The sequence below is a fragment of the Pseudomonas mosselii genome, assembly GCF_019823065.1.
Classification (GTDB): Bacteria; Pseudomonadota; Gammaproteobacteria; order Pseudomonadales; family Pseudomonadaceae; genus Aquipseudomonas; species Aquipseudomonas mosselii.
Genome location: NZ_CP081966.1, coordinates 1172278 through 1229194 on the forward strand (window position 1 = coordinate 1172278; position 56917 = coordinate 1229194).

A 56917-nucleotide genomic window follows, 5' to 3' on the forward strand; every position below is an offset into this window, starting at 1 on the left:
CAGGCCGGTTTCGCCTTTGTCGCCGGTGCGGGTGTAGATCTTCGACAGGCGGTAGCCCATGTCATGTCTCCGTCTTGGTGGTGGTCGGCTGGGCCGGGTTCAGAGGTAGGCGCAGAGTGAAGCAGGTGCCCTGGCCGGGAGTGGACTGCACCTCCATCTGCCCTTTGTGGTTGTTGGTGATGATGAAGTACGACACCGACAGGCCCAGGCCGGTGCCCTGGCCGATTTCCTTGGTGGTGAAGAACGGCTCGAAGGTGCGCTTGCGCACCGTCTCGGGCATGCCGATGCCATTGTCTTCGACCTGGATCTCCGCCCACGGCGGGTTGAGCCGCGTGCGCAGGGTGATACGCCCCGGCTCGCTGGGCTGTGGGCGCTGGTGGATGGCCTGGGCGGCATTCTTCAGCAGGTTGAGCAGCACTTGTTCCAGTTCGTTGGCGGTGCAGGGCACCGGGCCCAGTTGCGGGTCGAACTGGCGGACGATGGCCTGGCCCTTGAAGTCGAATCCGATGGCCAAGTCGAAGTCGTTGCCGGCGATCTCCACGGCCTGGTCGATCAGCGCCGGCAACTCGCAAGGCGCCAGCTGGCGGTTGCTGCGGCGGCTGAAGCTGAGCATGTGGGTGACGATCTTGGCCGCCCGGGCGCCGGCCTGCTGGATGCCGTCGAGCAGTTGCGGCACTTCGCGGCTCTCCAGGTAACGGTTGACGGCCGTCAGGTCGATGCCCAGTTCGCCGGCCTGCTCCTGGTTGCGCGGCAGGTCTGGCGACAGGCGTCGGCGGATGTTCTGCACATTGTGCAGGATCGCGCCCAGTGGGTTATTGATCTCGTGGGCCATGCCTGCGGCCAGGCCGCCGACCGAGAGCATCTTTTCCGACTGAACCATCATTTCTTCCAGGGACAGGCGCTGGGTGATGTCGTCGATGCGGATCACCACGCCGCGTCCGGCGCCGCCCATCAGTGGGTAGAAGGTCAGGGCGTAGTGGCGCAGGTCCTCGCCCTTTGGCCAGGTAACCCGCTCGATCTTGGCCACCCGGTACTTCTCCACGCTCTCCTTGAGCTGCGGCAGGAAGGGCTTGAGCGGCTCGAAGGCGAGGAACACCGGCTGGTTCAGCGCCTCGTCCAGCGGCGTGCCGGAGAGCACCGTGGCCTCGTGGTTCCACTGGGTGACGTAGAGCTGCTCGTCGAGGGCGATCAGTGCCGAGGGCATGGAGTCGATGATGCTGTTCAGGTAGTTCTGAAAGCCCGTGAGCTTCTTCTCGATCTTGCTGCGCACCTGGACTTCCAGCTCCAGCTTGCGGTTGGTGTGGCGGGTTTCCTCGGCCAGACCCTGGGCCTGGTCGTAGGCGTCCTGGAACTCGTCGCGGGTGCGCTTGAGCTGCTGCTCGCGGGCCTCGATGCGCGAGAGCATGGTGTTGAACGCCTCCGCCAGGCTGCCGATCTCGTCGTCGTTGCCGCGCTGGGCGCGCAGGGCGTAGCTCTCCTCGCGGGTAACCTGGCGGGTCAGCTCTTCGAGGCGATTGATCGGCAGGGTGATCAGGCGCTTGATCTGCCGGGCGATGACCAGCCACAGCAGTATGCTGAACACCAGGATGGCCAGGCTGGCCGATAGCGTGCCGGTGTAGAACGCGGTGGGCAACTCGCTGCTGGCCACCAGCAGCAGATGCGCGGGTGGGGCGGCGCTGCGCGGCAGGCGGATCAGCTGGGTGCTGCGAAACTCCATGAGGCGCCAGCCGTCGATGTTGCGGTAGCGCTTGGGCAGGGTTAGCGGGTCGCCGTGCTGCAGCTGGGCCAGCATCTGCCCGTCACCGCCATAGATCGCGGCGGCGCGTAGCGGCGAATAGCTGTCGAGCTCCTTGAGCAGCGCCGTGGCGTTCTCTGCCGAATCGCCGGCGCGCGCGGACATCTGCGGGTTGGAGACCAGCTTGCCGATGGTCTGCAGGGCCTGGGGCGCCATGCTTTCCTGGGTGATCCAATAGGCGGCGCTGATGAAGGCGAGGTTGGCCACCAACAGGATGGTCACCAGCAGCACCAGCAGGGCCGCCAGCAATTTCTGCCCGACCGGGAGGTTTTCCAGGCGTTGACGCAGGGTCATGGGTGAGGAGGTGTCCTGTCCTGTGGATGAATGCCGTCAGTCGCTACGCAGTCCGCGCGCCTGCAAGTTATCGACCAGGCGCCGCTGCAGCCGTTCCAGGGCCGGTACCGCCAGGTCATGGCGGTTGGCGGTACGGCAGGCGTGGCCGAGCAGGTAGTGGACCTCGGTGCGTCGGCCATGGCGGACATCCTGGTACATGGAAGAGTAGTTGGCCGCGGTGGCGAGAATCACCCGCTGCACTTCCTCATGCAGGTCGTGGGCGGCCTCGGGCTGGCCGCAACGGCGCAGCAGGTCGGCCAGTTCGTCACACAGCTGGTCGACTTCGGCCAGGTGGCCGAGCAGGCCACCGTTCTGGCAGTCGTGCAGCACGGTGAGCGGGTTGATCGCGCAGTTGAGGGCCAGTTTGCGCCACAGGCGGGTGGGGATGTCGAGCGACCACTGGGCCGGGATGCCGGCGTCATGCAGGTCTGCGAACCAGGACGGGACGTTGGGGTTGGTCGGATCACCCAGCCAGTTGAAACCGTGGCCGGCGAAGCGCACCTGCCAGTCGGCCTCGCGGAACGCGCCCTCGGTGCTGGAGGCGAAGATGCAGCGGGCGTGGGGCACCTGGTCGGCGACTTCGTCCTGGCTGCCCAGGCCGTTCTGCAACAGCACCAGTTCGGCGCCGTTGGCCAGTCTCGCGGCCAGGCGCGCCACGGCTGGCGCGGCATCGTAGGCCTTGCAGGCCACCAACAGGCGATGAATCGGCCCTTGGGCATCGAAGGTTTCCGCGGGGATCGCGTAGTGCTGGGTCTTGTCCTGTTCGAACAGCGTCAGCTTGCCTGCGCCCTGGTAACTGGACAGGCGCTGCTTATCGCGCAGGATCAGGCGGACCGCCTTGCCGGCGCGGGCCAGGCGACAGGCCCAGAGGCTGCCGAGGCTACCGGCGCCGAGAATATGCCAGGTGCTGCTCATCTGCGTTTCGCAACCCGTTATAATGAGCCCGCATTTTAACCATCAAACCCGACGCGCTCCATCTTCAAGCCGAGCGCGCTTTTTTTCTGGAGATCATCCATGCCTTCGTTCGACGTGGTATCGGAACTGGACAAGCACGAAGTGCAGAACGCCGTCGACAACGCCATCAAGGACCTCGACCGCCGTTACGACCTCAAGGGCAAGGGCACCTTCGAGTTCAAGGACAAGGAACAGACCGTGCTGCTGACCGCCGAGGAGGAGTTCCAGCTCGAGGCGATGCTGGAAATCCTGCGCCTGGCGCTGGTCAAGCGCAAGATCGACGTCAAATGCCTGGAAACCAAGGATCCCTACGCATCCGGTAAGGAAAAGAAGCAGGAAGCCAAGTTCCGCGAAGGCATCGACAAGGACCTGGCCAAGAAGATCGTCGCCACCATCAAGGACGGCAAGCTCAAGGTCCAGGCTGCCATCCAGGGCGAGCAGGTGCGCGTGACCGGCAAGAAGCGTGACGACCTGCAGGAAGCCATCGCCCTGCTGCGCACCAAGGAATTCGACATGCCGCTGCAGTTCAACAACTTCCGCGACTGATCCGCGGCGGCCCGGAACCTTGATGGCGCAGTGATGTCCATCGGGGTCCGGGCCGCTTGCTTTGCGTTGCCCGCCTCATCGTGTACTTGCCGTTCGGCATCAGGAGATAAACATGGATTTGAACGCTGAAGTCGATCAGCTGGTCCGTCAATCGCAAACCTGGCTCCCCTTGATCATGGAGTACGGCAGCCGCCTGTTGCTGGCGCTGCTGACCCTGGCCATCGGCTGGTGGATCATCAACAAGGTCAGCGCCCGCCTGGGCAAGCTGGTCGGCCTGCGCGCCGACGCGGCGCTGCAGGGCTTCATCAGCACCCTGGCCAACATCGTGCTGAAGGTGCTGCTGATGGTCAGCGTGGCCTCGATGATCGGCATCGAGACCACCTCGTTCGTCGCCGCCATCGGTGCCGCGGGCCTGGCCATCGGTCTGGCCCTGCAGGGCAGCCTTGCGAACTTCGCCGGCGGCGTGCTGATCCTGATGTTCCGCCCGTTTCGCATCGGTGACTGGATCGAGGCGCAAGGTGTCGCGGGCACCGTGGACAGCATCCAGATCTTCCACACCGTGCTGCGCACTGGCGACAACAAGACCGTGATCATGCCCAACGGCAGCCTGTCCAACGGCATCATTACCAACACCAACCGCCAGCCGACCCGTAAGGTGGTGTTCGACGTGGGCGTGGACTACGACGCCGACCTGCAGAAGGCGCGCAATGTACTGCTGGAGCTGGCCCAGGATCCGCGCGTGCTGCAGGATCCAGCGCCGCAGGCGGTGATCTCGACCCTGGGTGACAGCTCGATCACCGTGTCGCTGCGTATCTGGACCAAGACGGCCGACTACTGGGACGTGATGTTCATGCTCAACGAGCATGCCCGCGACCGTCTCAAGGCCGAAGGCATCGACATTCCGTTTCCGCAGCGGGTGATCCGTGTAGTGCAGGAGACTGTGGCGTAACACAAGCGCCTGCGAAATCGGGGCCGCAAGGCGGCTCCGACGATCTTTGCCTATCCGCTGAAATCCTGGGGCCGCTACGCGGCCCTTTCGCGGCCCACAATGTCTAGCTGCTTTTGAACATATGGCAAGTGGCTTGGATGTTCGGACAAGGCGCCGCGACGAGTCATGGCAGGGCTATGGCGAGGCGTGGCAACGCCGGCCGGGCGCCCAAGACGCCGCCAAAATTGAACAGCTTATTGCCGAGACAGCACACTAGCAGGGGTAGGAGCGCTCAGCGCCCGGCTGGCATTGCTCGGTTGATCAGCTGCTCATGGCAGCCTCCGCACGATCTTTCGGTTTGCGTTGGTACACCTGATCACTTTGCAGCAGTGACCAGATAATGAGCAGGATTTGTCCCCGCACGTGTGTCAGCGATGTCTCAAGTCCGTACACATCGGTAGCAGACAGGGATTGCGGGGCGAGTCCATCAATTACAGGTAAGCGGTTCAGTTGAAGATGAGCTGCGCCGCCACCGCGAACATCATCACCGCCACCATCAGGTCGAGCATCCGCCAGGTCGCAGGGCGTGCCAGCCACGGCGCCAGCCAGGCGGCGCCGATCGCCAGGGTCGAGAACCACACCAGCGAGGCACTGGCGGCGCCGGCCACGTAGGCGCCGGGCACGGTCTGCTGGGCGCCGAGGGAGCCGATAAGCAGCACGGTGTCCAGATATACGTGGGGATTGAGCAGGGTCACCGCCAGCGCGCTCAGCAGCACCGCGCGGCGCGAGCGCACGCCCTGGCCTTCCCGGTGCTGCAGGCTCTGTTTGGAAAACGCGCTGCGCAGGGCCTTGGTGCCGTACCAGATCAGGAACACCGCGCCGCCCCAGCGCGCCACGGCCAGCAGAGTAGGGTTGTGCGCCAGTACCGTGGCCAGTCCGAACACCCCGGCGGCGACCAGCAGCGCGTCACAGACCACGCACAGCACCGCCACCGGCAGGTGATGCTCACGGCGCAGGCTCTGCGCCAGGACGAAGGCGTTCTGGGCGCCGATGGCCATGATCAGGCCAAAGGCCACCAGCATGCCGTTGAGATAGCTTTGCCACATAGCGGGGACACTCCACGGGCACCGATGCGGACATCGGCGCGGATCAACAAGAAAGATGTGGCCATTGTGGCGGTTGCGGCGGTATAAGAAAAACCAATAGAGCTGATCAGTCATTAGAGAAATCGATGTTCGACTACAAGTTGCTCGCCGCCCTTGCTGCGGTGATCGAACAAGGCGGTTTCGAGCGCGCCGCCCAGGTGCTGGGGCTTTCGCAGTCGGCCATCTCGCAACGCATCAAGCTGCTCGAGGCGCGGGTCGGCCAGCCGGTGCTGGTGCGCGCCACGCCACCGAGCCCGACCGAGGTCGGCCGGCAGTTGCTCAACCATGTGCAGCAGGTGCGCCTGCTTGAGCGCGACTTGCAGCGCCAGGTGCCGGCGTTGGACGAGGAGGGCATGCCCGAGCGCCTGCGCATCGCCCTCAACGCCGACAGCCTGGCGACCTGGTGGGCCGGTGCGGTGGGGGCTTTCTGCGCGCAGCAGCAGGTGCTGCTTGACCTGGTGGTCGAAGACCAGGAGGTCGGCCTCAAGCGCATGCGCGCCGGCGAGGTCGCGGCCTGCCTGTGTGGCAGCGAACGTCCCGTTGCCGGCGCGCGCAGCCTGCCGCTGGGGTCGATGCGTTATCGTGCGCTGGCCAGCCCCGCGTTCATGGCGCGCTACTTTCCCCAAGGTTTTGCGGTCGAGCGGTTGGCCCGTGCTCCGGCGATCGTGTTCGGGCCGGACGATTTCCTCCAGCATCGCTATCTGGCGTCGTTGGGCGTGCAGGAAGGATTCCTGCACCACCTTTGCCCGTCCTCCGAAGGTTTCCTGCGCATGACCGAGGCTGGCCTGGGCTGGGGGCTGGTGCCGGAGCGGCAGGTAGCCGAACAGCTGGCCCGTGGCGAACTGGTGGAAATCTGCGCCAATACCCCCATCGACGTACCGCTGTACTGGCATCATTGGCGCAACGGCGGGCAGTTGCTCGTCCAGCTGACCGACCACCTGCGCCATTCGGCGCGGCATTGGCTGGTGCCCTTGTAGGCATATCAGGCGTCAGTTGCATCCGAAATCTGGCAAGGCGGAGTCTTACATGCGAATTCTGGTCACCGGCGCGAGCGGCTTCATCGGCGGGCGCTTTGCGCGCTTCGCCTTGGAGCAGGGCCTGGAGGTGCGGATCAATGGCCGGCGGGCGGAGGGCGTGGAGCACCTGGTCAAGCGCGGGGCGCAGTTCATCCCGGGCGACCTGGGCGATGCCGAGCTGGCCCGGCGCCTGTGCCAGGGCGTCGACGCAGTGGTGCATTGCGCCGGCGCGGTGGGCACTTGGGGCCGCTATCAGGATTTTCACCAGGGCAACGTGGTACTTACCGAGAACGTGGTCGAGGGGTGCATCAAGGAGCATGTGCGGCGCCTGGTGCACCTGTCGTCGCCGTCGATCTACTTCACTGGACGTTCGCGCCTCGACATCCGCGAGGACCAGGTACCGCGCCGCTTCCATGACCATTACGCGCTGACCAAGCACCTGGCCGAGCAGAAAGTGTTCGGCGCCCAGGAGTTCGGCTTGGAAGTGCTGGCGCTGCGCCCGCGTTTCGTCACCGGTGCCGGCGATGCGAGCATTTTCCCACGCCTGATGCGAATGCAGGCCAAGGGGCGCGTGGCGATCGTCGGCAATGGCCTGAACAAGGTCGACTTCACCAGTGTGCACAACCTCAACGAGGCATTGCTCAGTGCCCTTTTCGCCGAGGAACAGGCCCTTGGCCAGGCCTACAACATCAGCAACGGCCACCCGTTGCCGCTATGGGACGTGGTCAACTACGTGATGCGCCGCATGCAACTGCCGCAGGTCACCCGCTACCGCTCCCCAAGCCTGGCCTACGGCCTGGCGGCGCTCAACGAGGCCGCTTGCATGCTTTGGCCCGGGCGCCCGCTGCCGACCTTGAGCCGCACGGCAGTGCAGGTGATGAGCAAAGATTTCACCCTCGATATCAGCCGTGCCCGACAGTACCTGGGCTACCGACCCCAGGCCGATGTGTGGTCCGCGCTGGATGAATTCTGTGCCTGGTGGCAGGCGCAGACGGGGCAACGCTGAACCTGTGGGCGGGATGATGGTCATCAGTGCGCTGTCCAGGCGGTTTATACTCATGCCTCTTTGCTACCACCGCGGTTGAATGCACCCATGCGTAACGACGCCCACGACGACTTTGACGATGTGCCCACCCTGCGTGCCGGCACCCCTGATGACGATGAATTGCTGCCTGCTCACGTCACCCGCAGCCGCCAGAAGGCGGCACGCCCACGCAGCAACGGCCCGCTGTGGGCCTTGCTGGGTGCCTCGTTCATCGCCTTGGGCGGACTTGGCTGGTGGAGCTTCCAGCAGATCACATTGATGGAGCAGCAACTGGTCGCGACCCAGGAAAGCTTTGCCCGCATCAGTGAGGAGGCGGCCGGGCGTTTGCAGGCGATCAGCGGCAAGGTCGATGCCAGCGAGTCCAGCAGCAGTTCCGGCAGCGAGGCGTTGAAGCTGCAGATCCGTCAGTTGCAGGCCTCGCTGGCCGAGCAGGGCAAGCAGCAGCAGGGCGTCGCCGGACAGGCGGGTGACCTGGGCAAGCGCTTGGAGCAGGTGCTGGCCGATACCCGCGAGCAGCAGAAGGCGGTGACCGAATTGCAAGGGCAACTGCAGGCGCAGCTCAAGGCAGTCAATGGCGAGCTGGCGGCGCTCAAGTCGGGCCAGGTGGATGGCGGCAAGCTGGATGGTCAGCTCAAGAGCCTGAGCAATGAGGTGGCGGCGCTGAAGAAGCAGGGCAATCCGAGCGCGGCCATCGAGAGCCTTGAGCAGGATGTGCTGGTGCTCAAGAGCCAGTTAGACAACCGCCCGGCCACCGCGGGCGGTGGCACTTCGGTGCAGGAGTTCGATGCCTTCCGTGGGCAGACGACCCGCAATATCAATACCCTGCAGAGCCAAATCCAGAACTTGCAACAGCAGATCAATGCCCGCCCTTGAACCGAGCATGAATGTGGTTACCTGAGACTTCGATCGGGTGCCATTGCCTCTGAATTTGTCTGTTTCCCGCGCCTGCAGCGTTCCTTTCGGCAGACCCCGAACCCGTCTGAACCTGGCATTTTTGTCAGGTGTCGGACGGGCTGGAGTTTGTTACATCTACTAGCACGACGACGGCAGCCGTTTCCTCCCTTGCTCCTGTTCCCATCACTGGTTGGCTAGTGCCTTGTGTCGTGACTAACTCGTTGCCCCGAATCCGTGAGGGTGCAGGGGCCGCGTACCTGTAGAACCGATTAGGAAAATGGCCATGAACAAGCCTGTACCCAAACAACTCAGCGGTCGGTTGCTGCGGCCCGCGGGTAAACGCTCCAGAGTGTTGTTCCCACAGGGTGGAGTGTTGGAATTCAAGGAACTGATTGTCGAGGGGCTGGTTGAGGATGGCGTCGACGATCCTGCTGAACTCTTGCCGGTGGCGGACCATAAGAAACCGTTGAAGGTGAGGGTGCCGAACTGGGATGAAGTCGAGGAAGGTATGGTCATCGCGTTGTATGTAAACGGTGACGAAGAACTCGAAGGCGTGGGCATGGCCTGGCATTCGATCACGGCCGCGGAAGCGGCGGATCCTGATTACGAGTTCTCTCTGGAACTGCCGAGTTCGTATTGGGATTTCATTGCGGATGGGCAGGATCGTACCTTCCAGGTGGGTTACTCGGTTCGACCAGAGTTTTCAGGTGAATTCGAAAGAGGGCCCAACCGAGTCATCCGCATCGATAAACTGGCGCCGGGTGGCAACCCCGGCACACTCGCGAGGCTATCGTTTGCTTCGGAGATCGAGGCCAGGAAGCACATCCTGATCACGGACTTTGTCGCTGGCATGCTTACGGTCCATGTCAGGGGTTATATGGAGCAGAAGCAGGGTGACCAGATCATGGTGACCATGACCGACGGCACCACCCCAGTGACGGTCGGCCCCTTCACCGTCACCAGCAGCATTGACGCCACGCCAGTGGCACTGCCGCTGGCCGAGGTGCAGAAGCTCAAGGACAATACCCCGATCACATTCACCTACACGTCGCAGGATCGGGCAGGGAATCTCTCGATCGTTTCCGTGCCTCATGACACCCTGCAGTTGCTGTTGCAGGATATCCCCGTCGTTCTCCCTACGCCTGAAGTGCCAGGATTTGACCAGTCGGGCGACCCGCTGATTCTCGACAAAGATGCCCGTGCAGGCATCAACCTGGTGGTTCCCGGGGTCACCGGGGCTCGTATCGGCGATAAGGTCGTCGTGCTTTGGGGAGCCCAACGTTCGGACGAACATGAAGTCACCGTGGTGCCGCCGCCGCCAGAGCCATTGATGAAACTGGTCCTGCTGTATCCGCTTACCAGCGCAGGGCCGAAGACAGGGGCAGTGGCCGTGAGTTATGAATTGTGGCGCGGCGCCTTCAAGATCGGCGACGCGACGCCCCCGGCGAGCGTCAATGTCGACCTGCGGCTGCCGGGTGGGCCCGATCCCGATCCGGAGTTGCCAGGGCATGGCAATCTGGAATTGGCCACCATTGCCGGCGATGCCTCCGGGCAAGTGGATGAGCTGACGCCCGAGGATGTCGCCGCAGGTGCGCAAGTGACCATCCCCTGGCTCGCCGTGGACGGCACTGAACTGTTGGAGGAGGACGATAAACTCCACCTGGTCTGGGGCACACAGCCCTCCCACGCGCTTGCTCCCGTGAGCGCTGCCGAGGCAGCTGCCAAGGTCAACATCAATCGTCCAGTTCCCCCGACCGTGCTGGCCAGCGAGCCCAGTGGCACAGTGCAGATGGCCTATACCGTGACCCGGGTATTCGGTGCGAGTGGCGAGGAAAACACTGCGCATTCTCCATCCAAGCCTGTGGTCCTACTGCGCGGGGAAGACCTGCCGGGAGGGGGCACTGCGCTCAAGGAGCTTGAATTCACTGACCTCAATCGGTTTGGCGCAATCGATATCGAGAAGGCGCAACGAGATTTACCGGTGAAAATCGAGCTTTATGGCAACGTGGCGGTGGGCGACACCATTGTGATCCATCTCAGTGCAGACGACAGTCAGAAGCCTACTCCCGGAAACCCTATCCCGGATGCTGAAGTAAACCTCCCGCTCATCAGAATCGAACAGCATCACAAAGACAAGGGCGAACTCACCTACCAGATCGAGCGTCGATGGGCGTTCGTAATCTGCACCGGCTCGGCCACCGTCGAGTACACGGCGACGAATGTCCATGGGCCGGTGAAAGCCGGTCACAAACGTGTGCCGGTCTCGGTAAGGGAACCCAGTCAGGGGACGTGCCCGCTGCCTTGAAGTAAAAGTGCCCTGGCGATTCGCCAGGGCACTGGTTGTTCATGTCCCATTGTTGCCTTTGGGCTCCTTGACTGGCCGAGGATGAGGAATGAATACCTTCAATGAAGGGGTAAAGGGCACGTTTGAATTCAAAGCACTCGAAGTCTGTGCGCTATTGGATGACGGTTACGATGAGCTCCCTGAACTGTTGCCGGGTGACAGGTTAAGTGACGATCTGCAGGTGATCGTCCCGTGGTGGCCTGAGATTGCGGTTGATTACCAAATCGCGTTGACCTGGGACGACGAGATTCTCGAGGCCGAAGAGGGCGCTTATCACTATGTCGAGCAGTCTGAGGCGGAGGATCGCGATCATAAGTTCGAACTCACGCTGCCCGCGTCCTTTTGGCGTTCAGTAGGGGAGGGGAAAGAACGGCGGTTCAGCTTGGGCTACGCTGTTCGCCCCTCTCTGAGCACGGTCTGGGAGCATGGTCCTAGCCGGTTTGTTCGTATTGACAGGCTGGCCCCCGGAGGTGATGAGGGGGCACTGGGAAAAATGGTGTTCCCCAAGGCATTGGAGGACAGGGGTGTAATCCTTGAGTCCGATTTCGAGGAGGGCGTGCTCTGGGTCACGATCAGCGGTTTCTTGCATCAGGCGCTGGGTGACACGATCACGGTCAGTATGACCGATGGCATTGAACGAGTCAGCGCGGGGCCGTTCATCGTGGACAGCGAGAGCGAGCCTACGCCCATCGCATTGCCCCAGGCCAAGTTGCAGACATTGGTTGGCGGGATTCCAATCGCTTTCACCTATCAGATACAGGACCGGGCAGGTAACGAGTCCGCCCTCTCCCTGGCTCATGACAGCCTGGTACTCCAGGTCGTACAACCCCTGTCTGCACCGCGCGTGCTGGATGCCGACGACTCGGGCAACCTTGATTTCAACCTGCTGGGAGATGCCGACGTCCGCATCGTTCTGGACCCCGACGACCGTTGGGTAGTTGGGCAGGCGGTAACGCTGGTCTGGGTGGGCAGGACTGCCAATGGCAGCCTCCTGGCGCCTGTGATCAAGCATGCCCAGTTGAAGGCGGGTGGCGTTGAAATCCCTCTGGAGAACGCCCATGCGGCCGCGGTGTTGCAGGGGGATGCACGCCTTGTCTACCGCATTGATGAAAGTGGACTCGGTTCCGATCCAGGGGTGATCTCCATCATCGGCTCCCTCGAACTTGACGCTCCTGAGGTGGATGAGGCAGCGGACGGTGGGCTCGATCCCGAGAATGTTCCGCCGCAGGGCGCGACGATACGAATCAAGGCTTACCCCCATATGGCCAAGGGCGATCAGATCCTGCTGGAGTGGAATGGTGTGTCCGCTGCTGGCGATCCTCATGATCTTTCCTGGCCGCTCGATGTTCAAAAGGAGGGTGAGCTTGAGCAAAGGGTCGGGAAGGACGAGGTCGAGGTTCTGGTTGGGGGACGGGTCACCTTGTCCTACACGCTGGCTGCAGGGGGCGGGGCCCTCTCCGGTTCCGCGAATTGCGATCTGCGGGTAGGGCGTGTCGCATTCCCGCGCCCAGAAGTGGAAAAGGCATTCGGTGATAACAAGGACCAGTTGGACTTCAACCGCGACTTCGTCGGGGCCAGCCATGTGAAGGTCACCGTGCGCCAATATGCCGGGATGGCCGGAGACCAGGTTGCGTTAGTGCTGGAAGTGCCGGACCGTGACTACCAGTCCCCCTGGAGAGACGTCGTCGGGCCGGCCGATCTGGTGTTTGAGGTACCCGCTGGCGTGGTGATGAACGGGATTGGGCATACGGTGCCGATCAGCTACAAGATCCTGCGTGATGAAAAGGAGGAAACCTCGGTTGTGCTGGAGCTGAACATTCAGGAACAGCTGCTGGAGATGCAGGCTCCCAGATACATGTCCTTTGCCAGCCAGGAGCCGAAGTTCATCGTGCGCTATCAAGAGGTCAAGAGCGGCGATCAGATCGACATTCACTGGCAGGTTGAAGGGGAACCGTCCAGGCATGCAACGGAGGCGGTGTATCAGGACGCCAGCTATTGGCTTGTGCCAATCGACCCGAACTGGGTTGCCGCAGATGTAAAGAAGACGGTGTACGCCAACTATTCCGTTGTTCCGAAGGTGGGGGAAAAACGGCAGTTTTCGCCTCTTCATGTCTTCACGCCGCGTTAACGGTTCGCCCCGTGTCAATCCCACATTCCATGCGCCATGGCGAGGCAGGTGTCAGTGTTTTCTCGTGCCCTGGCGGAAAAATCCTACAGAAGATTTTTGGATTTCTGTCGAGACTGTTCGCCGTTTCAACAGTGCCGAGGTGCTACGACGACTGGCCGTTCGGTTGACGATGTTTTAGTGGGAGATCGCTATGAGAAGTTCCAGCATACCCTTGAGTGTCGCGGTGGGTCTGATAACTGCCATGTCAGGCGCGGACTTGGCCGAGGCCAAAGTGCTCGACAACCAGAGTGAAACGGTCACTGGCCCGGTCGCGGATACCTATGAGCTGAGAAATGGGTCGACCCTGGAGATCACCGCCACTGGCAGCACAGAGGGTATAACGGTCTCTAGTGGGTCGACTGTCACTGTCAATGGTGGACAGGTAGCCGCCGCCGGCGTGCAAGCCGGCATCAAATTGCTCGATGGCACCCAGGCGCTACTCAATGGCGCAACCGTGACGGGTGGCCCGACGGCATCCTCGTTTGGCGTTTCTGCTGCCCTGGCCTCCAGCATCCGGGCCCAGGGCAGCACGATTGCAGGTGGCATTGGTGCCTCCCTTGTGCGAGGCAGCAGCCTTGTTCTGGAAGGCAGCACGCTCACCGGGCTGGAGCGTGTCGGCGCCTTTGTCGTCGGTTCCAGTCTGCAAGCCACGGGTGGCAGTCTCGTCAGTGGCAAGACCAATGGTCTGGATGTGCGTCAGGAGTCGGCAGCCAACGGTGGTGGCGGCTCCCGGGTGATCCTGGATGGATCGACGGTCAGGGGCGACACTCAAAGTGCCATCATCGTCAGGGCCGGTTCCGGTAGCTCCACCGGCACCGCACACATTCTGGTGGCCAATGGCAGCCAGCTTATCGGGGGCAATGGCACGATCCTCGAGGTCATCGGTGGCATGACCGCCGACTTCACCGCGGACAACAGCCAGCTGAGCGGCGATGTGGTGGTGGCAGCCGGCAGTACCGCGAACCTGCTGCTGCAGAACAATGCCTCGTTGCGGGGAAACCTGGTCAATGTGCAGAGCCTGGAGCTGAACAGCGGTGGCCGCTGGATCCTGACCAAGGATGGCGAGGTTGGCGAACTGACACTCGACAATGGCACGGTCGATTTCACCGACCGGGACACAACGGCGGGCTTCAAGACCCTGACGGTGGACAACCTCAAGGGCTCGGGCATCTTCGTGATGGACATCGACCTGGCCAGTGGTACCGGCGATCTGCTGAAGGTTACCGGGGCCGCCGAGGGCAGCCACCAGTTGAGCATCGCCAGTACCGGTGCCGATCCGGTCGAAGGGCAGGCGCCGCACCGTATCGTCGAAACCGGTGGCGGCGACGCGACCTTCAGCCTGCTGCACGATATCGATTTCGGTACCTACACCTACACCCTTGAAAAAGGCGAGGGTGAGGACAACTGGTACCTGGTGCAGAAGTTCGACGACAGCGGCAGCCCGATCGTGACGCCGGGCGCCCGTGCGGTGCTGGGGCTGTTCAGCGCCGCGCCCACCGTCTGGTATGGCGAACTGTCCTCGTTGCGCAGCCGCATGGGTGAATTGCGCCTGGGGCATGGCCAGGGCATCTGGATGCGCAGCTACGGCAACCGCTACAACCTCTCGGCCGGCAACGCCGTGGCCTACCAGCAGGATCAGAACGGCGTGAGCTTCGGCGCCGACGGCGCGGTGCCGGGCCACGACGGGCGCTGGTTGCTCGGGGTCATGGGCGGTTACAGCGAGTCCGACCTGGACTTCAGCCTCGGTTCATCCGGCAAGGTCAAGAGCTACTACGTCGGTGCCTACAGCACCTGGATGGCCGACAGCGGTTACTACGTCGACGCGATGCTCAAGTACAACCGCTTTCGTAACAGCAACGACGTGGTAATGAGCGATGGTCGCAAGACCAAGGGTGAATATCACAATGACGGCCTCGGGGCCTCGGTGGAGGTCGGGCGGCACTTCAAGCTGGACGATGGTTGGTATGTCGAGCCGTTCACCCAGTTGTCCACGTTGTGGGTCGATGATGACAGCTACACGTTGGACAACGGCATGCGCGCCCAAAGCGATGGTGCCAACTCGGTGCTCGGCAAGGTTGGTGCCCAGGTCGGGCGCAGCCTGGCGCTGGACAACGGCAGTGTCCTGCAGCCGTACCTGAAAGTCGCGGCGGCTCACGAGTTCATCAAGAGCAACAAGGTGAAGGTCAACGACAACCACTTCACCAACGACCTGTCCGGCACGCGGGGCGAGTTTGCCGTGGGGTTGGCCGCACAGGTGTCCGAGGTGCTGCAGCTGCACGGCGAGTTCCAGTACAGCAACGGCAAGCACATCGAACAGCCGTATGGGGTCAACCTGGGCTTGCGCTACAACTTCTGACCGCTTGGCAAACCCGCTCCTGCAGGTCCTGCAACAGACTACATCCGCGGATAATCGATATACCCCACCGGCCCCCCGGCGTAGAAGGTCTCAGGACGCGGCGCATTGAGCGGCGCATCGGCGGCCAGGCGCGCGGGCAGGTCGGGGTTGGCGATGAACGGGATGCCGAAGGCCACCGCATCGGCCTTGCCGTTGGCCAGGGCCGCGTTGGCGCTGGCCTTGTCGAAGCGTTCGTTGACAATGTAGGGGCCGCCAAACGCCGCCTTGATCTGCGGGCCGATGCTGTCGTCGGCTTTCTTCTCTCGCGAGCAAATGAAGGCGATGCCACGCTTGCCCAGCTCTCGTGCCACGTAGGTGAAGGTCTCGGCACGGTCGGCGTCGCCCATGTCGTGGGCATCCGCCCGTGGCGCCAAGTGCACGCCGACGCGGCCCGGACCCCACACCTCAATGGCGGCGTCGGCGACTTCCAGCAGCAACCGCGCGCGGTTTTCCAGCGAACCGCCATAGCGGTCCGTGCGCTGGTTGGTGCTGCTCTGCAGGAACTGGTCGAGCAGGTAGCCGTTGGCGCCGTGGATCTCCACGCCGTCGAAACCGGCGGCCTTGGCGTTTTCGGCGCCGCTGCGGTAGGCCTCGACGATATCGGCGATCTCCTCGGTTTCCAGGGCTCGTGGCGTCGGGTAGTCGCTCTGTGGGCGCACCAGACTGACATGGCCCTTGGGCTGGATCGCGCTGGGGGCCACCGGCAGCTCGCCGTTCAGGTACGACGGGTGGGAGATGCGCCCGACATGCCACAGCTGCAGGAAGATGCGCCCGCCGGCGGCGTGGATGGCCTTGGTCACGTTGTGCCAGCCGCGTACCTGCTGGTCGTTCCAGATCCCCGGTGTATCCGGGTAGCCAACGCCCATCGGCGTGACCGAGGTCGCTTCGCTGAGGATCAGGCCGGCGCTGGCGCGCTGCACGTAGTACTCGGCCATCAGCGCATTGGGCACGCGGCCTTCGTCGGCGCGGCAGCGGGTCAGCGGGGCCATGATGATGCGGTTGGGCAGTTCCAGGTCGCCCAGGGTGATCGGGTCGAACAGCGTAGTCATGTGCAAAGCCTCGCTTGGATCAGAGCGCTTGGCTCATTTGCTCGAGGAACGCCTTGATGGTCGCCTCGTTGCGTTTGAAGAAATGCCACTGGCCGATCTTCTGGCTGCTGATCAGGCCGGCGCGTTGCAGGGTGGCCAGGTGGGCGGAGACGGTCGACTGCGACAGACCGCAGCGTTGGTCGATTTGCCCGGCACACACACCGTGCTCGGTGCTGTGGTGCTGGTCGGGGAACTGCGCGGCCGGGTCTTTCAGCCAGTTGAGGATGTCTCGCCGGACCGGGTGGGCCAGTGCTTTTATGATTTCGTCGAGATCGAGGGGCATGGTTGGCTCGTGGTGTGTAGCGGTATATCGCGATGGGGCGAAATATAAATCGTTGAATCGCGATATACAAATATGAAAGGGTTCTGAGGCAAGCGTCATTGGCTATATCGGTTCATGACGATTGGCTGTGGGGCGGTGCTAGACTGGCGCCATGAACTACCTCGCGCACCTCCATCTGGGCGGCCCGGCGCCGCAACAACTGCTCGGCAGCCTGTATGGCGATTTCGTCAAGGGCGCGCTGGAGGGGCGTTTTCCGCCAGCGCTGGAGGCTTCGATCCGGCTGCACCGGCATATCGACAGCTACACCGACAGCCATCCGCTGGTGCTGGCGGCGCTGGCGCGTTTCCGGCGTGAGCGGCGACGCTTCGCCGGAATCGTGCTGGATGTGTTTTTCGATCATTGCCTGGCCAGGAGCTGGGGGGACTACGCGGAGCAGCCGCTGGCGCAGTTCACCGGCGACTTCTACAAAGTACTGCTGGCTGAGCCGCAGCTGCCGGGCCGGCTGGCGCGGATCGCGCCGTTCATGGCAGCGGATGACTGGTTGGGGGCGTATGGCGACTTCGCCACCCTGGAACAGGTGTTTGGCGGTATTGCCCGGCGCTTGTCGCGGCCCGAGGGGATGGACGGGATGATGGGAGAGCTGGAGCGGCTGTACGAGCCGCTGCTGGCGGATTTTCGCGAGTTCTATCCGCAACTGCAGGCGTTTGCGGCAGCGCGAAGACGCCCCTCCAACTGACGTCAGCTATTCAGGCTGCCTTGGCCTGGCGTCGCGGCTCGACATCCTCTATGCCGAACAACGCAAGGTGCACTGCCTGCTGTGCCTGGAACGCCAGCGCCGCGCGCTCCTGGCCTTCACTGCCGATCGGCGCTAGCAGGTGAATCACCACCTCGCCCCGGTCTTGCCCGAACAGCCGCAGCAGATGGGACACCAGGTCGTCATCGCCTATGAACGGCGCAATCGGATCGGGTTGGCCCGCGCGAAGATACTGGATCGCCACCGGCTGTAACGGCGTGCCACGGTCGATGGCCCCGGCCAGCAGACGTCCATGGAAGGTGCGCAGGGTGCGACCGTCAGTGGTGGTGCCTTCCGGAAAGATCAGCAGGGGACGTTGCTCGCCCAGCTGTTCGCTGATCTGTTGGCGCAGGCGCTGGGCATCGCCACCGCCACGGCGGATGAACAGGGTCCCGGCCTTCTCGGCCAGCCAGCCGGCCACCGGCCAGTGCCGCACCTCGGCCTTGGACAGGAACGACAGCGGCGTGAGCATGCCGAGCAGCGGGATGTCGGTCCACGACACATGGTTGCAGATCCACAGCATCGGCCATTGCGGCAGTTCACCCTTGACCTTGACGTCGAAGGGCAGGGCGGCGACCAGGCGGCCCATGAACAGGCGTGTCCAGCGCTGGCGACGTTCGATCGAGGCTTTCAGGCCCAGGCGTTCGCCCAGTGCAATGATGCTGGCCATTGCCAGCCCCAGTGCCAGTACCAGAAACAGCCGCAGCAGGCGGGCAGTGGCCCGCAGACGCGGCATCAGACCGCCGCCTTGAAGTGACGGGCGTAGCGCGGGCAGAGGTCGTCGCGCTTGAGCAGGATGAACACGTCGGCGACCTGGAAGTCCTCGTCCCAGCAAGGCTCGCCGCAGATCTTCGCGCCCAGGCGCATGTAGGCCTTGAGCAGCGGTGGCATTTCGGCGATGACGTTGTTCGGCAGCGGCAGACTGGGCAGTGGGTTCTTCGGTTCGGCGCGCAGGTGCTCGGTGCACAGGTAGCGTTCGCGCAGGCGCTGCATGATCGCGTGGGCCTGCACGCCACCGTCCTGCATGGGGATGCTGGCGCAACCCATCAGGTAGCTGTAGCGGCCTTCGTTGAGCACTTCGGCCAATTCGCTCCAGAGCACGGCGATGGTGCCGCCGTTGCGGTAGGCCGGGTCGACGCAGGTACGGCCCAGTTCGAGGATCGGGCCTTGTAGCTGCAACAGGCCGTGCAGGCTGAATTCTTCTTCACTGTAGAAGCGACCCAGGCTGCTGGCGGCCTGGTGGTCGAGCAGGCGGGTGGTGGCGACGAGCTGGCCGGTGGCCAGGTCGCGCACGCCGATGTGGCGGCAGTGGATGTCGTAGTCGTCCATGTCCAGACCGTGTTCGGCGCCCTTGAGCTTGGCCTTGAATTCGGCGCTGAACACCTTGAAGCGCAGGGCCTGTGCTTCCTGCAGGGCCGCGGCGCCGACCAGGCGTTCGGCTTGCAGACGGCGTTCAGTGCTGTTGTCGCCAGAGCGAGCGATCCGAGTCATTGCGAGTCTCCATAAGCCAGCCAAAGGGTTGCGGCCGGTCGGCTTTGTTGTGCAAAGTCAGCCTAGGTACGCCCGGTGTCACCCCTGTGAATCTTTGGTGATGCTTGCGTGACACCCCACAAGGAGCTTGCGATGGCCTGGTTGCAACGACTCAATGACCCCTTGCGCCACCCGCTGGCGGCGACCCTGGGCGAAACCTACGCGGCGGTACTCGAGCGCCTGGGCGCCGTCGCGCCGTTCGAGCTGGCGGTGCTGGGCGGGCGCGCCATGGCCACGCCGGGCCTGGCCTTCCTGCTCGGTTACCAGGCGGCGCTGCGCGTGCTTTGGCCCAGCGCGCCCGCCAGCCTGGGGGCGTTGTGCGCCACCGAGCGGCGCAGCGTGCGCCCTGCGGACATGCACACCCGTCTCGATGGCTTGCGCCTGAGCGGCAGCAAGGACTTCGTCACCGCCGGGCTGGATGCTGAATGGCTGTTGGTGGCGGCGCGCCACGAGGGCGTGGGCGAGGCGCCGCGCTTGCAGCTGGCGGTGGTCTATCCGGGCGAGCCAGGGGTAAGCCTCGAAGCGTTGCCGACCCTGCCGTTGATGCCTGAAGTCGGCCATGGCCGCCTGCAGCTCAAGGAAGCCGCGTGCGAGTTGCTGGCCGGCGATGGTTGGGACGCCTACGTCAAACCGTTCCGCTCCCTTGAAGACCTTTATGTGCTCGCCGCGCTGGTGGCCTGGCTGTATGGCGTGGCCCAGGAGTGCGCCTGGCCGCAGGACCTGCGCCTGCGGCTGATCGGGCTGCTGGCCGGTTGTGCCGAGGGCAGCCGGCAATGCCCTGACAGTGTGGCCTGCCACTTGCTGCTGGGTGGCCTGTTTGCCCAGTTCCAGGGTTTGCGGGGCGAGATCGACCAGGCGTTGGCCGCCGGGCCCGGGCACTGGGCGCAATTGTGGCAGCGCGACCAGGGCCTGCTGGCGCTGGCCGGCGTGGCCCGTGACAAGCGCCTGACCAAGGCCTGGAGCGCCGCCGGATTGTCATGAAAGCCTGAGAGGCTGGGGAGCCTTTGAACCTGGGCTGCTCCCGATGAAGTCACTATTGCTTGCCCTGGCCATGACCGCTGGCCCTGCCTGGGCCGAATACTGGCCCTCGGCGCAATGGCCGGTCGATAACGCCGTCATCGACTGGCAGGCGGTCGACACCTACGCCTTCGCGCCGCGTGATGCCGAACGCGGCGGCATTCGCACCGACGCGCTGTTGATCATCCGCGATGGTCGTATTCTGCATGAGCGCTATACCGAACCAACCCAAGCCGACACGCCGCACCTGACCTGGTCGGTGAGCAAAAGCGTGCTGGCCACGGTCATGGGCGTGGCCTACGGCGAGGGGCGTTTCAGGCTTGATGACCCGGCCGCCCGTTACTACCCGGCCCTACAGCGACATCCTGGGCTGCGCCTGGCCGACCTGCTGCACTGGGCCAGCGGCCTGGCCTGGCAGGAGGACTACGAATACGCGCCCCTGAAGTCGTCGGTGGTGGCCATGCTCTATACCCGTGGCCGTGCTGATATGCCGGCCTACGCGGCGGCAATGCCCGCTGCCAATGCGCCCGGCACGCAGTTCGCCTATTCCAGCGGCGACAGCAACCTGCTCGCCGCCAGCCTGCGCGGCATGCTCGATCCCGCGGGCTATGCCGACTACCCCTGGCAGTCCCTGTTCATCCCGCTGGGGATCGACAGCGCGGTCTGGGAACGGGATGGGGCGGGCACCTATGTTGGCTCTTCCTATCTTTATCTGAATGCCCGCGACCTGGCGCGCATCGGCCTGCTGATGCAGCGCGACGGATGCTGGCGCGAGGGCCGGTTGCTGCCGACCGATTGGGTGGCGTTCAACCGTACCCTGTTCAACGCCGCCCAGCCGGTGCCGGGCGAAGCCAACCCCGGCGGCCATTGGTGGCTCAACCAGCCGCTGCCCGGGCAGCCGGCGCCGTGGCCGGATGCGCCAGCGGACACCTTCGCCGCGCTCGGCCATTGGGGCCAAGCCCTCTATGTGCTGCCTTCGCACAAATTGGTGATCGTGCGCTACGCCGATGACCGCGACGCCAGCTTCAGCCACAACGAACTGCTCAAGCGGGTACTGGCCGCCGTGGCGGGGGAGGGCGCATGAAGCGGGTCGTGCTCGTGGTGTTGCTGGCCGGGTTGGCCTGGGCCTGGCATGAGCGCCAGGCGCTGGCGGACTTCCCGGGCATTCTTTCGGCCTATTCGGCGAAAGAGTACTGCTCGTGCCGCTTCGTCATGGGCTTTGCTGAGACCTACTGCCGTGGCTATGTGCAGCAGTACCTGCCCTTGAGCCTGCTGGAGGAGGACGGCGCCCGGCGTCTGGTCACCGCCGAAGGCATGGGGCGGCGCAACCAGGCCGCCTGGCAGGGCGCGCGTGAGGGCTGCCGCTTGCTGCCGTGAAACCGTGCGGGTAAGGTTGACGGCCTTGATCTACAGGATTTCACATGTTCAAGCCGTCTCGCCTGCTGCCCGCCCTCCTGCTCGCCCTGTGCCTGCCCGCTCACGCCAACTGGCACCTGGACGGCGAGTCCTCGCGCCTGTCCTTCGTCACCGGCAAGAACGGCAATATCGCCGAGGTCAACCGATTTCTGGTGCTGCACGGCAAGGTCGACCGCAAGGGCGCCGCCGAAGTGAGCATCGAAATGGACTCGATCAGCAGCGGTATCCCACTGCGCGATGAGCGCATGCGCGACAACCTGTTCGTCTTTGAGCAGTTCCCCGAGGCCACGGTGCAGGCGCAGATCGACCTGCGTCCGATCAACGATCTGGCCAGTGGCGCGCAACTGGAGCTGCGCCTGCCGGTCAGTGTCACCCTGCATGGGCAGACCCGTAGTTACAACACCCTGCTGCTGGCCACGCGCCTGGATGAGCGACGATTCCAGGTGGTGACTCTCGAGCCGCTGATCCTGCGCGCCTCGGACTTCGGCCTGCTGCCGGGCCTGGAAAACCTGCGCAAGCTGGCCGGGCTCAAGTCGATCAACCCCTCGGTGCCGGTGAGCGCGGTGCTGATCTTCACCGCCCGCTGACATGCCGGGGCCGGTCTTCCCCTGGCGGGATGGCAACCAGTTCGAACTGCTGATCGACGGCCCCGAATTCTTTCCGCGCATGCTGCTGGCGATCGTGCGCGCCGAATTCCAGGTCGACCTGGAGCTGTACCTGGTCGAGGGCGGCGCCTGCGCCGAGGCGGTGGTCGAGGCCCTGGAGCAAGCGGCGCGACGCGGCGTGCGGGTGCGCTGCCTGTTCGATGACTACGGCTCGCTGGCCTTCCCCACGGTGCTGCGCGAGCGCCTGCTGGCGGCGGGGGTCTACCTGCGCTGGTACAACCGCCTGCGCTGGCGCCGGGGCCTGCGCAACCTCTATCGCGATCACCGCAAGCTGCTGCTGGTGGATGAGCGGCTGGCGGTGGTCGGTGGTACCGGGGTCACCGATGAATTCTGGACGCCGGGCGAGGAGGCCAGCGAATGGCACGAGGTGATGGTGCGCATGCAGGGACCGATCGTCACTGATTGGCAACTGTTGTTTGATCGCCAGTGGCACGCTAACCAGCGCCGCACGGCGTGGCGCCCACCCGAGGGCTTCGGCCTGCCGCGCCTGCCCCAGGTGCCGGCCAAGGGCCAGGGCCTGGGCCGGGTGGCCTATGCCGACGCCCGCCAGCACAAGGACATCCTGCATGCGCTGGTCCGCGCTTTGAACAGCGGCCAGCGTCGTATCTGGCTGGCCACGCCCTATTTTCTGCCGACCTTCAGCGTGCGCCGGTCACTGCGCCGTGCCGCGCAGAAGGGCATCGATGTACGCCTGCTGCTGACCGGGCCGCGCACCGACCACCCTGCGGTGCGCTACGCTGGCCACCGCTATTACCCGCGGCTGCTGCGCGCAGGGGTGCGCATCTTCGAGTACCAGCCGTGCTTCCTGCACCTGAAGATGGTGCTGGTGGATGACTGGGTCAGCGTGGGGTCGTGCAACTTCGATCACTGGAACCTGCGCTTTAACCTCGAAGCCAACGTCGAGGCCCTCGACCCTCCGCTGACCGCCGCGGTGGCCGTCAGCTTCGAGCGCGATTTCGCCCAGAGTCTGGAGGTTGACCTGGCGCGCTGGCACGCGCGGCCATTGTGGCGGCGGATCCAGCAACGCCTGTGGGGCTGGCTTGACCGGGTGGTGGCCAATCTGTTGGACCGGCGCAACTAGTCGTGTATATCGCGCTCGGGCAAACCGGACTATCTTGCAGGATTGTTCCCAGACAAGCGAAGGAGTGGATGCGATGACGGCGAAGAAGATTCTCATGCTGGTGGGCGACTACGTCGAGGACTACGAGGTCATGGTGCCATTCCAGGCCCTGGCCATGGTTGGCCACACCGTCCATGCCGTGTGCCCGGAAAAGATTGCCGGGCAGACGGTGCGCACGGCGATCCACGATTTCGAGGGCGAGCAGACCTACAGCGAGAAGCCGGGGCACAATTTCGCCCTGAACTACGACTTCGTCCAGGTGCGCGCCGAAAGCTACGACGCGCTGCTGATCCCCGGTGGCCGCGCCCCGGAGTATCTGCGCCTGAACGAGAGGGTGCTGGAACTGGTCAAGGCCTTCGACCAGGCCGGCAAGCCCATTGCGGCCGTGTGCCATGGGGCCCAGTTGCTGGCGGCGGCAGGCGTGCTGGAAGGGCGCGAGTGCAGCGCCTATCCCGCTTGTGCGCCCGAGGTACGGCTGGCGGGTGGGCGGTTCATCGATATCGCGGTGGACCAGGCCCATGTCGACGGGAATCTGGTGACGGCGCCTGCCTGGCCTGCGCATCCGGCGTGGCTGGCGGCGTTTCTGAAAGTGTTGGGAACCCGTATCTCCTGACCGACACGGTTGAGCTTTGTAGGCGATCGCCCAGCCCTTCGGACTGCGTTGCCGCGCCGGGAACTGTCCCCTGTGGGAGTAGCGGTCATGGAGAAATACCTGTCGCGCAGGGGAAAGGCCGCGGGGCTGGGGGGATGCTAGGGTGGGCCTCAGTCATAGCCATCGACAGGACGACCGCCCGCATGGAAATACGTCTGCTCCATGGCGCCGCCATCGCGCCTTACATCGATGACCTCGCGCGCCTGCGCCTGGCGCTGTTTCGCGAGTTTCCCTATCTCCTGGACAGTTCCCTGAGTCACCAGGCCGATTACCTGGCCAATTACGCCGAGTCCGGACGCAGCCTGGTGGTGCTGGCGTTGGACGGCAACCAGCTGGTGGGCGCCGCCACCGGCCTGCCGCTGGTGGATGTCGATCTCGAGTTGCAGCAACCGTTCCTCGCCCAGGGCCGTGATCCGGCCTCGGTCTATTACTTCGGCGAGTCTGTGCTGCTGCCGGCTTACCGTGGACAGGGGCTTGGCGTGCGCTTTTTTATCGAACGCGAGTCCTACGCGCACAAGCTGGCCGAGTTCGACTGCTGCGCCTTCTGTGCGGTGGAGCGTCCGTCTGGACACCCACGGCGTCCGGTGGACTACAAACCATTGCAGGGGTTCTGGCGCAACCGCGGCTTTCTGCATGAACCGTCGCTGCGTACCGCTTATCGTTGGCGAGACCTCGACGAGCAGGCGCAGTCGGCCAAGATCATGTCGTTCTGGCTCAAGGCGCTGCCTGCGTGATCTTGCCTGAGTCACCCAAGCGAGCGCCGTCAACGAAAACGCCCGACATAAGTCGGGCGTTTCGTTGACCGCGAACGGTGCTTTACTTCACTTCCACCGCCAGGCTCTCGGCGATCTTGCTCTGCCACAGCGCGGGACCGGTGATGTGCACCGACTCGCCCTTGCTGTCCACCGCGACGGTGACCGGCATGTCCTTCACTTCGAACTCGTAGATCGCTTCCATGCCCAGCTCGGCGAAGGCCAGGACCTTCGACTTGCGGATGGCCTGGGCCACCAGGTAGGCGGCGCCGCCGACGGCCATCAGGTACACGGCCTTGTTGTCCTTGATCGCCTCGATGGCGGTTGGGCCGCGTTCGGACTTGCCAATCATGCCCAGCAGGCCGGTCTGTTCGAGGATCTGGCGGGTGAACTTGTCCATGCGGGTAGCGGTGGTCGGACCGGCCGGGCCCACCACTTCGTCACCGACCGGGTCGACCGGGCCGACGTAGTAGATGAAGCGGCCCTTGAGGTCGACCGGCAGCTCTTCGCCACGGTTGAGCATCTCGACCATGCGCTTGTGCGCGGCATCGCGACCGGTGAGCATCTTGCCATTGAGCAGGATGGTCTCGCCCGGCTTCCAGCTGGCGACTTCTTCCGGGGTGATGTCGTCGAGGTTGACGCGACGGGCGCTCGGGCCGGCTTCCCAGACGATTTCCGGGTAGGCGTCCAGCGACGGCGCTTCCAGCTCGGCAGGGCCGGAACCATCCAGCACGAAGTGGGCGTGACGGGTGGCGGCGCAGTTGGGGATCATGCACACCGGCAGCGAGGCGGCGTGGGTCGGGTAGTCCATGATCTTGACGTCGAGCACCGTGGTCAGGCCGCCCAGGCCCTGGGCGCCGATGCCCAGCTGGTTGACCTTGTCGAACAGCTCGAGGCGGATCTCCTCAAGACGGTTCTGCGGGCCACGGGCCTTCAGCTCATGGATGTCGATGGACTCCATCAACACTTCCTTGGCCATGACCGCGGCTTTCTCGGCGGTGCCGCCGATGCCGATGCCGAGCATGCCAGGCGGGCACCAGCCGGCGCCCATGGTGGGGACGGTCTTGAGCACCCAGTCGACGATCGAGTCGGACGGGTTGAGCATGGCCATCTTGGACTTGTTCTCCGAGCCGCCGCCCTTGGCCGCGACATCGACCTCGACCTTGTCGCCGGGGACGATGGAGTAGTGGATCACGGCCGGGGTGTTGTCCTTGGTGTTCTTGCGGGCACCGGCCGGGTCGGCCAGAATCGAGGCGCGCAGGACGTTCTCGGGCAGGTTGTAGGCGCGGCGCACACCTTCGTTGATCATGTCGTCGACGCTCAGGGTGGCGCCGTCCCAGCGTACGTCCATGCCGACGCGGATGAACACGGTGACGATACCGGTGTCCTGGCAGATCGGGCGGTGGCCGGTGGCGCACATGCGCGAGTTGATCAGGATCTGGGCGATCGAGTCACGCGCGGCTGGCGACTCTTCACGCAGGTAGGCTTCGTGCATCGCCTGGATGAAGTCGACGGGGTGGTAGTACGAGATGAATTGCAGGGCGTCGGCGACGCTCTGAATCAGGTCGTCTTGCTTGATCACGGTCATGCAGCGCGCTCCTCTTGAAAACGGGAACATTCGTAGAGACGCCCGACGGTGCCGACCAGCGTGTCGAGGCGTCCTTGCAGGTCGCCGGCAGGTCAGGCCGGCGCAAAAAAGGCGCGGCAGTATAGCGCGCCTGTGCCTGCGAAACACCTGCGCGTGGTCTGGACCTTGGTCGGCTGTGCTCGGGCATCTTTTTTGCTGGCCTTGGGCGCTTGGCTTACTGTGCGCTTGGCTTAAAGTGGACCTGTGATTTCTGGAGAACGACTGATCATGCCTGAACTCTGCGTGGGCGAGCGCCGCTGGACGGTCCCTGTCGGCAGCAACCTGCTCGACGCCTTGAACGATGCAGGCCTGAACGTACCTTACAGCTGCCGTGCCGGCAGTTGCCATGCGTGCCTGGTGCATTGCTTGAGCGGGCAACCGGTGGACGCCTTGCCAGAGGCGCTGGCCATGGAAAAACATGTCCAAGGGTGGCGTCTGGCCTGTCAGTGTCGAGTGGTCGCAGACCTGCAGGTGGCTGTCTTCGACCCGCTGCGAGAGGGCGTGGCGGCGAAGGTGGTTGGCGTAGATTGGTTGGGTGATGTGCTACGCCTGCGGCTGCTACCCGAACGGATGATGCGCTACCAGGCGGGGCAGCATGTGGTGTTGTGGAAGGGGGCGGTAGCACGGCCCTATTCCTTGGCGAGCCTGCCGGGAGAAGACACTTTTCTGGAATTCCACATAGACTGCCAACGCCCGGGTGCGTTTTGCGATGCGGCCCGTGGCTTGAGTTTGGGTGACGAACTGCGCTTGGGCGAATTCAGAGGGGGAGCGTTGCATTACGACCCACAGTGGCAAGAACAGCCGCTGTGGCTGTTGGCGGCAGGGACTGGGTTGGCACCGTTATGGGGCATAGTGCGAGAAGCTTTGCGCCAAGGGCATCAGGGGCCGATCAAGGTCTTGCACGTCGCACACGATGAAACTGGGCATTACCTGAGCGAGGCGCTTTCGCATCTGGTCGGTGTGCAGGTCGAGCAGGTCACCGTGGCGCGGATGGAGCAGGCCGTGGCGGGTTTTGGGCCGGTAACCCGGCATACTGTCGCGCTGCTATGCGGCTCTCCTGCAAGCGTCGAGCGCTTTGCGCGGCGGCTGTTCATTGGCGGTTTGCCACGTAGCCAGGTATTGGCAGACGTATTTACCGCACATTGTTGAGCGGGCAGCGAACGTCCATGTGACCGCCTCATCGCACAAGAGCGCCGGCTAGCCGGCGTTCTTGTGCGGGGTTAAACGGCATCACACGTATAACGCGTACGAACCCTATTCGCCATTGATCGTGTACTTCAAGGGCCGTTCGGCTTGAGTGACAAATGTTTCGCGGACGGTCACACCGTTGCGCAAGAGCGCAATGATTATCGGGCCGTTGGACGCCGCTACATTGATGTGGAATTTATTCATCACCCCCGAGGTGAGGCGCCTGTTCGCTAACGTGAATCGCTTGGCTTGACCGTTTACTAAAACCTTCAACTGCCAACCTGCCTCGGGGGGCGTGTCATTGTCGTCGGGGTAGGTGTAGCCATAGGCACCGTGCAAACCGGGATAGATATAAGCCGGTAAGTTACCCTCAGGATCGTAATAGCCAATTAACGTCGTTACCGGTACACCGAAGGCTTGTGGAATTCGGGCAACGGCGGTATCCACCAGGCGTGAGCGCTCATGCCAAAGGCCTGTCTCGCAGATGAAGGACTTTTTGATCCCGCAAGGGATCGTCATGGCCACGCCATTGAAATAGAGTTTCAATGTACCGATCCCGCGGTGGTCGACAATAACCACGCGCCCTTCGTACGCTTGAGACGCAGGCGGCAGGTGAACATCAGCACCGGGTTCGCCCTCGCGCACGAGAAGATTGAGCACGGGGTGTTGGGCCAGCAGCGTATTCACATTCGATTGCCGGAGATCATCTGCGGTCACCGTGCATCGCGCCATGCTTGCCGTCAACAAAATGCACGGTGCCCAGGACGTTCCGGTCGAGACATAGGTTTTTGTAAAACCTCGGGCGATGGGAAGTACCTGGTCATTCAGGTGAAGTTGGCGGCTCTGGGTGGCCTTGTGCTCGATGCGCATGACGCAATCGGTGTGTAAGGCTGCCGAGGGTATATGCACGTCTTCAACCCGATCCGCGTCGGTAATGGCAATGTTCAAGATCGATTGAAGATCAAATTCAGCGGTAGGCGCCGACGGATGGAAATCCTGGCCGCTGGCCTGTTTAAGGCTGACGGAGTCAATGCTGTGGGTGTAAGGCTCCATACTCTTAGAGGTGGGGTTCCACTTACGGAAACCCGTCGGAGAGTCGGAAGAAAATATGGCTTTGCTTTCCAAAAACCGCTGAACCAACTGTGCCGTAAAGGGTGTATGCAGCGTGAAACGGTTGAGTCCACCCATCGGCGCTCCACCGGCCATTGGGTCCATGCCGAACGAGCGCCCATGAAATGGCGCTTGGCACCTGTTTTCGTGGCAGGTGGGTTTTTGGGTGATCGACGGGCTGAAGTTGGGGGTGAACTTGTTGAGGTCCATGTCCCAGCCCCAGCTGGCGTTGATATCTTCTGCAGGCCGATGCACGGAGCCGTCGAACTCGCCGGGAAAATGGCCCAGTCCGTAATTATGTCCGACCTCATGGCTAAATTCATTGCCCAGTGATTGATCGAGTGTGACCATCCCAGCGCCTCCCGATCCACCATGCACTTGAATGCCGTTGGCGTATTTTCCACAGCTGTTGTGTGCGGTGAGCTGAGCGGCTACGAAAGGGGTCCACTCGCCGCTACCTGGCGAACTGTTGATACCGTAGTTGGCGTGGTTGATACCCAGTGAGATCAGCTCCTTGCCGATGTTCTGACGCATGGTGCCAGTGTGCCATCCGCCTTCGCTCGGATCGAAGTCGGTCAACAGGGTGCCGTTTGGCAGCATGACCTCTGGCAGGTGGAGCGACTGGTATTCGTTAACGATCATGCGCGTCAAAGGGACGCGCTGGAAGTACTCTCGGTGGGCATCGGGGGTGACCGCGAAAGCGTATTCATTGCGCGGGGGCGTGAGCATGCCAATGTCGATGGTGTTGATGAGCAGCTCGCAGGTTGCCCCGACTTCAATGTTGTTCAACACCCCAGCAGCGGACCCCGCCTCGAACTTGATGCCGATGCCTGGCTTGATCCACTGCGCCGGAATTATTGCGCTCCAGGTGCCCTCGGTATAGGTCAGTAGGCGGTTTTCCCAATCGGCGCTATTGACCCACTGCCCACCGATCAAGAGGCACTTGAGTTCGGACCCATGGGTTGACTGGAGCGTGCGGTTGTCGAAATGGAGGGTCGTCTCAAAGCCTGCATAATGCTTAATCAATATATTGCCCTTGAGGCTGCTTGCAGGGGCAGGCACATAGATATCTGACGTCCAGGCCCCGTCTGCAAGTCTGATCTCTACCTGATCAAAGCGCGTGAGCAGGTCCCTCAGGTAGGCTCCCCCGGGGGTATTGAGTCTCTGTAACTCATCTTGGCTGCTAATCGTGTATGGCTGGGTGGGGGACGGGAAGTTGAAAGACTCCTCATCCAGATTGGCGGGGCTGTGGTAGATCGTGTTAGGCAGGTTGGGTGGCGACTGGAGTTCCAATGTCCCGAGCAAGGCCGAGCGGCTGTCTAGCACATGGGCTGTGATGACTTCTGCTGGCCGCAGGGGTAACGGTTTCAACATCAGCAGGGTTTTGCGGCCGGCGACCAAGTGGGGTTGCTTGTCCCCCGACTTGGGCGTGACTGGCACTACTTGGCTTTGCGCGAATTTCACGCTGCCTTGCAGTGTGCCGAGTAGCTCATTGTTGGCGGGCGCTGTGTCGAAGACCTGGCTGATTTTATGAAGTGAGACGCCTGACCCGTTGGGTCTCAGGTAGAAGCGTTGCGCCAAGTTTTTTATCAAGGCAGGAGCGGAGCCAGAAAAGGTTGCTTCGAGCAAACGTGGGATGTCGATGTAATGACTTTGGAACGAAACGCTCCCATCGGCATGGTTGTTCAGTTTGAAGCTCTGGTATCCCGATCCCTCGTAGGGTTGTACCCACACGGCAGTGTCGGACATCGTAACGGTGAGTTTGTCATCGTTGATATGCCGAATGCCGGTTGAGCCATCTGACTGGCTCACCAATCTGAACAATTGATTGTTCGAAGCATTGGCGGGCTCGAGCAGTAGCTTTCCGTCACGAATCGTCAGCGCGTACGGTGTGTCCATAGCATCACCTTTCCAAGTGTCATTGCTTGGAAAGAACTTTCGCAGCAGTGGCTGACGATGGCTACTGGCAGAATTACTAGTCGCTGAGCGCGAATGTTTGGGAGGGAGATCGAGCGCCACGCGCGTAGCGCTGAGGGTGTCAGAAATTTTGTGTTCGGGCATAACATGAGTAAGAGGTGCATGTATGCCAACCAAAAAGAAACCCTTGCGTGACCTGCCCAAAATCCCCAAAGAGCTGCTGGAGCAGTTCGGTGAGGGCCTGATGACCGCAGAGGCTATCGAGGATGCCTCTGCGGCGTTCAAGAAGGCCTTGATCGAACGCGCTCTGCACGCCGAACTTGGCCACCACCTGGGTTATCCGCCGGGCGCGCAGCGCCCAGAGGATGAAACCAACCAGCGTAACGGCAAGAGTGGCAAGACGGTTTTGACCGGCGATGGCCCGCTGCGGCTGGAAATTCCTCGTGACCGAGACGGCAGTTTTGCGCCCATTCTCATCCCCAAGCATGAGCGGCGGTACACCGGTTTCGATGACAAGATCATCGCCATGTACGCCCGTGGCATGACGGTCAGAGAGATCCGAGCCTTTCTGTCCGAGCAGTATGGAACAGAGGTCTCACCCGACTTCATCAGCTCTGTGACAGACGAGGTCATGGAAGAAATTGGCGCGTGGCAGCAGCGGCCACTGGAGCCCATGTACCCGGTCATTTTCTTCGATGCACTGCGGGTGAAGATCCGCGAAGAAGGCTTGGTGCGCAACAAGGCCATTTACTTGGCGCTGGGCGTTCTACCCGACGGGACGCGCGATATCTTGGGCATCTGGATCGAGAACACCGAGGGTGCGAAGTTCTGGATGAAGGTCTTTAACGATCTCAAGACACGTGGTGTCGAGGATGTGCTGATTGCCGTGACCGATGGCCTCAAAGGCATGCCAGAGGCTCTCAGCGCCGTGTTTCCAGAGACGACGCTGCAGACGTGCATCGTGCACCTGATCCGCAACAGCCTGGACTTTGCAGCCTGGGACAAGCGGCGGGCACTGGCCAAGGCGCTCAAGCCGATCTACCAGGCCATCAACGCCGAAGCGGCTGAGCAGGCACTCGATGAGTTTGAAAACGGGCCCTGGGGCAAGCAGTATCCAACGGTCGTTGCGGCCTGGAGACGCGCCTGGGATCGAGTGATTCCCTTCTTTGTCTTCCCACCAGCCATCCGGAAAGTGATCTACACCACCAACGCCATCGAGAGTATCAATGCCCAGCTGCGCAAGATCATCAAGACCCGAGGCCATTTCCCGAACGATGACGCAGCTACCAAGCTGATCTGGCTGGGGCTGCGAAACATCACGGCGAACTGGGGCTCAGCGGCGCATGATTGGAAAAGTGCGATGAATCAATTCGCGATTTTGTACGGAGATCGGTTCATCAGGCCGACCTGGTGAAAGTCAGGGCCTGCCTGACGGCAGGCCGTTACCGGCCCGCACACAAAAAATCTGACACTTCCGTAGCGCTCGATCGGTCGGGCGTTTTTGAGGCCTTGGGGGCAATTGATACGCCACCCCTGAGCGCTCTCAAATCGCCCCGTTCACCCTTGATCAACCGACCAACGGGTCACCGACATGCAGAATCTTCATGCCGTTGGTGCCACCGATGGTGTGGTAGCTGTCGCCCTTGGTCAGGATCACCCAGTCACCTTGCTCCACCAGTCCACGCTTGAGCAGCTCGTCGACCGCCGCCTGGCTCACCTTGTCGGCCGGCAGCGAGGCCGGATCGAAGGCGATCGGGTAGACGCCGCGGAACATGTTGGCACGGGCCTGGGTGGCGCGGTGTGGCGACAGGGCGAAGATCGGCACGTGCGAACGCAGGCGCGACATGATCAGCGGGGTATAGCCACTTTCGGTGAGGGCGATGATCGCCTTGACGCCGGGGAAGTGGTTGGCGGTGTACATCGCCGCCAGGGCGATGGACTCGTCGCAGCGCTCGAACGTGGTGTGCAGGCGGTGGCTGGACTTCTGGCTGGTCGGGTGCTTCTCGGCGCCCGAGCAGATACGGGCCATGGCCTGCACGGCTTCGATCGGGTAGGCACCGGCGGCGCTTTCGGCCGACAGCATCACCGCGTCGGTGTTGTCCAGCACGGCGTTGGCCACGTCGGACACTTCGGCGCGGGTCGGCATCGGGTTCTGGATCATCGACTCCATCATCTGGGTCGCCACGATCACCGCCTTGTTGTTGCGGCGGGCGTGCTGGATGATCTTCTTCTGGATGGCGATCAGCTCGGCGTCGCCGATTTCCACGCCCAGGTCGCCACGGGCAACCATGACGGCGTCGGAAGCGAGAATCAGCTGGTCGAGGGTCTCGTCGTCGGCGACCGCTTCGGCGCGTTCGATCTTGGCCACCAGCCAGGCGCTGCCGCCGGCTTCGTCACGCAGCTTGCGCGCGTACTCCATGTCGCTGGCGTCACGCGGGAACGACACGGCCAGGTAGTCCAGGTCCATTTCCGCGGCCAGCTTGATGTCGGCCTTGTCTTTTTCGGTCAGGGCCGGCGCGGTCAGGCCGCCACCCTTGCGGTTGATGCCTTTGTGGTCGGACAGCGGGCCACCGATGATGACCACGCAGTGCAGGGCATCGGCGGTGGCGGTTTCGACACGCATGACCACACGGCCGTCGTCGAGCAGCAGTTCGTCACCGACGCCGCAGTCCTTGACCAGGTCGGGGTAGTCGATGCCGACGATATCCTGGTTGCCTTCGGTCAGCGGGTGGGCGGTGGAGAAGGTGAACGTGTCACCGACTTTCAGTTCGATGCGCTTGTTGGCGAACTTGGCGATGCGGATCTTCGGACCCTGCAGGTCGCCCAGCAGCGCGACATGGCGGCCGTTCTTGGCGGCGATGTCACGGATCAGGCGGGCGCGGGCCTTGTGCTCGTCCGGGGTGCCGTGGGAGAAGTTCAGGCGTGCCACGTCCAGGCCGGCGAGGATCAGCTGTTCGATCACTTCCGGCGAGTTGCTGGCGGGGCCAAGGGTGGCGACGATTTTGGTACGGCGGATGGTCATGCACAGACTCCTATAGTGAAGCGCAGCGAAAGGCTACTCCTCAATTGCGCTGTAGTCATTGTTCCGTTGCACTACCCGCACACGAAGCAGGGTTGCATTTGAACGGCGCGGGTATGCTTGCAAAAGGCGGTGAAGATTTGTCGTGAAAGGCCGATACACTGCCCATCAAAGGAGAATTCCCATGCGCACCCTGATCGTTTTGACCATGGCGGCCAGTGTCGTCGGCTGCACCCGTTGGTCCATGGACCACCATTTGAACAATGCCTATCGCGCCTACGATCGTGGCGATTGCGCGAAAGTCATGCTGGAGCTGTCACAGGTCGACCGCACCAGCCGCGCCCGTCCGTTCATCCACCCGGAAGTGTCGCTGCTGCGTGGCCAGTGCCTGGAGCGGCAGAAACTCTACGTCGATGCGGCGCAGACCTATCAGTACCTGATCCAGCAGTACCCACGCAACGAGTACGCCTACCGCGCCCAGGCCCGCCTGCAGACGCTGGATAAGCTCGGCTACCTGCGTGGCAGCGAGGCGGCGGTGGCCAATCCGGTGAAGACTACACCTTGGCGTTAATCCCAAGGTGTCGATGATTTCATGTAGTCCGTCCGTCGGACTGGGCTAATCTGTTAAAGAGTTGTAACGATCATCGCCAGTACCTTGTCTTCCTGGCTCCAGGTACAGGACTTCACTGCGATCATGTTTATCGAGCGACACATACAACGTCATCAGCTGCCTTGCGTGCTCAAGGTGTTCAACCGCTGCACCGACCAGCAGATCGGTTATCTGGGCAACGCTTCGGAAGATGGCCTGATGCTGATCAGCCAGTTGCCGGTGCTGGTGGGGCCCGACTTCGAGTTGCAGCTGCGGGTGCCCCTCGCCGGCGGTGGCCTGCAGTTCATCAACCTGACGGCCAGTTGCCTGTGGTGCCGCGAAGATGAGACGCCGGGGCATTTCGATGCCGGTTTCATGCTGCTGCAGGCACCGCAGGAATACGATGAGTTTGTCCGCACCCTGCGCGACTTCTTCAGCTTCCGACCCATGAACGCCTCCGCCTGAGGCTGGCCCAGCCCTCCCACGTGCCGTTAGACTCTGGTCGACCTCGATACAGGAAGACCCCGTGAGCTCCAGCATTTTCTGGCACGACTACGAAACCACCGGCATCAATCCGCGCAGCGACCGCCCGCTGCAGGTGGCCGGCGTGCGTACCGACCTCGACCTCAACGAGATCGAGGCGCCGATCAGCCTCTACTGCCGCCCCTCAGACGATATCCTGCCGCACCCGGCGGCCTGCCTGGTGACCGGCATCACTCCCCGGCAGCTGGCCGACCAGGGCCTGTGCGAAGCCGAGTTCATGACCCGGGTGCACGATCAGCTGGCTCGCCCCGGTACCTGCGGCGCGGGCTACAACACCTTGCGTTTTGATGATGAGGTCACGCGCTACAGCCTCTATCGCAACTTCTTCGACCCCTACGCCCGGGAATGGCAGGGCGGCAACAGCCGCTGGGACCTGATCGACGTGGTCCGTACCGCCTATGCGCTGCGCCCCGAGGGGATTGTCTGGCCACAGCAGGACGGGCGCACCAGTCTGCGCCTGGAACTGCTGAGCCAGGCCAATGGCATCGACCATGGCCATGCCCACGAGGCGCTTTCCGACGTGCGGGCGACCATTGCCCTGGCTCGCTTGATTCGTGAGAAACAGCCGCGATTGTATGACTGGTTGTTCCAGTTGCGCAGCAAACACAAGGTCATGGAGCAGGTTCGACTGTTACAGCCCCTGGTACATGTCTCCGGGCGTTTCTCGGCCCAGCGCAACTATATCGGCGTGGTGCTGCCATTGGCCTGGCATCCGCGTAACCGCAACGCGCTGATTGTCTGCGACTTGCAACAAGATGCTTCGCCGCTGCTCCAGGAAAGTGCAGAGGCCTTGCGCCAGCGGCTGTATACGCGGCACGAAGAGATGACCCAGGGCGAACTACCGGTGCCGCTGAAGTTGGTGCATATCAACCGCTGTCCGGTAGTGGCGCCACTGTCGGTACTGCGCCCGGACGACCAACAACGCCTGGGGCTCGAGTTGTCGGCATTGCAGGTAAAGGCGGAGCAGTTGGCCAATCAGCAGGCCATTTGGGGAGACAAGCTGGACATCATTTATCAGGAAGAAGGCTTTGCCCCCAGCGAAGATCCGGAGCAACAGTTGTATGACGGTTTTCTCGGTGACCGCGACAAGCGCCTGAGTGAACAAGTGCGGCGTGTGGATCCGGCGCAATTGGCACATGGGCACTGGATGTTCGATGATCCGCGGCTGCCGGAACTGCTGTTCCGCTATCGCGCGCGAAACTTTTCCGACACCCTTGATGAACAGGAGCACGCCCGTTGGTATGGATTCTGTCAGCAGCGGCTTACTGATCCTACTTACGGTGCGCCTAATACCCTGGCGGACTTCGAGCAAGCATGCCAGGGCAGTTGGGCCGACGCCAGCGAAGCGGGACGGCAGGTGCTGGAGGCTTGGCAAGCTCATGTCCGGCAACTGAAAGTGCAGTACCAGCTTTGAAATGTGCAGATAAACAAAAAACGCCGGCAAGTGCCGGCGTTTTTAATGTTGAAACCAATGCGCCTATCAGGCGAATCAATCCAGCAGGGTAGCCCAGCTTTCGACGACGTCGCCGCCCCACTTGGCTTTCCACTCTTTCAGGGTCTTGTGATTGCCACCCTTGGTTTCAATAACCTCGCCGTTGTGCGGGTTCTTGTATTGCTTGACCTTGCGCGCACGCTTGGTGCCGGTAGTCTTGACTGCGCCACGCGGGGCTTTGCTCAGTTTGCTTTCGGGATCGAGCAGGGCGATCACGTCACGCAGCGACTTGCCGTTTTCGGCCATCAGCTCGCGCAGTTTCTTTTCGAACTCCAGCTCTTTTTGCAGCTTGCCGTCTTGCGACAGGTTGGCCAGGCGGGCTTGAAGTTCTTTGATGGCTTCTTCGGTGGCGCGGTATTCGTTGATCAGGGACATGGTGTGTTCCTTAATGCATGTTCAGAGAGAGACAGTGAGGCAATAATAGACAGGCGAAACTCTCAAGTAAACAATTTAATATTGATCACTCATTTAATAGTAGGCACTGACTGCGCAGTCATTAGGTTAAGAAAAATTTACAATTTGTCTGGGCCTCTGGCCATTTCCCCTTGGGATGAAGGGAATAGGCGTGTGCGACGGTGTCCTTGAGCGTGAGGGCGCAGAGGCGTAGATGCTTACTGCGTTTTTCCCGGCAGGTCGCTAGAATATGCGCCTTTGCGAAGTTCTGGAGTCTCCCTCATGCGCACCTATCGACTGGTGATTGCCTGCCCCGACCGTGTCGGCATCGTGGCAAAAGTCAGTAATTTCCTGGCCCTCTACAATGGCTGGATCAATGAAGCCAGCCACCACTCCGACGAGCAGAGCGGTTGGTTCTTCATGCGCCATGAGATCCGCGCCGAGTCCCTGCCGTTCGGTATCGAGGCTTTCCGTGAGGCGTTCGCCCCAATCGCCGAAGAGTTCTCCATGACCTGGCGGATCACCGATTCGGCGCAGAAGAAGCGCGTGGTGCTGATGGCCAGCCGCGAATCGCACTGCCTGGCCGACCTGCTGCACCGCTGGCACACCGACGAGCTGGACTGCGAGATTCCCTGCGTGATCTCCAACCACAATGACCTGCGCAGCATGGTCGAGTGGCACGGCATTCCGTTCCACCATGTGCCGGTCGATCCGAAGGACAAGCAGCCGGCGTTCGCCGAGGTCTCGCGCCTGGTCGCCGAATACGGCGCCGATGCCGTGGTGCTGGCGCGCTACATGCAGATCCTGCCGCCGCAGCTGTGCCAGGAATACGCCGAAAAGGTCATCAACATCCACCACAGTTTCCTGCCCTCGTTCGTGGGTGCCAAGCCGTACCACCAGGCGGCGCTGCGCGGCGTGAAGCTGATCGGCGCGACCTGCCACTACGTGACCGAGGAGTTGGACGCCGGCCCGATCATCGAGCAGGACGTGGTGCGTGTCAGTCACGCCGACAGCATCGAGGACATGGTGCGCTTTGGCCGTGACGTGGAAAAGATGGTCCTGGCCCGTGGCCTGCGCTACCACCTGGAAGACCGCGTGCTGGTGCATGGCAACAAGACCGTGGTGTTCAACTGAGACGAGGGCTCAGGCATGGCAGATCCGCGTGACAAGGCCGGCGCCTCGGCGCCAGCGACCTTGGGGGAAGGCTGCCTGGCCCGCTTCGATCCCGAGGCGTTGAGCGGCGAGGACGGCACCGAGTTTCCCGGTGCCGCCGAGCTCTGGGGACGACTCAACCCGTCTGGTGACGCTGCGCCTGCCGTGGACGCACCAGCAGGAACAGGAACACCGGCCCGCCCGCCAGCAGATAGAAGTAATAGGTAACCGCGCGCCAGATCAGGATCGCCGCGGCTGCCGTCGAACTGCCCACCAGCGGTGACAGCAAGGTCGCCGAGGTCAGCTCCGCCGCACCGGCACCGCCTGGCAACAGGCTGAACTGCCCGGCACTGAGCGAGAGCATCTGCACCAGGAAACTGGCAATCCACGCCAGGTCCACCCCCAATCCCCGCAACGCCAGATACAGCACGCTATAGCGCAGGCACCAGTGCGCGCAGGTGAGGATGAACACCAGCGCCAGTGTGCGCCTGGGCATGCTCCAGGTTTCGCTCAGTGCGTGGACAAAGCGCAGCAGCTTGCGCGCCCAGCGCCATCGGCGTGCCGGCGCGATGCCCAGGCGAAGCAACAACCGACCGTTGCCGCGCATCACCGCGCGTCGATAGCGCAGCAGCAGGAAAATCCCAGCAAGTGCGGCGCACAGCAGCAGGGCGCTGCCCAGCAGCATCTGCGCCTGGCTATGACCGAGGCGGTGGAACAGGGCATAGGCGGCAATCGCCAGCATCGCACAGAAGAAGAACAGCAGGTCGTTCAATTGGTCCATGGCGAACACCGCGCCACTGCGCGATGGCGCGATGCGCGCGCGGGCCAGCAGTGTCATCAGGGTCAACGGGCCACCGCTCCCGCCGGGGGTGGTGCAGATGGCAAACTCTGTGGCCATCACCACGCCCAGGCTGTGCATGCGTCCCACCTGCGTGCTCTGCTCACCCAGCAGCAGGCGCAGACGGGCGGCATTGAGGATCCAGCACAGCAGGATCATGGCCAGCAGCAACAGCATCAGCCCGGCGTCGAACGCGCGCAGGCGCGGGAGCAGGTCGCTGCCGCCGAGCAGGGTGGGCACCAGCATTGCCAGCAGCAGTGCCAGGGCCAACCAGCCCAGGCGCTTCATGGGGCGGCCTGGCGCCCCAGCCAGGCGGACTTGGTCAGTGGCTCACGGCCTTGGGCCAGCAACCGGTGCAGGGTGTCGAGCCAGTAATTGCGTGCGCTGGCGTGGCGCATGTCGACCGGATGCAGGCCCAGGCGCAGGGTGTCGGCTTCGCGCCAGCGGCGGCACTGCCAGTCGCTGACCACCCTCGACAGGCCGCGGCGCCAAGCGCTGCGTGCGCTCCATACCAGCCCCGGGGCATCGAAGGCGGTGAAATCCGGCAGTCGGTAGAGATGGCGCGGTGAACTGGTATAGCGCAGCGGCAACGCCCGCAATGCCTGGCGCGTGCCTTCGCTCATCAGCCAGGCGGGAGCGACGAAGCCCGCCACCGGCCAGCCCTGTTTCTCGAACAGTGCCAGCCCCGCCTGCAGGCGCTGCAGGGCATCTGCCTGGTCCAGCCCATGGAACTCGCCTTCGTGGGTATAGATCCGGCGCATGAAGTATTCGCCCGGTCCGCGCGGTGGCGGGCCATCGTCGGCGTGGTAGTAGCCATGCAAGGCCAGCTCGTCACCTTGGGCCAGGCGCCGCTCGAGCAGTCGGCAAAAGGTAGGAGAACGCGTCAGTGGATTGCGATGGTGGAAATCCGGCACCACCAGCCAGGTCATAGGCACCCCGCCCAGTGCGTCGATGGCCTGGACAAAGGGCTGGTAGTCCGGCCAGGTTTCTGGCGCGACATCGTGCAGCACCAGCATCAGGCTGCGCGTGGCGGTCTGGCCCTCAGCCATGGGCGCGCACCGTCAGTGGGTGGCCGAGCACTGCCTGGTAATGCTGGAGCAAACCGTTGACCACGGTGTCCCAACTGTAATGACGCTCCACATGCTGGCGCGCCTGACGGCCCAGCTGGTCCACACCGCTGTCGAACGCCTCGCGCACAGCTTCGGCCATGGCTTGGCCATTGTTGGGTGGACACAGCCGGCCGCAGTGCCCGTCGACGATCTCGCTAAAGGCGCCGGCACGCACGGCCACCACGGGCGTCGCGCTGGCCATGGCCTCGAGTATCACCAGACCGAAGGTCTCCTGGTCACCGGCATGCACCAGAAGGTCGGCGCTGGCCAGCAGTCGTGCGATCTGCGTGGGCGGGCAGAAGTGGTCGATCACGCTGACATTGCCCGGCACGTTGGCCGGCATGTTCGAGCCCACCAGCAGCAGGTGGTAGGGCTGGCCGAGCGCTTGCATGCAGTCGAGCAGCACCGGCAGGTTCTTTTCCCGTGAGCCGCGACCAGCGAACACCAGCAGGCGACGGTCGTCGGCGATGCCCATCTCTGCACGCAGGCCGGGGTCGTGCCGGTCGGGGTTGAACAGCGCCAAGTCCACACCCAGGCGCTGCACGTGCACATTCTCAACGCCCAGCCGGCGCAACTTGTCGGCCATTACCTGGCTGGGCGCCAGGACTCGGTCGAAATGCCCGTAGAGCTTGCTGACGTAGGCCTCGACATTGGGGGTGAACCAGTTGCCCATGCGGTTGCTCACCAGCAAGGGCAGGTCGGAATGATAGAAGCCGATCACCGGCACATCGAGCTTGCGCCGCGCCTCGAGGGCTGCCCAGGCGGTGAGGTAGGGGTCACCGACCTCGATCAGGTCGGGCTGCAGGCGGCGCAGCTCCTTGCACCAGGGCGCCAGGCGCACCGGGAAGCGGTAGCCATTGCCGAAGGGCAGGGGCGGGGCCGGTACGTGGTAGACACCATCGACATGGCTGGCATTGGCACCGGGAATCAGCAGGCTGTGGCGAACGCCGGGCATGGCGTCGAGGCGGCGGTGTTTGGCATCAAGATAGGTTCGCACGCCGCCGCTGGCCGGGGCGTAGAACATGGTGATGTCGGCGATGTGCACGATCAGCATCCCTCCGGGATCGTCCTCAAGTGTGTCATCCGGCGGTAATGAACCGGCGATGACGCGCCTGAGGGTTGACCTGTCTGAAGGATAGTTTGTTCGATCGGGATTTGGCGGGGCGCCCTGTCGCGGGGCAAGCCCGCTCCCATGACGGGAGCGGGCGGCAGGTCAGATGCGGAAGCTGCCGACCAGTTGCTTGAGGCGGCCGGCCTGTTGCTCGAGGTCCGAGCAGGCGCGCAGGGTGGCCTGCAGGTTCTCGACGCCTTCCTGGTTGAGCATGTTGATCTCGTTGATATCCATGTTGATCGAGTCGACCACGGCGGTCTGCTCTTCGGTGGCGGTAGCCACCGACTGGTTCATGCCGTCGATCTCGCCGATGCGCTGGGTGACGCTGCCCAGGCGTTCACCGGCCTGGTTGGCGATCTCCATGCTGTCCTGGCTATGACGCTGGCTCTGGCCCATGGTGTCGACCGACTCGCGGGCGCCGACCTGCAGCTCCTCGATCATGGTCTGCACCTGTTGCGCCGACTCCTGGGTGCGGTGTGCCAGGTTGCGCACCTCGTCGGCGACCACGGCAAAGCCACGTCCTGCCTCGCCGGCGCGGGCAGCCTCGATGGCGGCGTTGAGGGCGAGCAGGTTGGTCTGCTGGGAAATGCTGGTGATCACCTCGAGGATCTGGCCAATGTTGACGGTCTTGTTGTTCAGCGTCTCGATATGCTCGCTGGAGGTGACGATCAGGTCCGACAGGCGGTTCATCGCATCGATGTTGCGTTGCACCACCTGCTGGCCTTCCTCGGCCAGCAGCCGCGCGGAGCTGGCATGCTGCGAGGCCTGGGCGGCGTTGCCGGCGATTTCCTGGGCGGCGGCGCCGAGCTGGTTGATGGCGGCGGCGACGCTGTTGGTGCGGTTGGACTGCTCGTCGGAGTTGCTCATCGACGAATTCGAGGCGCTGATGACCCGCAGCGCCACTTCGTTGACTTGCTCGGTGGCCGAGGACACCTCGCGGATCGAACTATGGATACGCTCGACGAAGCGGTTGAAGGCGGTACCGAGGATGCCGAACTCGTCGTGGTTGTGGATTTCCAGGCGGCGGGTCAGGTCGCCTTCACCCTCGGCGATGTTCGACATGGCGCGAGTCATGGTGTGCAGTGGCTGCATCAGCACGCGGATCAGCAGGCCGAGCAGGGCGATGATGATCACCACCGCCACCAGGGTGGCGATCACCGCCGAAGTGCGGAAGGTGCTGAGCATCGAGAAGGCCTTGTCCTTGTCCACCGACAGGCCGATGTACCAGTTGGCCGACGGCAGGCCCTTGACCGGGGTGAAGGTGAGCAGGCGGGTTTCGCCGTTGAGCGTCACTTCGGTCAGGTTGCTGGACAGCCTGGGGGTGTTCTGCGGGAACAGGTCCGACAGCGACTTCATCACCAGGTTCTTGTCCGGGTGTACCAGGATCTTGCCCTGGTCGTTGACCAGAAACGCGTAGCCCATGCCGCCGAAGTTCAGCGAGTTGATGATCTGCACCAGTCCGTCGAGGGCCAGGTCGCCGCCGACCACGCCGACCGAGCGCGAGGCGGTGCTGATGATCGAAATGACCAGCTCATTGGTGGCCATGTCGATATAGGGTTCGGTGAGGATCGTGCCATTGGCGTTCAGGCCGTCCTTGTACCAAGGACGCACGCGCGGGTCATAGCCGTCGGGCATCTTGGTGTCCGGGCGCACGGTGAAGGTGCCGTCGGGCTGGCCCAGATAGATGGTCTGGAAGCTCGAGGTGAGGGCGTTCTGGCCCAGCAGGGTACCGGTGTTCTGTGGGTACTGGGCAATATTCTGGGCGACGTTCTCGACCAGCTTGATGCGCCCTTCGAACAGGTTGCGGATATTGGTGGAGGTGGACTCGCCCATCTCAGCCAGGTAGTTCTCCAGGTCTTCGCGAATGGCGTTACGCTGGAGGTAGTCGTTGTAAAGGGTGAAGAGGCTGAAGGCGAGTATCACGATCAGTGATGCCGCCAGAAGAATCTTATGGCTGAAACGAAGGCTTTTATTCATAACGTGATCGCGTCCGCTAAGGTTTTTTATCGGGTCGTTCGCACAAAGCACGGCTGGAAAACAGTGCAACAATTCCCGTGGGTCCTTTTCGGGTTGTTACTGTCTTTCTGGAAGAATCAATTTGAAATATCGGCTGTCACGCGTCAGAACTTGAGCAGGGGATGAAAGAAGATGTCGGATTTCTTACGAATGGTAGTAGGAGCAGGTCCCGATGGTCAGCCGGTGTCCCAGTCCATGCGCCTGGCCAACCGGCACGGCCTGGTGGCCGGGGCCACCGGCACCGGCAAGACGGTCACCCTGCAACATCTGGCCGAACTGTTCAGCGATGCCGGGGTCGCGGTATTCGCCGCAGATGTGAAGGGCGACCTGTGCGGCCTGGGCGCGGCGGGGGCGCCCCAGGGCAAGGTGGCCGAGCGGATCGCCGGCATGCCCTGGCTGAACCACACGCCCCAGGCTTATCCGGTAAGTCTTTGGGATATCGCGGGGCAATCGGGGCATCCATTGCGCACTACCTTGAGCGAAATGGGACCGTTGTTGCTGGGCAACCTGCTGGAGCTCACCGACAGCCAGCAGGCCGCCTTGTATGCGGCGTTCAAGGTGGCCGATCGCGAAGGCCTGCTGCTGCTCGACCTGAAAGACCTCAAGGCCCTGCTCGCGCACCTGAAGGACAACCCGCAGCTGCTGGGCGAGGACAGCGCCTTGATGACCGGCGCTTCCACGCAGGCCTTGCTGCGCCGGCTGGCGACCCTGGAACAGCAGGGCGCCGAGGCGCTGTTCGGCGAGCCGGCGCTGCAACTGCAGGACCTGCTGCGCCCCGAAGGCGATGGTCGCGGGCGTATTCACCTGCTCGATGCCAGCCGCCTGGTGCATGACGCGCCCAAGGTCTACGCGACCTTCCTGTTGTGGCTGCTGGCCGAGCTGTTCGAGCAGTTGCCGGAGCGTGGCGATGCCGACAAGCCGGTGCTGGCACTGTTCTTCGACGAAGCGCACCTGCTGTTCAACGGCACCCCCAAGGCGTTGCAGGACCGCCTGGAGCAGGTGGTGCGGTTGATCCGCTCCAAGGGCGTGGGGGTGTATTTCGTCACCCAGTCACCGGGCGACCTGCCGGATGCGGTACTGGCTCAGTTGGGATTGCGCATCCAGCATGGCCTGCGGGCATTCACCGCCAAGGAGCAGAAGTCGCTGCGCGCGGTGGCCGATGGTTTCCGTCCCAATCCGGCGTTCGACAGCCTGGCGGTGTTGACCGAGCTGGGCATTGGTGAGGCGCTGGTCGGGACGTTGGAGGAGAAGGGTACGCCGGCCATGGTCCAGCGGGTGCTGGTCGCGCCACCGCAGTCGCGGATCGGGCCATTGAGCGCAGCAGAGCGGCAGGCACTGATCGCGGCATCGCCGCTGGCAGGGCGCTATGACAAGCCGGTGGACCGTGAGTCGGCCTATGAAATGCTGACCCAGCGCAAGGGCGAGCCGGTGGAGCCCGCGCCCCAGGCCAAGGCCGACGAGGACAGCTTCGCCGACAAGGCCGGCGAGTTTCTGCAGAGCGCGGCGGGGCAGGCCATCAAGTCAGCGGTGCGCCAGGCGGCCAATCAGTTGGGGCGGCAGTTGGTGCGTGGTTTGATGGGATCGTTGCTGGGCGGGAAGAAACGTTAAACCCGTTACCCCGCGATAGGCCTCGAATGACGGATATGAAAAAGGCGCCCTGCAAAGGCGCCTTTTTCAGTACTGCATCAGCACTCAGCCAATCGCCTTGGTGGCCAGCCAGAACAGGCCAGCCGCCAGGCCCATCGTTGCCGGCAGGGTGAGCACCCAGGCCAGCAGGATGGTCTTGACGGTGCCGCCCTGCAGGCCGCTCTTGTTGGCGACCATGGTACCGGCGACACCCGACGACAGCACGTGGGTGGTGGACACCGGCAGGCTGAACACGTTGGCCATGCCGATGGCGCAGGCCGCGGTGATCTGGGCCGACATGCCCTGGGCATAGGTCATGCCCTGCTTGCCGATCTTCTCGCCGACAGTCAGTACCACGCGTTTCCAGCCGACCATGGTGCCCAGGCCCAGGGCCAGAGCGACGGCGACGATCACCCAGAACGGTGCGTACTCGGTGGTGGCGGTCAGGTCCTTGCGCAGTTTCTCCAGGTCGGCCTTTTCACGGGCCTGCAGGCCCGGCAGCTTGCCGACCTTCTTCGCCGTGTCGTCCAGGCACAGCAGGTAGCGACGTACTTCGACGCGCTTCTCGGCGCTCAGGGCGCGGTAGTCGGTCACGCCGGCCAGCGACGATTGCAGCGCGGCGATGGTTGGCTCGGTCTGCTGTGGATTGCAGCTGAACTGCTCCGGCAGGTCGCTCGCTTGCGCCTTGCCCAGCGCCAGGAACTCGCCCAGGGTGGCGGCGTTGCGCTGGTAGAACTGGCTCAGGTGCAGGGTGGCGTCACGGGTACGCTCGATCTGGTAGGTGGTGCTGTTCAGGTCGAGGACGAACTTGGCGGGGACGATGCCGATCAGTACCAGCATGATCAGGCCGATGCCTTTCTGGCCATCGTTGGAGCCGTGCACGAAGCTCACGCCCATGGCCGAGATCACCAGCACCAGGCGGTTCCAGAACGGCGGGTGCTTCTTGTCGTCGAGCTTGCGGCGCTGGTCCGGGGTCTTGTGCATCTTCGACAGCGGACGCCACCATTTCAGGCCGATCAGCAGCAGGGCGGCGACAGCGAAGCCGGCCATGGGCGAAAGCACCAGGGACATGCCGATGTCGATCGCCTTCTGCCAGTTGACGCCGTCGCCCAGTGGAATGTCGCTGAGCAGGGCGTTGGCCAGGCCGACACCGAGGATCGAGCCGATCAGGGTGTGCGAACTGGAGGCCGGGATACCGAAGTACCAGGTGCCCAGGTTCCAGGTGATGGCGGCAGCCAGCAGCGAGAAGACCATGGCCAGGCCGTGGCCGGTGTTCACGTTGATCAGCAGTTCGACCGGAAGCAGGTGGACGATGGCGTAGGCCACCCCGACACCGCCGAGCAGAACGCCGAGGAAGTTGAACACCCCGGAGAAGAACACGGCCAGGTGCGGTGGCATGGCCTTGGTATAGATGACAGTGGCTACCGCGTTGGCGGTGTCATGAAAGCCATTGATGAACTCGAATGCGAGCACGAAGGTCAGAGCGAGCGTCAGGCTCACGATAACCCAGGCATCCAGTCCGCTGAATAAATCGATCATGAAGGTTGTCTGGCGGTCTTAGGGGGGGCGGATTATGCCAGAAAACCATTGCAATCGATGCACCCGCCACTGACCGATGGCAGGGGAATGTCGACCCCATCCACGCGTCGTGCGAGTGGGCTGTTGCGAAAAAATGCCGTAAAAAATCGATAAATTTCAGAAAAATCAGCGATTTGAGACGATTTAGGCAAGTTGTCCGCAATTAAAACGCTTGTATGAAATTTGTGTGATTCCATTTCATATCGAGCAATTTTGTCCAGGATGCCTCGCTGCAATCGCCATAGGGTGATGGCGCTATAGCATCGCTCAGCTTCAATCGCCGTCGCTGCGCAGTTCCTTTTCGATCTTCTCGATCTCCTGGGCGAAGGCCTGGTCGAGAATGCTGGCACGTTTACGCCAGGGTTTGCGTTCCGGGTCGGGTTGTGCGGCATAGGTGGTGACTTCACCACCGTAAACATCCTTGTAACGTTCAGCCTGGCGCTCGAGTTCGGCGCGCAGTTCTTCTTTCGTCACAGTCATACCTGAATAGTTTAAGTTGGGCGTTGGCCGTTAAATACACATGCTGAATGTGGACATACAGGCAGCGCGTACACATCGTTGCACTTGGAATGACTGGGCGTGGGAGGGCGACCTGCCGTGCACCACACGACACGCCACTGCTCAAGCAGCGGGCTGGCGTCAGGAAGGCAACGAAAGTTTATCGATTGGATCCGTTATACAGCACTGGCAATCAACAGTGCCGATTATAGCAATCGTCAATTCGAAGGCTATCGTTCTTTACGCGTCATTGACAATAGACCGGAAGTTATTCTGGCCAGCCAAAGTTTTGGCCTGATTGGCGTGCTGAAAGTTCCACTTGTCAGGGGGCCACTTTGACCGTTCGCTGTCAGAAATGAAAACGGCCTCGCTAGGAGGCGAGGCCGCTGCCTGGGACTTCTACGGTGGGTACCTGACCAGTCTCTCCAAAGAAGCCACATGTGGCAGGGGAAAGGTATAAGCAAACGTGTCAGCGGTCAATTGCGATTATCGGCCGTTCGTTCGATAATCGCACGAGGTAGCGATTTTTTGAGGCATGTCCATGAGCGAAGAAACCAGCGCGCCGCCAGCAAACGAGCCCACGCGCAGTACCAGCCCCGCCCTGGCACCGCCGATCGTGGCGTCCGCGGCCAAGCGCATTCAGGCCTTCACCGGCGACCCGGACTTTATGACTTCCCTGGCCCGTGGGCTGGCGGTGATCCAGGCGTTCCAGGAGCGCAAGCGACACCTGACCATCGCGCAGATCAGCCACCGCACGGAAATACCCCGGGCGGCGGTCCGGCGTTGTCTGCATACTTTGATGAAGCTGGGTTACGCGACCACTGACGGGCGTACTTATTCGCTGTTGCCCAAGGTGTTGACCCTTGGCCATGCCTACCTGTCGTCGACGCCGTTGGCGGTATCGGCACAGCCCTACCTCGACCGGATCAGCGACCAGCTACACGAAGCGGCCAACATGGCCACGCTGGAAGGCGACGACATTCTTTATATAGCGCGCTCGGCCACGGTCGAACGGTTGATCTCGGTCGACCTGTCCGTCGGTGGGCGGTTGCCGGCCTATTGCACCTCGATGGGGCGCATCCTCTTGGCGGCGCTCGACGATGCCAGCCTGCACGAATATCTGGATAGGGCGGACCTCAAGGCGCGGACCAGCCGTACACTGCACGACCCTGAATCGTTGTTCGCCTGCATCCAGCAGGTGCGCGAGCAGGGTTGGTGCGTGGTCGACCAGGAACTGGAGCAGGGGTTGCGTTCGATTGCCGTGCCGATCTATGACGCCTCCGGGCAGGTGCTGGCGGCGTTGAACGTGAGCACCCATGTCGGTCGGGTCAGCCGTGGCGAACTGGAGCAACGTTTCCTGCCGATCCTGCTGGCGGCCAGCCGGGACCTGTGTCACCAGTTGTTTGGCTGAACAACGTCAGGGCGCATTGCGCCCCATCGGCGGCAGACGGGCTTTCATACCATGTGGGCTGAGCTGTCGAACCGGCGCTGCCGTTTCCTGTTCGATAAACGCACAGTGTCGTTCCCGACGAATTGCGCCACCCACGCCTGCTGATTAATGTCTGTCGCACGAGTCGGCTTCGCCGACCGGACAATAACAACAGGCCCGAGGGCATCCCCCATGAAGACCGTCCCTTTGCTGTCGCGGCCACACCCGCGCGCAGTGCTGCTGCCCGGCTGATCCCAGGCCGTCGTATCCAACGTTTCCTGCTCCTGCGTATCAGCGATGCGCGGTAGCCTGCCTGTGCCCAACTCCCGGATAACAACAATGAACAAGCCACAATCCGCTGTCGGCAACTGCCTCGATGTCCAGTCTCTCATCAACGACCAACCGCTGTCTCGCTATCAATGGCGGGTGGTGATCCTGTGCTTCCTGATCGTCTTCCTCGACGGCCTGGACACCGCCGCCATGGGCTTCATCGCCCCGGCGCTATCCCAGGAATGGGGCATCGACCGCGCCAGCCTCGGCCCGGTGATGAGCGCCGCGCTGATCGGCATGGTGTTCGGTGCCCTTGGGTCCGGGCCGTTGGCCGACCGCTTCGGGCGCAAGGGCGTGCTGGTGGGGGCGGTGCTGGTGTTCGGCGGTTTCAGCCTGGCCTCGGCCTACGCCAGCAATGTCGACCAGTTGCTGGTGCTGCGCTTTCTGACCGGCCTGGGCCTGGGGGCGGGCATGCCCAATGCCACTACCTTGCTTTCCGAGTACACCCCGGAACGGCTCAAGTCGCTGCTGGTGACCAGCATGTTCTGTGGCTTCAACCTGGGCATGGCCGGGGGTGGTTTCATCTCGGCCAAGCTGATCCCGGCCTACGGCTGGCATAGCCTGCTGGTGATCGGCGGGGTGCTGCCGTTGCTGCTGGCGCTGGTGTTGTTGGTCTGGTTGCCGGAGTCGGCGCGGTTCCTGGTGGTGCGCAATCGTGGCACCGAGAAGGTGCGCCGGACCCTGGCGCCGATTGCCCCGGCCCTGGTGGCACAGGCTGCGAGCTTCAGTGTGCCTGAGCACAAGGTGGTGGCGACGCGCAACGTGTTCGCGGTGATCTTCTCGGGCACCTATGGCCTGGGCACCGTGCTGCTGTGGCTGACCTACTTCATGGGGTTGGTGATCGTCTACCTGCTGACCAGCTGGCTGCCGACCCTGATGCGTGACAGCGGCGCGAGCATGGAGCAGGCTGCCTTCATCGGCGCATTGTTCCAGTTCGGCGGCGTGCTCAGTGCGGTGGCCGTGGGTTGGGCGATGGACCGCTTCAACCCGCACAAGGTGATCGGCATCTTCTACCTGCTGGCGGGTGTGTTCGCCTATGCCGTGGGGCAGAGCCTGGGCAACATTACCTTGCTGGCCACGCTGGTGCTGGTCGCCGGCATGTGCGTGAACGGCGCGCAGTCGGCCATGCCTTCGCTTGCAGCGCGGTTCTACCCGACCCAGGGGCGTGCCACTGGGGTGTCGTGGATGCTCGGGATCGGTCGCTTCGGCGCGATTCTCGGTGCGTGGAGCGGGGCGACGCTGCTTGGGCTGGGGTGGACCTTCGAGCAGGTACTGACTGCGCTGTTGGTGCCGGCGGCGCTGGCCACCCTGGCGGTGGTGGTCAAGGGGCTGGTAAGCCACGCCGACGCGACCTGAGACGACAGGGGCGCGCATAAATAGCAAGATAACAATCTGTTCGATAATCGCACTAAAGTGCGATTATCGGATTGTAACCACCCCGATAGCCTCCGTAATCTGGGCCCATCGCAGCGACGCAATGGCCCGCTGCTCACTGACTCGACTCGACCTGACCAGGAGTCTCCAATGGCAGCAATCCTCTCGCTTCACGAGGCTGTGAAGCAGTTCATCCAGGACGGCGACAGCGTCGCCCTCGAAGGCTTCACCCACCTGATCCCGACGGCGGCCGGTCACGAGATCATCCGTCAGGGCAAGCGCGACCTGACCCTGGTGCGCATGACCCCGGACCTGATCTACGACCAGCTGATCGGTGCCGGCTGCGCGCGCAAGCTGATCTTCTCCTGGGGTGGCAATCCCGGCGTCGGTTCGCTGCATCGCCTGCGCGACGCGGTGGAGAAGCAGTGGCCGCACGCCATCGAGATCGAAGAGCACAGCCACGCCGACCTGGCCAACGCCTATGTCGCCGGCGCCTCCGGCCTGCCGTTCGCGGTGCTGCGTGCCTACGCCGGCTCCGACCTGCCGAAGGTCAACCCGCTGATCAAGAGCGTCACCTGCCCGTTCACCGGCGAGGTGCTCGCCGCTGTGCCGTCGGTGCGTCCGGACGTCACCGTGATCCACGCGCAGAAGGCCGACCGCAAGGGCAACGTGCTGTTGTGGGGCATCCTCGGCGTGCAGAAGGAAGCGGCCCTGGCGGCCAAGCGCTGCATCGTCACCGTCGAGGAGATCGTCGATGACTTGAATGCGCCGATGAATGCCTGCGTGCTGCCGACCTGGGCGCTGAGCGCGGTGTGCCTGGTGCCCGGCGGCGCCCACCCGTCCTACGCCCACGGCTACTACGAGCGCGACAACCGCTTCTACCAGGCCTGGGACCCGATCGCCCGCAACCGCGAGTCGTTCACCGCCTGGATCGACACCTTCATCCGTGGCACCCGGGACTTCACCGAATTCCAGGCCAAGCTGGCCAGCACCGCGGAGGCCGCGCAATGAGCTACTCCACTTCCGAAATGATGACCGTCGCGGCGGCCCGCCGCCTGCGTAACGGTGCCGTGTGCTTCGTCGGCATCGGCTTGCCGTCGAAGGCCGCCAATCTGGCGCGCCTGACCTCGTCGCCCGATGTCGTGCTGATCTACGAGTCCGGCCCGATCGGTGCCAAGCCGAGTGTGTTGCCGCTGTCCATCGGTGACGGCGAGCTGGCCGAGACTGCCGACACCGTGGTGCCGACCGGCGAGATCTTCCGCTACTGGCTGCAGGGCGGGCGCATCGACGTCGGTTTCCTCGGCGCGGCCCAGGTCGACCGCTTCGGCAATATCAACACCACGGTGGTCGGCGACTACCACGCGCCGAAGACTCGCCTGCCAGGTGCCGGTGGTGCGCCGGAGATCGCCGGTTCCGCCAAGCAGGTGCTGATCATCCTCAAGCAGTCGCCACGCGCCTTCGTCGACAAGCTCGATTTCATCACCTCGGTCGGCCACGGTGAAGGTGGTGACTCGCGCAAGCACCTGGGCCTGCCCGGCGAGGGGCCGGTCGGCATCATCACCGACCTGTGCATCATGGAGCCGGAAGCGGGCACCCATGAATTCGTGGTCACGTCGATCCACCCGGGCGTAACCCGCGAGCAGATCGTTGCCGCCACTGGCTGGGCGATCCGCTTCGCCGACGACGTGCTGCAGACCGCGGCACCCAGCGATGTCGAGCTGTCCGCCCTGCGCGACCTCGAAGCGCGCACCGCCGCCGCCCATGGCCAGACGGCAGGAGAAGCCTGATGCGTGACGTCTTTATTTGCGACGCCATCCGCACCCCAATCGGCCGCTTCGGTGGCGCTCTGGCCGGCGTGCGCGCCGACGACCTGGCGGCGGTGCCGCTCAAGGCGCTGGTCGAGCGCAATCCGCAGGTGCAGTGGGAGCTGCTCGACGAAGTGTTCCTCGGTTGCGCCAACCAGGCCGGCGAGGACAACCGTAACGTGGCGCGCATGGCGCTGCTGCTGGCCGGCCTGCCGCAGAGCATTCCTGGCGTGACCCTCAATCGTCTGTGCGCCTCGGGCATGGACGCCATCGGCAGCGCGTTTCGCGCCATCGCCAGTGGCGAGATGGAGTTGGCCATCGCCGGTGGCGTCGAGTCGATGTCCCGTGCGCCGTTCGTGATGGGAAAAGCCGAAAGCGGCTACTCGCGCAACATGAAGCTCGAGGACACCACCATCGGCTGGCGCTTCGTCAATCCGTTAATGAAGGCGCAACATGGCGTGGACGCCATGCCCGAGACCGCCGACAACGTCGCTGACGATTACCAGGTGTCGCGCGCCGACCAGGACGCCTTCGCCCTGCGCAGCCAGCAAAAGGCTGCCGCCGCGCAGGCTGCTGGTTACTTCGCCGAAGAGATCGTGCCGGTGCGTATCGCCCATAAAAAAGGCGAGACCGTGGTCGAGCAGGATGAGCACCTGCGCCCGGACACCACGCTGGAGGCGCTGAACAGGCTCAAGCCGGTCAATGGCCCGGACAAGACGGTTACCGCAGGTAATGCATCGGGCGTCAACGATGGCGCCGCCGCACTGATCCTGGCCTCGGCCGATGCGGTGAAGAAACATGGCCTGACCCCACGGGCCCGGGTGCTGGGCATGGCCAGTGCCGGCGTGGCGCCACGGGTGATGGGGATCGGCCCGGTGCCGGCGGTGCGCAAACTGACCGAACGGCTGGGTGTGGCGGTGGCGGATTTCGATGTCATCGAGCTCAACGAGGCGTTTGCCAGCCAGGGGCTTGCGGTGCTGCGCGAGCTGGGCGTGGCGGATGATGCGCCGCAGGTCAACCCTAACGGCGGTGCGATTGCCCTGGGGCATCCGCTGGGGATGAGCGGGGCGCGGTTGGTGCTGACGGCGTTGCATCAGCTGGAGAGGAACGGTGGGCGCAAGGGGTTGGCGACCATGTGCGTAGGCGTCGGTCAGGGCTTGGCGTTGGCCATCGAGCGGGTTTGACCGGCACCGGCCCAATCGCGGGGCAAGCCCGCTCCCACGCTGTTTCCTGGCAATTGCGCGGGCAATCGTGGGAGCGGACTTGCCCCGCGATTGGGCCGACAGTGGAACGAGATTGTTACTGGGTATGTCTAGACTTTGCAGTGACCTCCCAGGAGTAAAAACACCATGACTTCCAGCTATTACACCGGCGAAGAACGCAGCAAGCGGATCTTCGCCATCGTCGGCGCCTCCTCGGGCAACCTGGTGGAATGGTTCGACTTCTATGTCTACGCCTTCTGCGCGATCTACTTTGCACCGGCCTTCTTTCCCTCCGATGACCCCACCGTGCAGTTGCTCAACACGGCAGGCGTGTTCGCCGCGGGCTTTCTGATGCGCCCCATCGGTGGCTGGATCTTCGGCCGCCTGGCCGACCGCCACGGGCGCAAGAATTCGCTGATGATCTCGGTGCTGATGATGTGCGGCGGCTCGCTGATCATCGCCTGCCTGCCCACCTACGCCAGCATTGGCGCCTGGGCGCCGGCGCTGCTGCTCCTGGCGCGGCTAATCCAGGGCCTGTCGGTGGGCGGCGAGTACGGCACCACCGCCACCTACATGAGCGAAGTGGCCTTGCGCGGTCAGCGCGGCTTCTTCGCTTCGTTCCAGTACGTCACCCTGATCGGCGGCCAGTTGCTGGCGGTGCTGGTGGTGGTGATCCTGCAACAGCTGCTCACCGAGGATGAGCTGCGTGCTTATGGCTGGCGCATCCCGTTCGTGGTCGGCGCCATCGCCGCGCTGATCTCGCTGATGCTGCGCCGCTCGCTGAAGGAGACCAGCAGTGCCGAGACCCGCCAGGACAAGGAGGCCGGTACCATTCGCGGGCTTTTCCGCAACCATGCCGCCGCCTTTGTCACGGTATTGGGCTACACCGCCGGTGGCTCGCTGATCTTCTACACCTTCACCACCTACATGCAGAAGTATCTGGTCAACACCGCCGGCATGAACGCCAAGAGCGCCAGTTTCGTCATGACCGGCGCGCTGTTCCTGTTCATGATCCTGCAGCCGGTGTTCGGCATGCTCTCCGACCGTATCGGTCGACGCAACTCGATGCTCCTGTTCGGCGCCCTGGGGACGATTTTCACCGTGCCGCTGCTGATGGCGCTGAAGACCGTGAGCAGTCCGTTCATGGCCTTCGTGCTGGTGACCCTGGCGCTGTGCATCGTCAGTTTCTACACCTCCATCAGCGGCCTGGTGAAGGCCGAGATGTTCCCGCCGCAGGTCCGTGCGCTGGGGGTGGGGCTGGCCTACGCGGTGGCCAACGCGGTGTTTGGCGGCTCGGCCGAATACGTGGCGCTGGGCTTGAAAACCTTAGGCATGGAGAACACCTTCTACTGGTACGTGACCGCGATGATGGCGGTGGCCTTCCTGTTCAGCCTGCGCCTGCCCAAGCAGGCGGCGTATCTGCATCACGATCATTAAGGACGTTGCATGAGCAACCAACTGTTCGACGCCTACTTCACCGCGCCGGCGATGCGCGAGATCTTCTCTGACCGCGGCCGGTTGCAGGGCATGCTCGATTTCGAGGCCGCCTTGGCCCGCGCCGAGGCCGGTGCCGGTCTAGTGCCGCACACGGCGGTGACCGCCATCGAGACGGCCTGCAAGGCCGAGCGTTATGACGTGCGTGCCTTGGCCGATGCCATCGCCACCGCTGGCAACTCGGCGATTCCGTTGGTCAAGGCCTTGGGCAAGGTGGTCGCCAGCGGCGTGCCCGAGGCCGAGCGCTACGTGCACTTGGGCGCGACCAGCCAGGATGCGATGGACAGCGGCCTGGTGCTGCAACTGCGTGACGCCCTGACGCTGATCGACCGTGACCTTGGCAAATTGGCCGACACCTTGGCTCGTCAGGCCCTGCAACATGCCGACACGCCGCTGGTGGGGCGTACCTGGCTGCAGCATGCCACGCCGGTGACGCTGGGGATGAAACTGGCCGGTGTGCTCGGCGCCCTGACCCGTCATCGCCAGCGCCTCAAGGAGCTGCGCCCGCGCCTGCTGGTACTGCAGTTTGGCGGCGCTTCGGGCAGCCTGGCGGCGCTGGGCAGCAAGGCCTTGCCGGTGGCAGAAGCCCTGGCCGCGCAGTTGAAACTGTCCTTGCCCGAACAGCCGTGGCACACCCAGCGGGACCGCCTGGTGGAGTTTGCCTCGGTATTGGGCCTGGTCGCCGGCAGCCTGGGGAAGTTCGGCCGGGATGTCAGCCTGCTGATGCAGACCGAGGCGGGCGAGCTGTTCGAGCCCGCCGCGCCGGGCAAGGGCGGGTCCTCGACCATGCCGCACAAGCGTAACCCGGTGGGCGCGGCGGTGCTGATCGGTGCTGCCACCCGGGTACCGGGATTGGTCTCGACATTGTTTGCCGCGATGCCCCAGGAGCATGAGCGTAGCCTCGGCCTGTGGCACGCCGAATGGGAAACCCTGCCGGAAATCTGTTGCCTGGTCTCCGGCGCCCTGCGCCAGGCGCAGCTGATCGCCGAGGGCATGGAGGTGGACGCCGCCCGCATGCGCCGCAACCTGGATCTGACCCAGGGCCTGGTGCTTGCCGAGGCCGTCAGTATCGTGCTCGCCCAGCGCCTGGGGCGCGAGCGTGCCCATCACCTACTGGAGCAATGCTGCCAGCGCGCCGTGGCCGAGGAGCGCCATTTGCGTGCCGTGCTGGGCGACGAGCCACAGGTTAGCGCCGAACTGTCCGCCGACGAACTCGACCGCCTGCTCGACCCGGCCCATTACCTTGGCCAGGCCCGCGTCTGGGTGGCGCGCGCCGTGGCCGAACATCAACGATTCACTGCCTGAAAGGAGACTGCTGTGGCGCACCTGCAACTGGCCGATGGCGAAATGCATTACCAACTCGACGGCCCGGCCGATGCGCCGGTGTTGGTCCTGTCCAATTCGCTGGGCACCGACCTGCACATGTGGGATGCGCAGATCCCGGCATGGGCCGAACATTTCCGTGTGCTGCGCTACGATACCCGGGGGCATGGCGGTTCGCTGGTCAGCGAGGGGCCCTACAGCATCGAGCAGTTGGGCGGCGACGTGCTGACCCTGCTCGATGCCCTGGATATCGAGAAGGCCCACTTCATAGGCCTGTCCATGGGCGGACTGATCGGTCAGTGGCTGGGTATCAATGCGGGTAACCGCTTGCTCAGCCTGACCCTGTGCAACACCGCGGCGAAGATCGCCAACGACGAGGTGTGGAACACTCGCATCGACACCGTGCTCGCGGGGGGCCGGCAGGCCATGGCCGAACTGCGTGATGCGTCCATCGCCCGCTGGTTCACCCCGGCGTTCGCCGCCGCCGAGCCGGAACGCACCCTGCGTATCTGCCAGATGCTGGCGCAGACTTCACCGGAGGGCTACGCGGCCAATTGCGCCGCGGTGCGCGATGCCGATTTCCGTGACCAGCTCACCCACATCCAGGTGCCGACCCTGATCGTCGCCGGCACTGCAGATGCAGTGACCACCCCCGAGCATGGTCGCTTCATGCAGGCCGGCATCCATGGCGCCGAGTACGCCGAGTTTGCGGCGGCGCACCTGTCCAATGTCGAAATCGGCGCGCCGTTCGGCGCCCGTGTGCTCGACTTCCTGTCGAGCCGCTGAGGAGTACACCGTGGACGAGAAACAACGCTACGAGGCGGGCATGCAAGTGCGCCGCGCGGTACTGGGCGATGCTCATGTCGACCGCAGTCTGGAGAAGCTCAATGACTTCAACGGCGAGTTCCAGGAGATGATCACCCGGCATGCCTGGGGCGATATCTGGACGCGCCCGGGGTTGTCGCGACATACCCGCAGCCTGATCACCATCGCCATGCTGATCGGCATGAACCGCAACGAAGAGCTCAAGCTGCACCTTCGCGCTGCCGCCAATAATGGCGTGACGCGAGAGGAGATCAAGGAGGTAATCATGCAGAGCGCGATCTACTGCGGGATCCCGGCGGCCAACGCCACGTTCCACCTGGCCGAGTCGGTGTGGGATGAGCTGGGGGTGGAGTCGCGCACCCAGGTGACTTGAGAAATTGCCGGGGCTGCTGTGCAGCCCATCGCGACACAAGGCCGCTCCCACAGGGTTTGCACAAGCCTGCGGGAGTGG

Annotated in this window: 50 protein-coding genes and 1 pseudogene (1 of these 51 cut by a window edge); 32 read left to right on the plus strand and 19 right to left on the minus strand. The window is 63.3% G+C overall.

Annotated features, from left to right (window positions below; all coding sequences use genetic code 11):
• The 3 genes in view from K5H97_RS05265 to K5H97_RS05275 are tightly spaced (at most 36 nt apart) and all read right to left on the minus strand, a layout consistent with a single transcriptional unit that may run on beyond the window.
• Positions 1-60 carry the 5' end (the start) of a cob(I)yrinic acid a,c-diamide adenosyltransferase gene (locus tag K5H97_RS05265; protein ID WP_028689727.1) on the minus strand. 507 nt of this gene lie to the left of the window's left edge, so 60 of the gene's 567 nt are visible here — the first part of the coding sequence; its start codon is at positions 58-60; its stop codon lies off the left edge, out of view.
• A gap of 1 nt (position 61) precedes the next feature.
• The gene (locus tag K5H97_RS05270; RefSeq protein WP_028689726.1) at positions 62-2089 is read right to left on the minus strand and encodes a sensor histidine kinase; all 2028 of its coding nucleotides are present in this window, start codon (positions 2087-2089) and stop codon (positions 62-64) included.
• A gap of 36 nt (positions 2090-2125) precedes the next feature.
• Entirely contained in the window at positions 2126-3043 is a 918-nt protein-coding gene (locus K5H97_RS05275; protein ID WP_028689725.1) for a putative 2-dehydropantoate 2-reductase, read from the minus strand.
• Between the two features lie 99 nt (positions 3044-3142).
• On the opposite strand from K5H97_RS05275, the gene K5H97_RS05280 reads away from it, so the two are divergent.
• Both K5H97_RS05280 and K5H97_RS05285 read left to right on the plus strand, forming a co-directional pair.
• Entirely contained in the window at positions 3143-3628 is a 486-nt protein-coding gene (locus K5H97_RS05280) for a YajQ family cyclic di-GMP-binding protein (RefSeq protein ID WP_011535522.1), read from the plus strand.
• Between the two features lie 112 nt (positions 3629-3740).
• Positions 3741-4577: a mechanosensitive ion channel family protein gene (locus K5H97_RS05285; protein WP_028689724.1), complete on the plus strand. Its 837-nt coding sequence runs from the start codon at positions 3741-3743 to the stop codon at positions 4575-4577.
• A gap of 485 nt (positions 4578-5062) precedes the next feature.
• Here K5H97_RS05285 and K5H97_RS05290 read toward each other — a convergent pair whose 3' ends face one another.
• On the minus strand, positions 5063-5662 hold the full coding sequence (locus tag K5H97_RS05290) for a LysE/ArgO family amino acid transporter (protein ID WP_028689723.1): 600 nt from the start codon (positions 5660-5662) through the stop codon (positions 5063-5065).
• A gap of 125 nt (positions 5663-5787) precedes the next feature.
• Between K5H97_RS05290 and K5H97_RS05295 the strand changes: the two genes are divergently transcribed.
• The 6 genes from K5H97_RS05295 to K5H97_RS05320 all read left to right on the plus strand — a co-directional run bounded on the left by K5H97_RS05295 (position 5788) and on the right by K5H97_RS05320 (position 15523).
• Positions 5788-6678: a LysR family transcriptional regulator ArgP gene (locus K5H97_RS05295; RefSeq protein WP_028689722.1), complete on the plus strand. Its 891-nt coding sequence runs from the start codon at positions 5788-5790 to the stop codon at positions 6676-6678.
• A gap of 49 nt (positions 6679-6727) precedes the next feature.
• Entirely contained in the window at positions 6728-7723 is a 996-nt protein-coding gene (locus K5H97_RS05300; RefSeq protein ID WP_028689721.1) for an NAD-dependent epimerase/dehydratase family protein, read from the plus strand.
• Between the two features lie 87 nt (positions 7724-7810).
• Complete coding sequence (locus K5H97_RS05305; protein ID WP_028689720.1) at positions 7811-8635, plus strand: hypothetical protein; 825 nt, start codon at positions 7811-7813, stop codon at positions 8633-8635.
• Between the two features lie 304 nt (positions 8636-8939).
• Positions 8940-10961: a hypothetical protein gene (locus tag K5H97_RS05310; protein WP_028689719.1), complete on the plus strand. Its 2022-nt coding sequence runs from the start codon at positions 8940-8942 to the stop codon at positions 10959-10961.
• 88 nt (positions 10962-11049) lie between these two features.
• On the plus strand, positions 11050-13128 hold the full coding sequence (locus K5H97_RS05315) for a hypothetical protein (protein WP_028689718.1): 2079 nt from the start codon (positions 11050-11052) through the stop codon (positions 13126-13128).
• Positions 13129-13384: 256 nt separating this feature from the next.
• Positions 13385-15523, plus strand: a complete 2139-nt coding sequence (locus tag K5H97_RS05320; RefSeq protein ID WP_162175251.1) for an autotransporter outer membrane beta-barrel domain-containing protein — start codon at positions 13385-13387, stop codon at positions 15521-15523.
• Positions 15524-15561: 38 nt separating this feature from the next.
• Here the strand turns inward: K5H97_RS05320 and K5H97_RS05325 are convergent, their stop codons facing one another.
• Positions 15562-16611 (minus strand): alkene reductase, encoded by a 1050-nt coding sequence (locus K5H97_RS05325; protein ID WP_028689716.1) that lies wholly within the window; start codon positions 16609-16611, stop codon positions 15562-15564.
• A gap of 19 nt (positions 16612-16630) precedes the next feature.
• On the minus strand, positions 16631-16933 hold the full coding sequence (locus tag K5H97_RS05330) for an ArsR/SmtB family transcription factor (RefSeq protein WP_028689715.1): 303 nt from the start codon (positions 16931-16933) through the stop codon (positions 16631-16633).
• Between the two features lie 151 nt (positions 16934-17084).
• Between K5H97_RS05330 and K5H97_RS05335 the strand changes: the two genes are divergently transcribed.
• The gene (locus K5H97_RS05335; protein WP_028689714.1) at positions 17085-17669 is read left to right on the plus strand and encodes an acyl carrier protein phosphodiesterase; all 585 of its coding nucleotides are present in this window, start codon (positions 17085-17087) and stop codon (positions 17667-17669) included.
• 10 nt (positions 17670-17679) lie between these two features.
• Here the strand turns inward: K5H97_RS05335 and K5H97_RS05340 are convergent, their stop codons facing one another.
• Positions 17680-18462, minus strand: a complete 783-nt coding sequence (locus K5H97_RS05340) for a lysophospholipid acyltransferase family protein (protein ID WP_028689713.1) — start codon at positions 18460-18462, stop codon at positions 17680-17682.
• A complete protein-coding gene (olsB, locus tag K5H97_RS05345; RefSeq protein ID WP_028689712.1) occupies positions 18462-19217 on the minus strand; it encodes an L-ornithine N(alpha)-acyltransferase in 756 nt (251 codons plus the stop codon). The genes K5H97_RS05340 and olsB overlap by 1 nt, the downstream gene beginning before the upstream one ends.
• Positions 19218-19349: 132 nt before the next feature.
• Between olsB and K5H97_RS05350 the strand changes: the two genes are divergently transcribed.
• From K5H97_RS05350 to K5H97_RS05380, 7 genes are all read left to right on the plus strand, one after another.
• Positions 19350-20237, plus strand: coding sequence for an acyl-CoA dehydrogenase middle domain-containing protein (locus tag K5H97_RS05350; RefSeq protein ID WP_028689711.1), 888 nt, complete (start codon positions 19350-19352; stop codon positions 20235-20237).
• A gap of 43 nt (positions 20238-20280) precedes the next feature.
• Positions 20281-21357, plus strand: coding sequence for a serine hydrolase domain-containing protein (locus K5H97_RS05355; protein WP_028689710.1), 1077 nt, complete (start codon positions 20281-20283; stop codon positions 21355-21357).
• Positions 21354-21650 carry an amidase gene (locus K5H97_RS05360; protein ID WP_028689709.1) on the plus strand — a complete coding sequence of 99 codons (297 nt, stop codon included), beginning with the start codon at positions 21354-21356 and terminating at the stop codon, positions 21648-21650. Before K5H97_RS05355 ends, K5H97_RS05360 begins: the two co-directional genes overlap by 4 nt.
• Before the next feature lie 44 nt (positions 21651-21694).
• Entirely contained in the window at positions 21695-22276 is a 582-nt protein-coding gene (locus K5H97_RS05365; protein ID WP_028689708.1) for a YceI family protein, read from the plus strand.
• 1 nt (position 22277) lies between these two features.
• Complete coding sequence (locus K5H97_RS05370) at positions 22278-23435, plus strand: phospholipase D-like domain-containing protein (protein WP_028689707.1); 1158 nt, start codon at positions 22278-22280, stop codon at positions 23433-23435.
• Positions 23436-23508: 73 nt separating this feature from the next.
• Positions 23509-24087 carry a DJ-1/PfpI family protein gene (locus tag K5H97_RS05375; RefSeq protein WP_028689706.1) on the plus strand — a complete coding sequence of 193 codons (579 nt, stop codon included), beginning with the start codon at positions 23509-23511 and terminating at the stop codon, positions 24085-24087.
• A 182-nt stretch (positions 24088-24269) separates the two neighbouring features.
• Positions 24270-24860 carry a GNAT family N-acetyltransferase gene (locus K5H97_RS05380; protein WP_028689705.1) on the plus strand — a complete coding sequence of 197 codons (591 nt, stop codon included), beginning with the start codon at positions 24270-24272 and terminating at the stop codon, positions 24858-24860.
• A gap of 82 nt (positions 24861-24942) precedes the next feature.
• Here K5H97_RS05380 and K5H97_RS05385 read toward each other — a convergent pair whose 3' ends face one another.
• A complete protein-coding gene (locus K5H97_RS05385) occupies positions 24943-26466 on the minus strand; it encodes a fumarate hydratase (RefSeq protein WP_011532463.1) in 1524 nt (507 codons plus the stop codon).
• Positions 26467-26733: 267 nt separating this feature from the next.
• Here K5H97_RS05385 and K5H97_RS05390 point away from each other — a divergent pair, with 267 nt between their 5' ends.
• Positions 26734-27654, plus strand: coding sequence for an iron-sulfur-binding ferredoxin reductase (locus K5H97_RS05390; RefSeq protein WP_028689704.1), 921 nt, complete (start codon positions 26734-26736; stop codon positions 27652-27654).
• Between the two features lie 105 nt (positions 27655-27759).
• Here K5H97_RS05390 and K5H97_RS05395 read toward each other — a convergent pair whose 3' ends face one another.
• The gene (locus K5H97_RS05395) at positions 27760-30702 is read right to left on the minus strand and encodes a M66 family metalloprotease (RefSeq protein ID WP_028689703.1); all 2943 of its coding nucleotides are present in this window, start codon (positions 30700-30702) and stop codon (positions 27760-27762) included.
• A 184-nt stretch (positions 30703-30886) separates the two neighbouring features.
• On the opposite strand from K5H97_RS05395, the gene K5H97_RS05400 reads away from it, so the two are divergent.
• Positions 30887-32134 carry an IS256 family transposase gene (locus K5H97_RS05400; RefSeq protein ID WP_060489951.1) on the plus strand — a complete coding sequence of 416 codons (1248 nt, stop codon included), beginning with the start codon at positions 30887-30889 and terminating at the stop codon, positions 32132-32134.
• Positions 32135-32287: 153 nt separating this feature from the next.
• On the opposite strand, the gene pyk is transcribed toward K5H97_RS05400, so the two are convergent.
• The gene (gene pyk, locus K5H97_RS05405) at positions 32288-33742 is read right to left on the minus strand and encodes a pyruvate kinase (RefSeq protein ID WP_028690233.1); all 1455 of its coding nucleotides are present in this window, start codon (positions 33740-33742) and stop codon (positions 32288-32290) included.
• A 181-nt stretch (positions 33743-33923) separates the two neighbouring features.
• On the opposite strand from pyk, the gene K5H97_RS05410 reads away from it, so the two are divergent.
• The 3 genes from K5H97_RS05410 to sbcB all read left to right on the plus strand — a co-directional run bounded on the left by K5H97_RS05410 (position 33924) and on the right by sbcB (position 36285).
• Positions 33924-34310 carry a tol-pal system YbgF family protein gene (locus K5H97_RS05410; protein ID WP_028690232.1) on the plus strand — a complete coding sequence of 129 codons (387 nt, stop codon included), beginning with the start codon at positions 33924-33926 and terminating at the stop codon, positions 34308-34310.
• Positions 34311-34433: 123 nt separating this feature from the next.
• Entirely contained in the window at positions 34434-34793 is a 360-nt protein-coding gene (locus tag K5H97_RS05415; RefSeq protein ID WP_028690231.1) for a PilZ domain-containing protein, read from the plus strand.
• 61 nt (positions 34794-34854) lie between these two features.
• On the plus strand, positions 34855-36285 hold the full coding sequence (gene sbcB / locus K5H97_RS05420) for an exodeoxyribonuclease I (RefSeq protein WP_028690230.1): 1431 nt from the start codon (positions 34855-34857) through the stop codon (positions 36283-36285).
• A 75-nt stretch (positions 36286-36360) separates the two neighbouring features.
• Here the strand turns inward: sbcB and mvaT are convergent, their stop codons facing one another.
• Positions 36361-36738 (minus strand): histone-like nucleoid-structuring protein MvaT, encoded by a 378-nt coding sequence (mvaT, locus tag K5H97_RS05425; protein ID WP_028690229.1) that lies wholly within the window; start codon positions 36736-36738, stop codon positions 36361-36363.
• A 300-nt stretch (positions 36739-37038) separates the two neighbouring features.
• Here mvaT and purU point away from each other — a divergent pair, with 300 nt between their 5' ends.
• Positions 37039-37890 (plus strand): formyltetrahydrofolate deformylase, encoded by an 852-nt coding sequence (gene purU, locus K5H97_RS05430; protein WP_028690228.1) that lies wholly within the window; start codon positions 37039-37041, stop codon positions 37888-37890.
• 154 nt (positions 37891-38044) lie between these two features.
• Here the strand turns inward: purU and K5H97_RS05435 are convergent, their stop codons facing one another.
• The 5 genes and pseudogenes from K5H97_RS05435 to K5H97_RS29985 all read right to left on the minus strand — a co-directional run.
• On the minus strand, positions 38045-39034 hold the full coding sequence (locus K5H97_RS05435) for a lysylphosphatidylglycerol synthase transmembrane domain-containing protein (protein ID WP_028690227.1): 990 nt from the start codon (positions 39032-39034) through the stop codon (positions 38045-38047).
• Positions 39031-39795 carry a DUF2334 domain-containing protein gene (locus tag K5H97_RS05440; RefSeq protein WP_028690226.1) on the minus strand — a complete coding sequence of 255 codons (765 nt, stop codon included), beginning with the start codon at positions 39793-39795 and terminating at the stop codon, positions 39031-39033. The genes K5H97_RS05435 and K5H97_RS05440 overlap by 4 nt, the downstream gene beginning before the upstream one ends.
• A complete protein-coding gene (locus tag K5H97_RS05445) occupies positions 39788-40909 on the minus strand; it encodes a glycosyltransferase family 4 protein (RefSeq protein WP_028690225.1) in 1122 nt (373 codons plus the stop codon). The genes K5H97_RS05440 and K5H97_RS05445 overlap by 8 nt, the downstream gene beginning before the upstream one ends.
• Before the next feature lie 159 nt (positions 40910-41068).
• Positions 41069-41833: a methyl-accepting chemotaxis protein gene (locus K5H97_RS29980; RefSeq protein WP_371349843.1), complete on the minus strand. Its 765-nt coding sequence runs from the start codon at positions 41831-41833 to the stop codon at positions 41069-41071.
• 93 nt (positions 41834-41926) lie between these two features.
• A pseudogene (locus K5H97_RS29985) lies at positions 41927-42943 on the minus strand (HAMP domain-containing protein); the annotation flags it as partial.
• Between the two features lie 171 nt (positions 42944-43114).
• On the opposite strand from K5H97_RS29985, the gene K5H97_RS05455 reads away from it, so the two are divergent.
• Positions 43115-44590, plus strand: a complete 1476-nt coding sequence (locus K5H97_RS05455; RefSeq protein ID WP_028690223.1) for a helicase HerA-like domain-containing protein — start codon at positions 43115-43117, stop codon at positions 44588-44590.
• 84 nt (positions 44591-44674) lie between these two features.
• Here the strand turns inward: K5H97_RS05455 and K5H97_RS05460 are convergent, their stop codons facing one another.
• Both K5H97_RS05460 and K5H97_RS05465 read right to left on the minus strand, forming a co-directional pair.
• Positions 44675-46147, minus strand: a complete 1473-nt coding sequence (locus K5H97_RS05460; protein WP_028690222.1) for an inorganic phosphate transporter — start codon at positions 46145-46147, stop codon at positions 44675-44677.
• A gap of 312 nt (positions 46148-46459) precedes the next feature.
• Positions 46460-46660 (minus strand): hypothetical protein, encoded by a 201-nt coding sequence (locus tag K5H97_RS05465; protein WP_028690221.1) that lies wholly within the window; start codon positions 46658-46660, stop codon positions 46460-46462.
• 565 nt (positions 46661-47225) lie between these two features.
• Between K5H97_RS05465 and pcaR the strand changes: the two genes are divergently transcribed.
• From pcaR to pcaC, 9 genes are all read left to right on the plus strand, one after another.
• Positions 47226-48095: a pca regulon transcriptional regulator PcaR gene (pcaR, locus tag K5H97_RS05470; protein WP_028690220.1), complete on the plus strand. Its 870-nt coding sequence runs from the start codon at positions 47226-47228 to the stop codon at positions 48093-48095.
• A gap of 357 nt (positions 48096-48452) precedes the next feature.
• Positions 48453-49799, plus strand: coding sequence for an MFS transporter (locus tag K5H97_RS05475; RefSeq protein WP_028690218.1), 1347 nt, complete (start codon positions 48453-48455; stop codon positions 49797-49799).
• A gap of 168 nt (positions 49800-49967) precedes the next feature.
• Positions 49968-50828: a CoA transferase subunit A gene (locus K5H97_RS05480; protein WP_028690217.1), complete on the plus strand. Its 861-nt coding sequence runs from the start codon at positions 49968-49970 to the stop codon at positions 50826-50828.
• Positions 50825-51604, plus strand: coding sequence for a CoA-transferase subunit beta (locus K5H97_RS05485; protein WP_028690216.1), 780 nt, complete (start codon positions 50825-50827; stop codon positions 51602-51604). Before K5H97_RS05480 ends, K5H97_RS05485 begins: the two co-directional genes overlap by 4 nt.
• Entirely contained in the window at positions 51601-52806 is a 1206-nt protein-coding gene (pcaF, locus tag K5H97_RS05490; protein WP_197866280.1) for a 3-oxoadipyl-CoA thiolase, read from the plus strand. Before K5H97_RS05485 ends, pcaF begins: the two co-directional genes overlap by 4 nt.
• A 165-nt stretch (positions 52807-52971) precedes the next feature.
• Complete coding sequence (locus K5H97_RS05495; RefSeq protein ID WP_028690214.1) at positions 52972-54261, plus strand: MFS family transporter; 1290 nt, start codon at positions 52972-52974, stop codon at positions 54259-54261.
• A 9-nt stretch (positions 54262-54270) separates the two neighbouring features.
• Positions 54271-55623: a 3-carboxy-cis,cis-muconate cycloisomerase gene (locus K5H97_RS05500; RefSeq protein WP_028690213.1), complete on the plus strand. Its 1353-nt coding sequence runs from the start codon at positions 54271-54273 to the stop codon at positions 55621-55623.
• Between the two features lie 12 nt (positions 55624-55635).
• Complete coding sequence (gene pcaD, locus K5H97_RS05505; RefSeq protein ID WP_028690212.1) at positions 55636-56427, plus strand: 3-oxoadipate enol-lactonase; 792 nt, start codon at positions 55636-55638, stop codon at positions 56425-56427.
• 10 nt (positions 56428-56437) lie between these two features.
• On the plus strand, positions 56438-56839 hold the full coding sequence (gene pcaC / locus K5H97_RS05510; protein WP_028690211.1) for a 4-carboxymuconolactone decarboxylase: 402 nt from the start codon (positions 56438-56440) through the stop codon (positions 56837-56839).
• Positions 56840-56917 lie beyond the last annotated feature (78 nt).

Bases quoted from the DNA above. Each gene is read 5' to 3' on its own strand.
- K5H97_RS05270 (WP_028689726.1), bottom strand. From the start codon at position 2,089: ATGACCCTGCGTCAACGCCTGGAAAACCTCCCGGTCGGGCAGAAATTG.
- K5H97_RS05275 (WP_028689725.1), bottom strand. From the start codon at position 3,043: ATGAGCAGCACCTGGCATATTCTCGGCGCCGGTAGCCTCGGCAGCCTC.
- K5H97_RS05280 (WP_011535522.1), top strand. From the start codon at position 3,143: ATGCCTTCGTTCGACGTGGTATCGGAACTGGACAAGCACGAAGTGCAG.
- K5H97_RS05285 (WP_028689724.1), top strand. From the start codon at position 3,741: ATGGATTTGAACGCTGAAGTCGATCAGCTGGTCCGTCAATCGCAAACC.
- K5H97_RS05290 (WP_028689723.1), bottom strand. From the start codon at position 5,662: ATGTGGCAAAGCTATCTCAACGGCATGCTGGTGGCCTTTGGCCTGATC.
- K5H97_RS05295 (WP_028689722.1), top strand. From the start codon at position 5,788: ATGTTCGACTACAAGTTGCTCGCCGCCCTTGCTGCGGTGATCGAACAA.
- K5H97_RS05300 (WP_028689721.1), top strand. From the start codon at position 6,728: ATGCGAATTCTGGTCACCGGCGCGAGCGGCTTCATCGGCGGGCGCTTT.
- K5H97_RS05305 (WP_028689720.1), top strand. From the start codon at position 7,811: ATGCGTAACGACGCCCACGACGACTTTGACGATGTGCCCACCCTGCGT.
- K5H97_RS05310 (WP_028689719.1), top strand. From the start codon at position 8,940: ATGAACAAGCCTGTACCCAAACAACTCAGCGGTCGGTTGCTGCGGCCC.
- K5H97_RS05315 (WP_028689718.1), top strand. From the start codon at position 11,050: ATGAATACCTTCAATGAAGGGGTAAAGGGCACGTTTGAATTCAAAGCA.
- K5H97_RS05325 (WP_028689716.1), bottom strand. From the start codon at position 16,611: ATGACTACGCTGTTCGACCCGATCACCCTGGGCGACCTGGAACTGCCC.
- K5H97_RS05330 (WP_028689715.1), bottom strand. From the start codon at position 16,933: ATGCCCCTCGATCTCGACGAAATCATAAAAGCACTGGCCCACCCGGTC.
- K5H97_RS05335 (WP_028689714.1), top strand. From the start codon at position 17,085: ATGAACTACCTCGCGCACCTCCATCTGGGCGGCCCGGCGCCGCAACAA.
- K5H97_RS05340 (WP_028689713.1), bottom strand. From the start codon at position 18,462: ATGCCGCGTCTGCGGGCCACTGCCCGCCTGCTGCGGCTGTTTCTGGTA.
- olsB (WP_028689712.1), bottom strand. From the start codon at position 19,217: ATGACTCGGATCGCTCGCTCTGGCGACAACAGCACTGAACGCCGTCTG.
- K5H97_RS05350 (WP_028689711.1), top strand. From the start codon at position 19,350: ATGGCCTGGTTGCAACGACTCAATGACCCCTTGCGCCACCCGCTGGCG.
- K5H97_RS05355 (WP_028689710.1), top strand. From the start codon at position 20,281: ATGAAGTCACTATTGCTTGCCCTGGCCATGACCGCTGGCCCTGCCTGG.
- K5H97_RS05360 (WP_028689709.1), top strand. From the start codon at position 21,354: ATGAAGCGGGTCGTGCTCGTGGTGTTGCTGGCCGGGTTGGCCTGGGCC.
- K5H97_RS05365 (WP_028689708.1), top strand. From the start codon at position 21,695: ATGTTCAAGCCGTCTCGCCTGCTGCCCGCCCTCCTGCTCGCCCTGTGC.
- K5H97_RS05370 (WP_028689707.1), top strand. From the start codon at position 22,278: ATGCCGGGGCCGGTCTTCCCCTGGCGGGATGGCAACCAGTTCGAACTG.
- K5H97_RS05375 (WP_028689706.1), top strand. From the start codon at position 23,509: ATGACGGCGAAGAAGATTCTCATGCTGGTGGGCGACTACGTCGAGGAC.
- K5H97_RS05380 (WP_028689705.1), top strand. From the start codon at position 24,270: ATGGAAATACGTCTGCTCCATGGCGCCGCCATCGCGCCTTACATCGAT.
- K5H97_RS05385 (WP_011532463.1), bottom strand. From the start codon at position 26,466: ATGACCGTGATCAAGCAAGACGACCTGATTCAGAGCGTCGCCGACGCC.
- K5H97_RS05390 (WP_028689704.1), top strand. From the start codon at position 26,734: ATGCCTGAACTCTGCGTGGGCGAGCGCCGCTGGACGGTCCCTGTCGGC.
- K5H97_RS05395 (WP_028689703.1), bottom strand. From the start codon at position 30,702: ATGGACACACCGTACGCGCTGACGATTCGTGACGGAAAGCTACTGCTC.
- K5H97_RS05400 (WP_060489951.1), top strand. From the start codon at position 30,887: ATGCCAACCAAAAAGAAACCCTTGCGTGACCTGCCCAAAATCCCCAAA.
- pyk (WP_028690233.1), bottom strand. From the start codon at position 33,742: ATGACCATCCGCCGTACCAAAATCGTCGCCACCCTTGGCCCCGCCAGC.
- K5H97_RS05410 (WP_028690232.1), top strand. From the start codon at position 33,924: ATGCGCACCCTGATCGTTTTGACCATGGCGGCCAGTGTCGTCGGCTGC.
- K5H97_RS05415 (WP_028690231.1), top strand. From the start codon at position 34,434: ATGTTTATCGAGCGACACATACAACGTCATCAGCTGCCTTGCGTGCTC.
- mvaT (WP_028690229.1), bottom strand. From the start codon at position 36,738: ATGTCCCTGATCAACGAATACCGCGCCACCGAAGAAGCCATCAAAGAA.
- purU (WP_028690228.1), top strand. From the start codon at position 37,039: ATGCGCACCTATCGACTGGTGATTGCCTGCCCCGACCGTGTCGGCATC.
- K5H97_RS05435 (WP_028690227.1), bottom strand. From the start codon at position 39,034: ATGAAGCGCCTGGGCTGGTTGGCCCTGGCACTGCTGCTGGCAATGCTG.
- K5H97_RS05440 (WP_028690226.1), bottom strand. From the start codon at position 39,795: ATGGCTGAGGGCCAGACCGCCACGCGCAGCCTGATGCTGGTGCTGCAC.
- K5H97_RS05445 (WP_028690225.1), bottom strand. From the start codon at position 40,909: ATGCTGATCGTGCACATCGCCGACATCACCATGTTCTACGCCCCGGCC.
- K5H97_RS29980 (WP_371349843.1), bottom strand. From the start codon at position 41,833: ATGAGCAACTCCGACGAGCAGTCCAACCGCACCAACAGCGTCGCCGCC.
- K5H97_RS05455 (WP_028690223.1), top strand. From the start codon at position 43,115: ATGTCGGATTTCTTACGAATGGTAGTAGGAGCAGGTCCCGATGGTCAG.
- K5H97_RS05460 (WP_028690222.1), bottom strand. From the start codon at position 46,147: ATGATCGATTTATTCAGCGGACTGGATGCCTGGGTTATCGTGAGCCTG.
- pcaR (WP_028690220.1), top strand. From the start codon at position 47,226: ATGAGCGAAGAAACCAGCGCGCCGCCAGCAAACGAGCCCACGCGCAGT.
- K5H97_RS05475 (WP_028690218.1), top strand. From the start codon at position 48,453: ATGAACAAGCCACAATCCGCTGTCGGCAACTGCCTCGATGTCCAGTCT.
- K5H97_RS05480 (WP_028690217.1), top strand. From the start codon at position 49,968: ATGGCAGCAATCCTCTCGCTTCACGAGGCTGTGAAGCAGTTCATCCAG.
- K5H97_RS05485 (WP_028690216.1), top strand. From the start codon at position 50,825: ATGAGCTACTCCACTTCCGAAATGATGACCGTCGCGGCGGCCCGCCGC.
- K5H97_RS05495 (WP_028690214.1), top strand. From the start codon at position 52,972: ATGACTTCCAGCTATTACACCGGCGAAGAACGCAGCAAGCGGATCTTC.
- K5H97_RS05500 (WP_028690213.1), top strand. From the start codon at position 54,271: ATGAGCAACCAACTGTTCGACGCCTACTTCACCGCGCCGGCGATGCGC.